Origin of the sequence: Hansschlegelia plantiphila (assembly GCF_027922265.1) — a bacterium.
GTDB classification, from domain to species: Bacteria; Pseudomonadota; Alphaproteobacteria; order Rhizobiales; family Methylopilaceae; genus Methylopila; species Methylopila plantiphila.
In genome coordinates this window covers 56850-114520 of sequence record NZ_BSFI01000023.1, presented here as the reverse complement: position 1 = coordinate 114520, position 57671 = coordinate 56850, and the positions used below count along the sequence as shown (strand labels likewise).

Genomic DNA, 57671 nt, shown 5'->3' with positions numbered 1-57671 from the left:
CGACGCGCGTCGCGCTGCTGTTGATGGGAGAGGTTGCGGTCGCCTTCCTGTCGGCGGCGCTCCTCTCCGACGATCCCTTCGGCGCCCGTGAACTGATCGGCTGCGCCCTCATTCTCGCCGCGAGCCTCGTGGAGCCGCTTCGGCCGCGCCGCGTCCGTCCGGTGGGCCAAGAATAACGTCAAGAAAGAAAAAGGAGACGCTCATGCTGGACTGGAACGCCTACCGCGGAGAACTCGGCGCCGCGATCGGAGAGATCGCGAAGCTCAATCCCGATCTGATGAAGGGCCATGACATCCTCGCCGGATCCGCGACGGCCGCGAAGGCGCTCGACGCCAAGACGCGGGAGCTGATCGCAATCGCCGTCGCGGTGACGACCCGCTGCGACGGTTGCCTTGCGGTCCACACGCAGGCGGCGAAGGACGCCGGCGCAAGCAAAGAGGAGATCATGGAGGCGCTGACCGTCGCCGTCGCGCTCAACGCCGGCGCCGCTCTGGTGTATTCGGCGCGAGCGATGGACGCTCTCAAGAGCGCCGTCTGACGCGACTGGATTAGACGCCGCCGCCGATAAGGCGGCGGCGTTAATCCGATAGACCGGGATCCGCCCGAGATGTCGCTCGCAGAGGGCGACGAGTTTTCCCAACCCCAGCTGCGCGGCTCAACCAAGTATTGGGGTGGCGAGCGGGACCTCCAGCTTCGCCTCGCGGCCCGCTATCCTATTAAGCGGAATGCGCTTCCTCAGGCCGGCGCGGTTTTCGAAAGCATGGCGTCTACGGCTTCCCTCGGCGGCAACGCGTCGAACGTTCCGGCCCTGGCCGCCGTCAGCGCTCCGCAGGCGGCGGCAAGACGCATCACCTCGGGCCACGCGCGGCCTTCGGCGAGGCCGACGGCGACGCCGGCCGCGAAGGCGTCGCCTGCCCCCAGCGTGTCGACCGCATCGATGAGGAACGCCGGTTGAAAATGCGGCTCAGCGTCCCTCCTCCACACGGTCGCGCCGCTCCGCCCGGACGTGATCACGAGCGCCTCGGGCCCAAGCGCGAAGACGGCCGCCGCTAACTCTCGGAACCCATCGGAAGCGGCGATCGCCCTCCCGCCGAACAGTGCGCGCGCCAGCCCTTCCGCTTCCGGCGTGTTGACGCACAGGACCGACGTAAGAGCGAGAACGGCGTCGCTCGGCCTGCGGAATGGCGAGGGGTTGAGCACAGTCAGACCGCCGGCGCGGCGCGCGATCGCGAACGCCTCCGCGATCGGTTCGTCGGCGACCTCGAACTGGGCCAAGCAGGAATGGGCGGCGGCGATCGCCGCGGACGCGGTGTGAACATCGGTTGCGCATAGCGCGCCATTGGCGCCGGGCGCGACCGCAAGGCAGGTCTCGCCGTTCGAGGCGATGAAGCCGACGCCGCCTCCGGTGGGTCCCGCCTTGTGGCGCAACATCGAAACCGGGAGATTCGCGCGCTGAAAGGCGCTCGAAGCAAGCCCGGAGAGCATGTCGTCGCCGATCGCGAACAGCCCGTCGACCGATGCGCCGAGCCTTCGCGCGGCGATCGCAAGGTTCAAGCCCTTTCCGCCGGCCTCCAGCAAGAAGGCCTTAGCTTCCAGCGACTCGCCGGGCTGCGGGAGAGCGTCGACGGTAACGGTGCAGGCCACCACAAAACTGCCGACCACAAATATTTTAGCGTCCGACATTTGCGGCGTCCCAACTCGCGCAGCGGCGCGCTTCGCGCTATGGTGTTCATGCGCCGGGAGCGCTTCAGCCTTCAAGAACAGGTGCCGCGATAAAACAACGTACTCTCTCAAGTCAGTTGCGGTTGAGCGACGATACGGCGCTCCCGCATTATTTGCAGCTGGAGCAGCAGATCAGCGCGCTGATCGAAACGGGCGCGCTGCCGGCCGGAACCACTCTCCCGCCAGGACGCAAACTCGCTCAGGATCTCGGCCTGAGCCGTACGACCGTCCAGAAATGCTACGATACGCTTCGCCGCAACAAGCTGCTCAGCGCGCACGGACGGTTGGGCTTCACCGTGGTGGCTGGCGACCGGGTCGAGCCCAGCATGGAGCGGCTCAAGGGCTTCACCGAGGAGATGCGCGAAATCGGCCGCGTCCCCTCGTCCCGCATCATCGAGCGGGCTGTCGTCACCGATCGCTCCATCGCGTCGGTGTTCCGCCTGCCCTCGACCGCGCCCCTCCTGAAACTCGTGCGCGTCCGGTTCGGCGACGAGACGCCGATGTCCCGTGAGGTCGCCTGGTACAATCTGACCGCCGCGCCGGCGCTCGCGAAGAGCGATCTCGAGGGATCGGTGTATGCGTTGCTGCGGACGTGCGGCGCAGCGTTGACGCATTGCGAACAGACCATCGAGGCGGCCCAACCGGACGCCGAGGAGTGCGCGACGTTCGGTTTTACGGAGCCTCGTCCCTGCCTCCTGATCAAGCGACGTTCGTTCGACGCTGACAATCGGCTGGTCGAATATGTGGAAGGCCTGTTCCGCGGCGACGCCTACGCCTACAAACTCAACCTCACGATCTGAGACTGACTGCGAATTTGCACGGTCGCCGGCCGCGACGGGCTCTAGCGCCCCGCCAGCTCGGCCGCGCGGGCGAGCGCGCTGCTGAAACCCTTGAGACCTAGGGTGAATTTTATTACCTGACCGCTGTCTGCGGTCTTGACCAGCACCGTCAATCCCGCGCCGATCTTGATTTTCGCCAGAGCGGCGCGGTCGAAAATCAGCAAGGCGGGGCACCCCGACGGCAGACAGGCGCGCCGCGCCACGGACCCGCCAAGCACCGTGTCGTCGACCCCGAACGTCACGCCTTCGCCGAACTCCACGTTGGAAGGCAGAAACACCAGGCCAACGGCCTTGTCGCCGGAGGGCGTCAGCTCGATCGCGACCGGCCGTCGACCGCCAGCCCGGTCGGATTGCTGCTGCGACACTCTGCACGCCTTGCCGGCTTCGGTGGTCATGCAACTGACCGTCCAGTCGCCGTGGGTCTCGGACACGGCGCCGCCGTCCCCGGCAGGATCGGTCGAGGCCACGGTGGCGTCCGGCGCGTTCCAGTCCGCTGGCGGCGCTAATTGCGCGACGGCGTCCTGCCACGCAACGAAGAGCGCGCTGGTGACGACCAACATCCTGAAGAAACGCGAGAGACTTCTCATCGACGTTCCGATGACTGCCGCGCGGCCGCCACCTGGAATACGACGGCGAGTCCGCGCTTCAAGGCGGGGTGTCGACCACGCCGCGGTGGCGGTGGACGGTCTTTTTGTCCTCCAGCTGGCGTTCGAGACGCTGCACCTGCAGCGCCTGCCAGCCGGCGGACGGCAAAGACAAAAGAAACCAAAAATGATCCAAAGTCGAGAGGCGCGAGCCGAGCTGCAGCGCAATGTCTCGAACGCCGCAGATGTGCGGCTTTCACCCTCCTGCGGGAGAACGCCGAACGAGCCGCGGATACGGTCGGCGGGGCGAACCAACGCGCAAAACCGCACCGCGCAGCCTTCAGGCGCGGGCGACCGGAACCGTTTCGAAGCTTATGACTCAGGCGCTATGGAGGCGTCCGCCTACGGCGCTGGAGCTGGCCCTTAGATCCGCCGCCCGGCGGGGATAAGGTTCGCGAGAAGGAACACCGCACCGGCGGTGACAAGCGACGGCAGGGTCGCGCCGAGATCGGGGAACGCATAGGTCACCCCATGGAAGGTGGCGACCCCGAGCAGCCAGGCGCCGACCCCGGCGACGCGCCAGCCGCCGGAAAACCAATAAGCCCCGCCAACTTTGTCGATCTCGGCCACGTCGATCCTGCGTCGACGGACGATGAAATGATCGGCGAGCGTGACACCGAACAGCGGGGCGAACACGGAGCCGATCAGCAGCAGGAAGCCCTGATATTCCGTGAGGGGCGCGACCAGGGCGATCAGCGTGCAGAGCGCGCCGAAGCCGAGCGCGAGGCGAGGCACAGGGGCCCGCACCAGCGTGGCGCTGGAGACGGCTGCCGAGTGGATGTCGGCGAAGGCGTTGTCGGTCTCGTCCAGCAGGATCAGCAGCAAGGCGAGGCCAGCGCCGGCGGAGGCGAGCGTGACGGCGATCGACGCCTCCCCGCCCGAGACCAGCGCATAGGTCGCGCCGAGACCGTAGAACCAGACGTTCGCGACAAGATATCCAAGCGCGCTGCCGCGGAACATGGCGCCCGAGGACCGGCCGAAGCGTGTGTAGTCGGCGATCAACGGCAGCCATGACAGCGGCATCGCGACGACCAGATCGACAGCAGCCCCAAAGCCCATGCCGCCCGCGCCGGGCCGTGAGAAAAGCTCGCGCAGATCATGGTGGGCGAGCAACGCGTAAGTAAGCCACCCCGCCGCCGCGAGGATGAGGCAGAGGCCCCAGCGCCTGAGGAAACGGCGCACGAACGACACCGGGCCGCCCACCGCGACCGCGGTGGCCAAAGCGCCGAACAGCAGAGTCCACGCCATGGGCGCCGTGACGCCGAGCGCGTCCTTGGCGAGGGTGTTCGCAGCGTCGCCCATCACGATGATCTCGAACGCGCCCCAGCCGACCAGTTGGACGACGTTGAGGGCGGCCGGGATCGATGCTCCCCTCACGCCGAGGCTTGGTCGGAGCGCCGCCATCGAGGGGAGGCCGGCGTCGGCGCCGATCACCCCAGCCGCCGCGAGCAGCAGCACGCCGAGCACGGTTCCGCAGATGATCGCGGCGAAGGCCACGCCGAGGCTGAGCGCTGGCACGAGCAGCGAGCCCGCCTGCAGCACCAGCAGCCCGACGCCCAGCGAAAACCACAGCGCGAACGCGTCCCGCGCGGCGAACTCCCGTCGCTCCGCAGGCACCTGCGCCAGCGGATCATAGGTCGTTTGCAAGGAACTCATCGCGCCGTCGCTTTCCTGACCGTGACGTGACCAGCCCGAAGACGGAGAAATCACGTTGAAGGACTGGTTTTCGCTGAATCGACGAGACGACGCAAACCAACGGTTCGGATCTGGCCCGCATAATTCGTGGAGTTCGTCGCCGCCTTAGATGCGCCGGGCGGACGCGCGCTTGTGACACGGTCGGCCCGTCCCAGTTATGAAGACCAGCGTCACCTCCGTGCACGGAGCCGTATTCCGCCCGTGCGATGGTGACCCGGCGCCTAAGCCGAACCAAAGAATAGCATTGCAGCCAAGCCTTTCCGCCCCAGTGTTGTCGGCATACGGCGCACGGCCGATATGGAAATCGCCGATGCAAGACGCCCTTTTCGGTTTCAACCTATGTTTCTGAGGCTCCAGAAACAGATATTGGAAATGATCGCGCGGGGACTGCCTTTGGCGGAAACCGCACGCCAGATCTGCGCCGAAGCCGAACTCCTTGCGCCCACGTCCATCTGCTCCATTCTCTCGATCGATGAGGATGGCCGCCTGCGCGCGCTTGCAGCGCCCAGTCTGCCGGCCGCATTTTCTGACGCGGTTGACGGAGTCCCGATCGGACCGCGTTTCGGATCCTGCGGCACGGCGGCGTTCCGCGGGCTTCCCGTCGCCGTCACGGACATCGAGACCGATCCGCTCTGGAGCGAATATAAGGCGTTGGCGCTTCCGCTTGGCCTCGCCGCCTGCTGGTCGAGCCCGATCTTCGGCAGCGACGGCCGCGTCATCGGGACGTTCGCCTTTTACTTTCCGACCAAACGTGGGCCGAACGAGGCCGAAGAAAACATCGTCGCGGCCTGCGTGGACCTCTGCACCATCGCGTTCGAGCGGCATGCCGCCGAAACGAAGATTCATCGCCTGGCCTATTTCGACGCTCTGACAGGGCTCGGCAACAGGGCGAGCTTCGATCTGGCGCTCGCGGAAGAGAGCCGCCCGAGCCAGTTCGGCCTGCTGCTGATCGACGTCGACAATCTGAAACTGACCAACGATACCCTCGGCCATGCCGCCGGGGACGACATGCTGCGGGAAATCGGCGCCCGTATCGGATCTATCCAGCCACAAGGCTCCGCCTATCGACTGAGCGGCGACGAATTCGCCGTCGTCGTCGAGGGGCCGGAAGTCTCCGATCTCGTCGATTGGGTGGCCGACCAGATTCTCGAAGCCATGCGCCCACCGACGACATGCGGCGGCCGCGCGCTGCAGCTTACCGTCACCATCGGGGGCGCCGTCCATGGGCCGGACTGCGCGACCGTCGAGGGGCTTCGCCAGAAGGCGGACATCGCGCTCTATCACGCCAAAGAGGTGCACCGTGGCGGCTTCGTGCGCTTCAGCAGGGGTCTCGGCACCACGATGGCCCAGCGACTGCAAGCGATACGCCTCCTCCAAGATGCGCTCGAGGACGGCCGTGTCGATGCCCATTTTCAGCCGATCGTCCGGCTCGACACGTCGGAAATCGTCGGGGTGGAAGCGCTGTGCCGGGTGATGGACCATGACCGCCTCCGCATGCCGGAAGAGCAATTCCACCTCGCGATGAGCGACGCCGCCACGGCGGTTCGCCTTACCGAGCGCATGCTGATCCAGGTCGCGCGCGCGGTCCGGTCGTGGCTCGACGCCGGCATCCCGTTCCAGCACGTCGGCGTCAACGTCGCCGTTGGCGACTTTCAGGGCGGCGACCTGGAACAGCGCATCGCCGGGATATTCGATCGCTTCGACGTGCCGCTGAAGCACGTCGTGCTTGAGGTCACCGAGCTCGTCTATCTCGGAAAGAGCGATCTCATGGTCGCTGAAGCGGTGAAGGCGCTTCGTTCCCGGGGGCTGCTCGTGGCGCTCGACGACTTCGGGACAGGCTACGCCTCCCTCACCCACCTCCTGACCTTCCCTGTCGATATCATCAAGATCGATCGGTCCTTCGTCACCGACCTGACCGCCGCCGGACCGAGCTCGGTCATCGTCGGCGGCTTGATCGACATTGCGCGCAAACTCGGAATGCGGGTGGTGGCGGAAGGCATCGAAACCGAACGGCAAGCGCAGTTGCTCAAAGGGCTCGGCTGCGTTCTCGGCCAAGGCTATCTCTACGCGCGACCGGCGGACTTTGCGGCGACGACCGAGCTGCTTCTCGAGCACGCGCAGCGCGATCCGGAAGCCGGGATCGGACGCGCGCCTCGCGTGGCGAGTTGATCCGGCCCGAGTTCATTCGCGGGTTTCTGCGAGCGCCCCGTCCAAACCCGCATCCCGTGCGGAGGTCATTCAACCAAACCGTCGCGCGGTTTCCCTGACGGCGGTCGCCAACTTCGGCCTTGCGCGATCCGGCCGCACGCCGTCTTATTCCGCTTGCGGCTAGCGCGCCGCCTTCCAGACATAACCCATGGCGGGACACATGACGTCGAGGTCTTCGGGACCCCGGGCGAACGCCGATATGCGTTCGTTGCATTCCTTGTTCGATCGGTTGGCGGGCTGCGGCGCGACGCCGGGCGGCGGCGTCGAACGGCAATGCGCGACTGCTGCGGACGGCGCGGCGCGCGACGTCTTCGAAGCAGCGCTGAAAAGCGCCGGCGCAGAGACCCGCACCGACGTCATCGGCAATCAGTTCGGCGTTTTCCGACTCGCGGGCTGCGAAGACGCGCCCCTTGTGATGATCGGATCGCATCTCGACAGCCAACCCAAAGGCGGACGGTTCGACGGAGCGCTCGGCGTCGCTGCGGCCGTCTGCGTGGGTGAGGCGCTCTCGGCGACGGACGACGCCGGCGTCACCCTGGCCGAGGCGCTCAATGCGATCGGCCGACACGGAACTGACCGGCCCCCCTCTCTGCCGGCCTGCTACCTCGAACTGCACGTCGAGCAGGGGGTCTCCCTCGAGACGGCGGGTGCGACCATCGGCGTCGTGACGCGCAACTGGGGCGCGACGAAGTTCGACGTCGTGTTCCAGGGCGAACAGGCCCACACCGGCCCTTGTCCGATGCCGCTTCGCCGCGACGCCCTGCTGGCGGCCTCCTATCTCATCGTCGATGCGCGCGCGATCGCGGACCGCTGGCCCGGCGTGGTCCACACCTCCGTGGGTCGTCTCGTCGTATCGCCCAACTCCGCGAACGTGGTTCCGTCCGAGACGCAGCTGTCGCTGGAGATCCGCTCCAACGACGACGGCGTGCTGGCGCAGGCGAGCGCCCTCGCCGATCAGGCGATCGCGAAAGCGGCCGCCCGCGCGAACGTCACGGTCGCCGCCGTGACGCGGACGGAGCGGGCGATCCGCACCCTCCCCGCCTCAGTCTGCGACCTCGTCGAGGATTGCTCGGCTGCGGCCGGCTGCAAGAGCCTGCGCCTTGACACGGTGGCTGGTCACGACGCGATCAGCCTGCTGGGCCATTGCCCGACCGGGCTCGTGTTCGTTCCAAGCGTCGGCGGCGTCGCGCACAACGAGGGCGAACTAACGTCGAAGGCGGATGTCGAGGCTGGCTTCAGGGTCTGTCTGGAGGCGGCTTCGCGGCTCTGCCGCTCCGGCGGTTCGCCGGAGCGTGCGCTTCGGTTGGCGCGGGAGGTCGCTGCGTGACCCCCTTCGGCGAGGCCGCCACGCCGTTCGACGAGCGTGTGGAAGCCGTTGTGGCCGCTATGCCGGAGCTTGCCGGCGAGGTCGTCCGCTACGGGCTGGCCGCCGCTCCTGTGGCTTCGCCGATCCATCGCGCGACCGCGTCCGACTGCGTGCGGCTCGAACGGCGCGCCGGGCCGCCGGTTTTTCTCAAAATTCGCCATCCGGACTGCGCCGCAGACGTGTCTCCGGTCGCAGCGGCTGCAGCGGCCAAGGCTGCGGCCGTCGGCGTCGGGCCGAACGTGACGTCGGCGATCGACGGGGCGCTCGCCCTCGATTTCCTTCCAGAGCCGTGGCGCTACGCTCGAGTGGGCGACCTGCAGGACGGCGCCGTGATGGCCGAAACGATGGCGGCCAAGAAACGCCTGCACGAATCCGGAACGATCGGCTGGCGGTTCGATCCCTTCCAGCGAACGCGCGCGCTCGCGACGGAAGCCGTCGCGATCCACGCTCCGCTTCCGGACGACGTCGACCGCCTGGTCGAGGCTTGCGCGCTCGCCGGCGGCGCCATAGAGGCCGCCGGCGTCGACCTCGCCTTCTGCCACAATGACGAGGTCGCCTCGAACGTCATGATCGGCGACGGCGTTCAACTGGTCGATTTCGACCTCGCCGGCGACAATGACCGCTGGTTCGACGTCGGCGCGCTCGTCAACGAGACCTGCGCCTTCGAAGCGGAACGCTGGGCCGCGATCGAGCTCTACGCCGGCCGCTGCGACCAGCGCCTCTACAACCGCTGCCGGCTCTACGGCGCGGTCGACGACGTCATGTGGGGCCTCTGGGGCGTGGTGCGGGCCGTCGCCTCGGGCCGAAGCGGCGTCGAATTCTACAAATACGGGACATGGCGGCTGTCGCATGCGCGCGTGACGCTCGCCGAGCGCGGATTCGAGGAATGGCTGCGCCGGCTTTGAACGCCGGGCGGCGGATGGAGGCGCCATGAGCGTCGCGACGACATGGAAGCGTCCCGGCGAGGCGGCGACCGACGCCGAGCGCGCGCTCGAGGCTATCCTCGGGCTCGTCGAGCGATGGCGGTACGCGACGCTCCGCTACCGTCCCGTCTCGGGCGGCATCAGCAACACCAACTGGCGGATCACCGTCGAGGGCGGCGGCGACTACTTTCTGAAGGTGCCGGGCCGCGGCACCGAGATGTTCATCGAACGCTACGCCGCGAACGACGCCAGCCGCCGCGCCCACGCCTGCGGTTTCGGGGTGGAGGTGGTCGATTTCCTGCCCGGGCCGGGCGTCGAGATCTTCGCCTTCGTCGAGGGCTATCGGGCGTCGTCGAACCTCGACTTCCTGCGGCCGGCGGTGCGTCGCAACGCAGTGCTCGCGCTTCGGGCGTTCAACGACTCCGCGCCGCTCGGACTGACCAAGACGGTCTTCGACATGATCGACGAACATGTCGACCAGGTCCGCGCCGTCGGCGGCCGCCTTCCGGCCGACCACGCCTTCCTCATGCGCCGTCTGGAGGAAGCCAAGTCCGCGTTGATCGCCTCCGGCCTCGATCTCGTCCCCTGCATGAACGACACGCTCGCCGGCAACTTCATGATCGACGGCGCCGACCGGGTGCTGCTCGTGGACTTCGAATACGCCTCCAACAACGAGCGGGCGTACGAGGTCGCTCTGTGGTTCGACGAGATGGCCTTCCCCGCGGCGATCGAGCACGAACTGATCGAGACCTATTTCGGCGCCTGGAGTCCGGCGCTCGAAGCGCGGATCACGGTGCTGAAGGCTCTCGCAGACCTCAAATGGGCGACCTGGGCGATGATCCAGGAGGCGGTCTCGACCCTCGACTTCGACTACTACAAATACGGCGCGTGGAAGCACATGCGCGCCCGTGGGCTGTTTCATCATCCGGACTGGCCGGCGTGGCTGCGACGGCTGTGAGCCGCTCGCGCGCCGGGTGCTGGACGAGAGCGGACACGGTCTGCGGGCGGTTCCATAAGAACTTGCCGATCGGCGATGCTCGCTCCTGCGCGACGCGCGGCCGAAAACGGCCGGTGAACACCGACGCCGCCGCGTCATAGCGTGACGTTGCCGTGGCCGGAGCGAGATCGGTCCGAGGCCCGCGGTCTAGCGACGGCGCGCGCGCCCGTTTCCGAACTGATGGCCGAATCTGGAAGCAGACCACACCGTTCGGTAACCAAAACTTTGCGAATACGCCCGCCGCGTTCCTTTAGACGTCGCGGGCGCCAAATACTAACCTTTGTGCGCGATCGTTAGTGCAAACGCCATCTTTGGAAGCATCCGATGAACGCGCGCACATCTATCCTCCGGTCCATCGCTTCCAACTGGCCATTCGAGAACGGCTCCGGCAGGTTCCTCGACTCAGTCGCCAGCCAATGCGACCTCGGCCGCGGCGAGGTCGACTGCCTGACCTCCGACGGCTTCAAGATGCGCGTGTTCGCGGACGACCTGATCGGCCGCCACATTCTGATGTCGGGAAAGTTCGACCGCTCGACGGTGGCGGCGCTCGCGGACTTCGCCGAGCGCGGCGACGTCATCCTCGATGTCGGCGCCAACATCGGCTACGTCAGCTGCCTTCTGCTCACGCTCATCCCCGACAGCGTCGCGTATTGCGTCGAGCCGCAGCCGGACGTCGCGGCGCTGCTTCGGCGCAACGTCGGCCAGTTCGGCGAAGCGCGCGCTCATGTGCTCGAAGCGGCTTTGTCGGACGAAGACGCCGAGTTGCCGATGCGGATCGACGATCAGAATCGCGGACGCAGCTCTCTCGACCGTCCGTCGGAAGGTCGCACGATCATGATCCCGGCCGTCTCGACCGACCGTTATCTCGCAGGCTTCGAGCGCGTCGACCTCGTCAAGATCGACGTTGAGGGCCACGAGGTGCGCCTCTTCGAGAACGCGAGCGCGCAGCTGGCGCGGCTTCAGCCCCGCGCCGTGCTGTTCGAGTCCGAGGGCGCCGAGGCGGCCCCCGCCGGCCGTATCGCCGCGGTGCTGGATGGGGCGGGCTACGACGTCTTCGGTTTGAAGAAATCGCTGCTTGCAACGACGCTGAGACCGATCCGTTCGGCCGAGGACTGCGATTGCAACGATTACATCGCCGTATCGCGCAGCCGCGCGCTTCCAGCAAAGGCCCGGGCGCGGCTCGGCCGCTGAGAACTCATCCACACGCTGTTCGCGGCGCCCTGACGGGGCTCGCGGGGCCCTCACTCCATTCTCCGTCATGGCGGCTGGAGCATCGCGCCCGCGCCAAACGTTGCGTCTGGTTTGCCCCAGGGTCCGGACCGATCGGATCGACCGCTCCAAGTCCGCTCCCGCGAGCGCCACCTTGACCGGGCCGCGATCGTCGGACGCCTTGAATAGCCTCATCGCCTGAGCTGCGGCCGTCGTTGCGAGCAGACCCAAACGCACGATCATCGATTACATTGGGACGGACCCGCCCATCCCGATTGCTCCCCGTCCTCCAATCCGTTAGGTTCCCCGCCGCTGAAGCACCCGTAGCTCAGCTGGATAGAGCGTCGCCCTCCGAAGGCGAAGGTCACACGTTCGAATCGTGTCGGGTGCGCCACTTCCGTACAAGGACCGCGGCCGCCAGCGCTTTGTGCTGAGGCCCCAAAAAACCGCGTGATCGAGACGCGTCTGCGGCGATCGTCGTAACGGAGAGCGCTTCGACCGCTCCCCATAGCGATCGACCCTGGCCTCGTACGCAACCCCGGTCCACGCCGCTCGGCTTCATCACGGGCCACACCTCAAGCCGGCCCGGGCTGGGGTGACGATTGTGAAGGCAGGCGTACTACAGCCTCCTCAAAGTTACGCCGGGCGGCGTCTCCGTGCGGTCGAGAACCGACTTGACGTCGAACACCACGGACTTGCCCGGCTCCAAGATGCTGGACAGGAGCTTCCAGCCGCCCTCGACGAACTCGCGATGGGAGACCGCAAGGATGACGACGTCCGCCCGGCCGACCGCTTCGATGTCCGTCAGCGTGATGCCGTATTCCTCGAGCGCCGCCTCCCTGGAGGCCCACGGGTCGACAATCTTCGGGTCGACCCCGAAGCTCTGCAGTTCGCTGACGATCGAGGCGGCCCTGGAGTTCCGGAGGTCAGGAACGTTTTCTTTGAACGTGAGCCCGAGTTGGACCACCGAGCCGAGCTTTCCCGCGCCCCGCAGCATCATGCGGATGCACTCGCGCGCGACGGTCTGGCCCATCGTATCGTTGATGCGTCGGCCCGCCAGGATAACCTGCGGATAATAGCCGGCCTTTTCCGCGCGATAGGCAAGGTAATACGGGTCGACCCCGATGCAGTGGCCGCCCACCAATCCCGGGATGAAGTTCAGGAAGTTCCACTTGGTGCCAGCCGCCGCCAGCACGTCTCCAGTGTCGATGTCGAGGCGCCTGAAAATCTCCGACAGCTCGTTCATGAACGCGATGTTGATGTCACGCTGGCTGTTCTCGATGACCTTGGCGGCCTCGGCGACCTTTATGCTTGGCGCAATATGGACCCCGGCCGTGATAACGGCGCCATACGTGTCGGCCACGATCTTCGTGGTGCGCTCGTCCTGGCCGGACACGACCTTTAGGATGGAGGCGACGCCGTGCTCTTTATCTCCGGGATTGATGCGCTCAGGCGAATAGCCGACCGTGAAGTCCTCGCCGCAGCGAAGCCCTGAGATCTGTTCGAGCAGAGGGACGCACTCCTCTTCCGTCGCTCCGGGATAGACCGTCGATTCGTAAACCACAATGTCGCCGGCCCGCAGGGCGCCTCCAACCGTGCGGGACGCGGCGCGCAGCGCCGAGAGATCCGGTTTGTTGGCGGCGTCGACCGGGGTCGGAACGGTCACGATGAAGAAATCGGCCTCTGTCAGACGGGTTGGATCCGACGTGAATGCGGCGCCGCAGGACGTGAGATCGTCGCCTTCAACCTCCAGCGTGTGGTCGAGGCCAGCCGAGAGCTCGGAGACACGCGCCGCATCGATATCGAACCCGATCGTCTCGAAGCCATTGCGCGCAAACAGCACCGCGACCGGAAGACCAACATAGCCGAGTCCGATGATAGCGATCCGTCGACGGCCTCGTGAGACGGACTCCATGGCGACGTCCTCATAGAATTGAGCCGGCAATCGGCCACGTCTATCGCCGCCCCTCATACTCAAAGATCAGGGGCTTTTCCATCCTAGCCGTCAGCGCCGCGACTGGATTGCGCGAGAGGTCCGCCACCGAGTCTCAGCCAGCTAATTATAATCCGTGTGAACGGAGGCCTGTTGAGCTCATCGGCGTCGGTTGGCAAAGGGATACGGGATCGCTTCGAAACCCCTCATCAGCGGCGGACAGCCTTGCGGGGAGCGCTCAACGCAACGTCGATGGCGTTCAGATACGCGTCGATGACGAAACGCTCATCGTAACGGTCCTCTGCGATCGCCCGGCTCCTGCGCCCCATCTCGACGCGGGCGTCATAGCTGGCCTCCAGAAAACGCCTCATCGCGTTCGCGAGCGAAGAGCCGTCTCTTACGGCGCAAAGGAAGCCATTGTGGCCGTCCCGAACCGGTTCGCGGCAACCGGGCACATTGGTCGCGATAAGCGGCCGCGCCGCAGCGGCGCCTTCCAGGAGGGTCCTGGGCGTGCCTTCCCGATAGGACGGCAGCACCACGCAGTCGGCCTCCGCGATGAACGGTCGGACATCGTCGGTCGCGCCGAGATAATCGACCAGACCTGCGGCGACCCAAGCGCTCATTTCGGCCCGGGTGACGGCCGTCCGATTGTCGACGTCGAGGAAGCCTAGGATCTGAAAACGCGCGTTCGGAAAGTCCCTCCGAACGGCCGCAGCCGCCTCGACATATTCGCCCACGCCTTTGTCCCGGAGCAGCCGGGCGATCAACAGGAAGCGCGCCGCGCCGCCTCGATCGGCCATCGGCGCCGGCGTGTGATGCGCGAGGTCGACGCCGGAGCCCGGCAGTATCGCGACGCGCTCGCGCTGGACGAGCCGCAAGCGTGCAAACAGCTCCAGGTCTTCGCTGTTCTGGAAGAACACGATCGACGATCGCGTAAGCGCTATCCGGTAGAGAGCCTGCACCGCCCTGGTTAGCCAGCTGTCTCGGATGAAGGCGGTGCCGAGCCCCGAAATGTTGTTTATCACCGGCACGCCGAGCGACCGTGCCGCTAGCGTACCGTACACGTTCGGTTTAATGGTGAAGCCGAGATAGATATCTGGCTTCTGCGATTTGATGAGCCGCCTATATCGCTGGAACAGGCGGGCGTCGGCGGCGGGTGACGTTCCCTTGTTGTCCATGGGGAGGCTGACGAACCGGCAGCCCAGAACCTCGAGACGGCGTGCATGCTCGTCCCACGGGGCCGCAGCCACGAGTTCGTGGCCTGCGCTCAGTAGACCGCGGATGAGGCCGCCTCGAAAATTCGCGAGGTTCCAGGCGGCGTTGGCTGACAGCAAGATTTTCGGCATGGGGGTCCGATCAGAAGCCGCATGAATACCTGCCGAGCCACACCGTGTCAGCGCCGCCGCGCTGCGATGTCGGCGACATCATGTCCACGGCCTGCCTAGGGAGACAGAGTCAGGCCGACATGGAGCGAAGTGGAATTCGACGTTGTCCATACGCGTAGTCCAAAAAAGTGGAGATCACGTTCCACGGCCCGCCCGGTTTGGTTCGATCAGTCCGAAACGGGATTTTCTGATTGGCGCGGCGCCCCGGCGCGCACCGAGGAAGTTACATGCAGACCTCTCGGAAGGCGCATCTCCTTGCTGACACGGCCTCGAGCGGGTCCCCTGCGCCGGACGGAAAGTTGGCGGATACAGCCAGCGTTCGGAATACGGCCTGGACCGCTGGCGCGCAGGGCGGCGGTCCGCATGCGAGGCTCGACGGCCCGCTCGTGACCCTGCTGCGCAGTACGAGTCTGCAGTTGGGGACCGGCATCGTGCTGGCCGTCGTGGCGCCGAGCGCGCTGCGCTACACGATCGATCCGTCGCTCTGGGGCTCGCGGAGCTGGTGGAACACGATCATCGGCACGACGGCCGCGATCCTCTTCGGTTTTGCGCTGCTTCACCAGATGACGCGCTTTCCGGGCATCCGCGCAACCTCCTACGTCATGCCCTGCTTTACGGGCGCGTTCGGCGCGCTGCTGTTCGTGCTTTTCTTCGGCCGCATCGAGTACGCCCGCTCGCTGTTCCTCGCGGGCTACGGAGTCAGTCTGTTCTGGTTCTTCTGCGCAACCCTCTATGAGCGACTCTGGTCACGGCAACGCTACTGCGTGATTCCGTTCGGGAACCTCGCCCACCTGTCTATGATCAACAACGCCGACTTCATCGAGCTCACCGAACCGGCCGGCCCCTCGCCCCAGAGCGACGCGCTGATAGCCGACTTCCGGGCTGACCTTCCCGACGAATGGGTGACGTTCATCTCCGACTGGGTGCTGCAGGGTCGGCAGGCGTTCCACGTCAAACAGGTCGCCGAGACGCTGACAGGCCGCGTCGACATCGAGCATCTGTCCGAAAACAGCTTCGGCTCGCTCGATCCCGGCAGCGCCTTTCGCCGGGCCAAGCTTGCGGTGGACTGGCTGGTCGCGGCCGCGCTTTTACCACCCTTCGCGCTGCTGACCCTGATCGTGGGCGCGCTGATCAAGCTCGATTCGCCCGGCCCGGTGTTCTTCATTCAGGAACGGGTCGGCTATCGTGGCCGGCTGTTCCGGGTCGTGAAGTTCCGCACCATGGCGCATGCGGATCGCACCGAGGCCGCTGGCAAGGACGCATCAATGACGCGCGATGAGGATCCGCGCATCACGCGCGTCGGCAAGTGGCTGCGGAAAAGCAGGATCGACGAGATCCCGCAGTTGCTCAACATCCTGCGGGCCGAGATGAGCTGGATAGGACCCCGCCCCGAGGCGCGCGTGCTATCGGAGTGGTACGAGGGCGAACTGCCGTTCTACCGCTATCGTCACATCGTGCGTCCCGGCATCACCGGCTGGGCGCAGATCAACCAGGGCCACGTCGTCGAGGTCGACGAGGTGCTGGGAAAGCTCCACTATGACTTCTATTACATCAAATACTTCTCGCCCTGGCTCGACACATCGATCGCGTTGCGGACGGTATGGGTGATGATGAAGGGCCTCGGCGCCCGCTGACGCTCGCCCGCGAGACCGACCGCCGGATTCTCCCGACAGACATCGCCACGCCCGACCGGCGCGGTCGCAGACCAACGGAACGACCCGCGCATGAAAGTCCTTGTCACCGGAGCCGCCGGGTTCATCGGCTTCCACACAGCAAAGCGCCTGATGGAGCGGGGCGACGCCGTCATCGGGTTCGACGTCGTCAACGACTACTACGATGTCGGCGTCAAGGAGGCCCGCCTCAGGATTCTCGACGAAACGGCCCGAAAATCCAACGCGGGCTATTCGTTCGTGCGCGACAATCTCGCCGACCGCGAGGCCGTTGAGGCCACGTTCCGTGAGCACAGGCCGGACCGGGTGATCAATCTCGCGGCGCAGGCCGGCGTGCGCTACAGCATCGAAAACCCGCACGCCTATGTCGAGAGCAACATTGTCGCGTTCACGAACCTGCTTGAAGCCTGCCGGCGCTTCGAGGTCGAACACCTGACCTACGCCTCGACGTCCTCGGTCTATGGCGCGAACACCTCGATGCCGTTCTCGGAGCGCGACGGCGTCGATCATCCGCTTCAGTTCTACGCCGCCACCAAGCGCGCGAACGAGCTGATGGCCCACAGCTACAGCCACCTGTTCCGGTTGCCGACCACGGGCCTCAGGTTCTTCACGGTCTACGGGCCGTGGGGGCGCCCCGACATGGCGTTGTTCCTGTTCACCCGCAACATCCTCGCGGGCAAACCGATCCGGGTGTTCAACCACGGCAACCACACGCGCGACTTCACCTATGTCGACGACATCGTCGAGGGCGTGATCCGCACGTCCGATCAGGCGGCTGCGCCCGACCCGTCATGGGACGCCGCGAAGCCGGATCCCGACCGCTCAAACGCGCCGTTCCGGCTCTACAATATCGGCAACAGCTCGCCCGTGATGCTGACGGAGTACATCGAGGCGATCGAGCAGGCCGTAGGCAAGACGGCGATCCGCGAGCTCTTGCCGCTGCAACCGGGCGACGTGCCGGACACCTACGCCGACGTCACGGCGCTCGTGGACGCAGTCGGCTACAAGCCCGCGACTCCCGTTCGGGAAGGCGTGGCGCGCTTCGTCGAGTGGTACCGGGGCTATTACGGCGAGTGACGGCGGCGAGCTTCGCCCCCTTCATCGTCCGGGACGCGCGATCGGCACGCGTGTCTCAACCCCGTCGATCGTCACCGCCATGGTCTGCGAGCGCGGGATCTTCACGCGCTTGCCCTGATGGAACAGAATGCCGTTCGCGAAGGCGAACAGATAGAGCACCGCGAAGGTCCGGCTCGGATAGTCGACCAGAGCCGTGATCAGCAGCATCAGGATCGAGATCGCGGCGCAGCGCTTCAGCGGATCCGCCCAGGCCAGGAACGTTTGGCGCAGCAGGGCGGCGCCATAGGCCGCGATAAGCAGCGCCGCCAGCGCGCCGCCCTCGTAGATCATCTCGAGATATTCATTGTGCGCGTGGTTGATGTAGGACGGTCCGATGTCCGCCAGCGGCTCGTAGGCGGCATAAGCCTCCGTGAAGGCCCCGTAACCGACGCCCGTGAGGAGATTCTGCGAAATCGCGTAGAGGGTGTGGCTCCAGACCTTGAGCCGCATCTCGTCGGTTAGCTGGCCTTCGGCCGCGATCCGGACGTCGAGGCCGTAGAGGTAGAGCGCCGCGAACATGACCACGATTGCGAGCAGCGGCCATCTGAGCTTTCGGCGCTCCAGCATCGCGGTCCCGCTCAGCACCATGGCCAGGAATGCGATCGAGACGCCTGCGAGCGATTTGGCCGCGAGCAGAAGCACCAGGATGAACAGCAGGATGGCGACGGCGAACTTGACCCGCTCTCTATAGACCCCCTCGAACACGACGAACGGCACGAACATCAGCAGATAAGTCGAGAAGTGGTTGGGGTTGATGAAGAACCCGCCAGCGAGCGCGTACGGAAACAGGTCGTCGCCGACGATGTTCGAACTGGCGGAGTAGTTCAGGGCGCCTACGAACAGGTTGCAGATCAGCCCAACATACAAGAACGAGGTGAGACTTCGGGCGATGTCGTAGTCGAGCGACAGGACGACCAACAGCACAATCCCGACGCAGACTACGGTCAGCAGGGCCCGGACGGTTTCGATCACGTCAAAAGTCAGGAACAGACTGTCGACCCCGCCCGCGAACTGACGCGGCGCGAGCCCGCCAAGCGGGAGCAGTTGCAGCAGCACCGCAGCGACGCCGGCAGCCGCGAATCCGCCCGGGATCACCCCGATCCGCCCGGGCTTGAGCATCGGCAGCGCGGTCAGTCCGAGCGCCAGCGTGCAGATGGTGATGATGTCGCCGTTGACGTCGGAAGCCGTATTTCCGCCTAGGATGCCGGCCGCGACGAAGAGGACGCCGAGGCCGGTTTTGATGATCCTGCCGCGCGTTTCAATCTTCCGCATCGACGATCTCGAGCTTTCGGATCGTAAGGTCGCCATCATAGTGGTAGCGCATGCTCATTGAAACGACGCCGGTCGCCAGCGTCAGCTCCTGAGCTTCGCAGCCGAGCGCCGGGATTTCGAATCGCGTCACGATCGTCCGGTCGGTGTAGTCGCCCGGGTCGACCGGCTGGTCCATCACGGCGCCATTGCCCGGCAGGCACTTCAGCGACCAGATCATGCCCTTCGCCATCGTCAGCTTTTCGGCGTCAGCAGTCGTCTCGAGTTGCTTGGCCCCAGGCGGCAGCATCAGGATCTGACGGGCCAGCACGCCTTTAACGACCTTGTTCCGGAACGCGATCCTGAGCCCGTCCGCGCTCGCGCTCTCCGAGGCCAATGTCGCCTCCGCTCCCGCCACGCCCGGCAGCTGCCAGTCGAACGGCGAGCGCGCCGGCCGCCCGCGGAACGTCGGATCGTTTACGTAAGCGAGGCTATCGCCCCGGCTCCTGTCGACCTCGACCAAGGCGAACGCCTGGTAGGCGAGCTTGATCTCGCCCTTGGCGAAGAGATTGGACACCACCCGCTGCACCTCGACGTCGTCGAGCGGCTTAGCGCCGGTTCGGAGATCGAGCAGCAAGCCGTAGGCCAACGGCGTGTATTCGGGCCGGCTCGCCAGGAAGGTCAGGAGCCGGATCCGCCAGTCAGGACCGTCTTTCGCGGATGCGAGCACGCTGGCGTAGCCGCGTTCGCTCGCCATCAGGGCGGGGAAAACGTTCTGGATGTCGTCGAAGCGGCCGGGCCAGCGTTTCAGGAAGACGTCGAGGTTGCGCAGGACGGCCTCGCTGTCCTGCGCTTTCAGGTCGAGCGCGAGAAGCCGCCGCAGGCTGTAGATCTCCGCCGGCGACACCTTCAGGGCCTGCACGAACAGGGCGCGCGCCGCATCGGGCTTGCCGCGTCGCAGCTCGATCTCGCCCAGCAGGCCGTAGACGCGGGCCTCAAGCGGGTTGGCTCTCGCCGCCGCCTTGAGCTGGGCCTCGATCTCGTCGAAAGCGGGCGGCGGATCGACCCGTTCCAGATCGACCGCGGCAAGGCGGATGCGGGCTTCGGTGTTGAGTGGATTCAGAGCGACCGCAAGAGACGGGTCGCTCGCGCCCCGGCTAAGACTGTCGAGCAGCGCCGCCAGCATCAGGATCGTTAGAACGATGAATCCGATGCTCAGTCTCGCTGTCCGCGACATTCTCCCCCGCCTCCGACTCTAACGCCTTGATCGCCTCCGGTTCAGGGGCGCCTGTGCCTTCTTCGGTCGGCTCTTTGCTCTCATAGTCGTAGTAAGCCGAGCTGATGTATCCGTATGAGTAGTTGTAGTCGAACTTCTTCACCACGAACTTGGTGAGGCAGGCGCCCACCACGTGGGCGCCGGTGGACCTGATGCGCTTCAGCGAATGGCTCGCGGCCTTGCGCGGCACCTGGTTGCAGGAGACCACCATCAGCACGCTCTCGGTCAGGCGGCTGAGAACGGGCGCATCCGCAAGGCCGATGACTGGCGGTGAATCGATGATGATCATGTCGAAGCGCTCTGAGAACGCGACCATGAGATGGGCCATCTTGGCCGATGACAGCAGGTCCGCCGGGTTTGGCGGGAGCGTTCCGGAGGTCAAGAGATAAACGTTCTCGAGATTCGTCTTCTTAAGCGTCTTGCGGATGTCATCGGGCGTGGGTGCGGCGGTCAGAAGGTTGCTGAGACCCAGCGTGTTACTTTCATCGAACATCCTGTGCATCCGCGGCTTGCGCAGATCGGCGTCGATCACCAACACCTTCTTATCGAGCAGGCCAAAGTCCTTGGCCAGCATGTATGCTGTGATCGACTTGCCCTCCGACGCCTCGGAACTCGTGACGAGAAGCGTCTTGGGAGCGCCCTCGGCCCGGGAAAACTGCAAGGCTGTCCTGAGCGATCTATAGGCTTCCGACAGGCCCACATGCGTCTCGTTTCGCGCCGCGGCGATCGCATCGCCGGGGGCCAGAGGCAGAATCCCGAGCACCGGGAGCCCGAGCTCCTTTTCGATCTGGTCCGGCACCGTAAACGTATTGTTCATCATCTCGGTGAGGTAGATCGCCCCGGCGCTCAACGCGAGCGCAAACGCAAGCGAAACGCCGATGTTGAGCGGCAGATGCGGCGAGTAGGGCCTCTCCGGCGGGATTGCCTTGTCGACGATCTGGGCGTTGTCGTTCTTGAGCTCTGACCCCACGCCGACCTGGTTCAGCTTGCCGATCAGGCTTTCATACTGCGAGCGGTTGGAGTCGACCTCGCGTTTCAGGATCGTGTACTGGATATTCCGGTCCTGGAAGTCGGACTGTTGGCTCTCGAGCTCGGCGAGCTTGGCGCGGAGCTCCGCTTCCTTGGCCTTGGCGTCCTCGAATTCGAGCCTCGTAGCGTTGCTGATCGCCGTGACCGCCTGCTTGACCTGATTCTCGAGCTCCCGGATCTGGGCCGCGAGCTGCACCATCTCCGGATAGGCCGGCTTGAAGGCCCCGAGTTTCTGCTGATAGGTCGCGCGAAGCTCCGCGATCCGCTCGCGCATCGAACGGAGCCCTTCGCTGCCGATCACAGACGGCAAGCTCGCGCCGTTCCCGGCGTCGATCTGCGCGACCCAGCGCCCTTTGTCTAACCGTTCCTGTACCGCCCTGGAGAGCGCGTCATTGATCGAGCCGATGCTCGTCAGGATGAATGACGAGTTCTTGTCGTCGATCGTCAGGCCTTCCTTCTTGGCGTAGGCCACGAGCTCCTGTTCGGACGTCTGCAGCTTCTGCTTCACCTGGAGCACCTGCTCCTTGATGAAGTCGCGCGCCAGCCCGGACATCTCACTCGTCTGGTCGACCTTCTGGTCGATAAAGCTCTGCGCGATCTGGTTGGCGATCGCCTCGGCCATCTTCGGATCGGGGTCGCTGTATCCGATTTCGAGAATAGCGGTGTTGCGCACGAGCGCGACGCTCAGGTTCGCGAGCACGATCGCGATCGCGCGCTGTTCACGGTCGGCCGCCGACATATTGGCCGTCGAAGTCCGGAAGTCGGCTCCAAAGGCCCGACGAATCAGGTTCGTAAGCGCGATGTCGGACGGAGGAGACAGAAACCTCGGCTTTTCGGTGAGATTCAGACTATAGACCACGCGCTCTGCGATTGTCCGACTCTGGATCTTCTCGCTCGCGGTCTGAAACGCGCGGAGATCGTTGCTTTCGCCAACCACCTGCATGTCCTGGAAGATCTTCGCGCCCGGGACGAGGATCTCCATCTTGGACGTCGCGCGATATTTCGGCGTCTGAAGCGCGGTGAACAGCAGGCCCCCCACAAGGGAAACCAGCGTGAAGGCGAAGATCAGCCAGCGATACTGAAGCGCTGTCGACAGCAGCTGAAACAGATTGAAGCCGCTGCCCGGACCGCCGCCGTGATCGTAACCGGCATTGAACGGCTCGAACGCATGGCCCGCCGGCTGAAACGGAACAGCCGGCGTTTGGCCAAACTCGGCCGGCGGCAGATATCCGCCTCCCTTTGCCATGTCGCTCCTCAACACTTCCGCGGGGGCCGAATGGCGTCCGTCAATACGGCACCGGCACAAATCGCCCGGCGTTCGCCACCATTCCGAGCGACTCTTTCAAGTTCTGGAACGCGACCTTGGACGACGAACTGAACACGACGACCTTGTCGCCTCCGTAGATTTTCGGATCTGGCTGGGCGCCATTCCGCACCGCCTCGACGTTCATGTTCGCAACGAGCTGTTTTGGGCCGACCTGACGGAAAACATAGACTTTCGAGACGTCCGCGACCGGCCTGAAGCCTCCCGCGAGCGCCACGATCTGCAGCAGCGTGGTGTTGGCCGGGATCGGATAAATGCCGGCCCTGTTAACCTCGCCGTCGACCGTGACCTTCTGACCTGCGGACTCCTTCATGAACACCGTCACATCGGGATTCTGGAGGTATTTCGAGCCGTATTCCCGCTCGAGCGAGGCCTCGAGCGCGCGCACGGTCAGTCCGGCCGCCTTCTGGGTCCCGACGAGAGGAAGCGAGACATTCCCGGCGGAATCGACCTGGACGGTGCGGTTGAGATCGCTCACCTGGAACACCCCGACGTCGAGAACGTCGCTCGGCGAAATAAGCTGGTCGGCGCCGTTGTTCGTGTTCGCCGGCGGCGGCAATGACTGGACCACCTGAAGGGTCGCATCCCCGGTCACGCCGCCTGACACAGCCGACACGCCGGGGCTGCCTCCGCGGGACTCAGGGCCGCTTGCCGTCGAGCAGCCCGCGAGCGCGAACGCCGCAGCCGCGAGTGCGACGACAAACCGACCGCGCAAATACACCACCATGGCTCCTTAACCGCCCCCTCGTCCGGCTATGCTCTTGCCGATCCGCCTGAAGACGCCGCTGAGTCCGGGCCGCGCCCGCGCGACCGGCAGCCGCGAACCTTGGCGCGTGCGACGCTCGGTAAGCCGCGCCGGCCGCGCCACAGCCGCATCGCCCAGAATGGCCTGCGGCCGAGTCAGCGTCACGTGCTGCGCTTCTTCCTTCCCCAGACGTTCCCTCACGATCTCACGGGCTTTGGACATGCCCGGCGCACGCGGTCCGGCGTCGTGCGCGTCGCTCGCGATGAGGTCGCACAGGCCGTCGTCCAGCATCCGGAACGCGAGGTCCCGCGCGGCGCTTCCGAACTCCCCCGTTAGCGACCCCGCCGTCAGCTGCATCAGAACCCCACACTCCGCGAGAGCTTTCGCCTCCTCGTAGTGATCCGGCACCCAGGTCAGACGTTCGGGATGGGTCAGTATCGGCCGCCGTTCGGCGGCGATCAGGCGCTCGCAGAACGCCTTCAGCATCGGCGGCAGGACATGGTGGGGCGGCTCGAGGAGGAAGTAGCGGGTCTCTCCGAGCGACGGCGGCAACTCGTCCCCGAGCCGCTCGAACAGATCGCCGGCCAGATGGACGTCAGCGCCGGGCAACAGCTCAAGATGGATGTCGCGGCTAATCAATTCCTGAACCAGATCGCCCGTCGCCCTCCATATATCCTTGGGCCGGTTGTCGTAGACACCCGGCTTGATATGGGGGGTGCACGCCATCAGGGTCACGCCGTCCTCGACGGCCATCCGCGCCATGGCGACGGACGTCTCGAGAGAATCCGCCCCATCGTCGATACCCGGAAGGATGTGACTGTGCAGATCGATCATTCGTGAACCGTGAGCGCCGCCAAGGATCTTCCGCCGCGCGCAGGTGGTGATCGATATCAAACTACGGTGGCTAAAGATAATGGAAACCCCGCCCAACGATCCTCTAGCGCTCCTGCCGGGCCTGTCTGTTGCGCGAATGCAGCATCGGGTCCGAAGTCACCCCGACCGTCGGCCGCCCCTCGGCCTGTCTTCGCCGGCTTCATTCGGATATTCGAGTGGTCGTCGATTCATCTGAGGCCTGAACGCCCCGCCGCCGCCCGATGAGCTTGCCGCGAGCGTCGGTCAGTCGCCGAGGGGAGCCCAAGCTCGGCTCGATGTCCCGTCCTACCTCGCCGGTGGACCGGCCGGACGTGCGGACCGCACGGATGGTGGACCGATGCGATCAGGACATCGCGCTTGTAGCCGACTTCCCGTAGCTCGTTAAAAAGAGGATGCAGCGGCCTGCGAACATCGTAGCCGCCTGGGATGGATGGGGAATGTTCAGCGACGCGCCCGCCGCCTTGGCGAGCAGCGTTTTGGCGTAATCAAGGACGCCCGGGAGCGTCAGATCGGCCTCGCGCGACGGAGCGACGCCATCCCTGATACATCAGCACCGACCAAAGGAAGGTCTCGTGGTCCCTGCGGCCCGTGAGATGCTCGCGCCAGCGGCGGCGGACCTCGGGAACCCGGAAGACACCCGCGTCCTGAAGCGCCGCTTCCGACAGGCCGGCCTCCGCCCAGTCGCGCAGATCCGTGCGAAGCCACCGACCCACCGGAACCGCAAAGCCCGCCTTCGGCCGGTCCACAAGGTCGCGGGGCGCCAGCGTGTATAGCAGTTCGCGCAGAACCCGCTTGCCGACGCCCTGGTGAGCCCGGAACGCCATCGGCAGTCGCCAAGCGAGGTCGAACACCTCGCGGGACAGGAAGGGCGTGCGCACCTCGAGCCCGACCGCCATCGAGGCCCGATCGACCTTAACCAGCACGTCGTCGGGCATGTAGTTCGCCGTATCGGTCAACATCGCCTGCTCGACGAACGTCAGATCGCCGCGGGGCGAGCGCGCTGCGAGCGTCTGCGCGCGACCTGGAAGGTCGAGCGCGATCGCGACGTCGTCCGCGGTCGCCAGCAGCCGGTCGTGATAGGCTTGCCGGTCTGCGGCCGACAGCACGCGCGCGAGCTTCTGGATCTTCTCGCCCGCCCGCCCGGACGATAGCTCACGCGGCGCGAGCCGGCCGGCCATTGCGGCGGCGCGATCGACGACGCCCGGCGGGATTGCGCCGAGCGCCGCACCGGCGAGCCGCCGCGCCTCCGTCGGCAGCCGGGACGCTCGAGCCCATAGATCGGCGCCGTGAAAGTACCGGTTGTAGCCTCCAAGGATCTCGTCGCCGCCGTCCCCTGACAGCGCGACCGTCACATGGGCCCGCGCCATGCGGGACAAGAGAAAGGTCGGAATCTGGCTCGCGTCGGAGAACGGCTCATCGTAGATGTCGGCGACCTGCGGCGCCACGTCCTGGACCTCGCGCGGCGAGAGGATCAGTTCCTGGTGCTCGGTACCAAGACGGGCAGCGACCGCCCGGGCGTGGGCCGCCTCGTCATAGCCGGTCTCGGCCATTCCAATCGAGAAGGTCTTCACCGGCCGGTCGACCGCCTGCTGCATCAACGCGGTCACGACGGAGGAATCGACGCCGCCCGACAGGAGCGAGCCGAGGGGCACGTCCGAGGCGAGCCGTCGGCGAACACTCGTCGAAAGCGCGGCCCGCAGAGCCGCGACCGCGGCGGCCATATCGCCCTCGAAGCCTTCCCTGCGCGCCCGCATCGCGGCTTCGTCTGGCGACCACCAGACGACGGGATCAGGCAACTGCGCCAGGTGAGACCGTTCAGGCCCGAGCGTCAGCATGTGGCCGGGCTGGAGCTTGAACACGCCTCGATGGATCGTGGCGGGACCCGGCACATAAGAATATTTGAAATAGTCCGCGAGCGCGTCCGGATCGATATCGGGCTGGAAGCCCGGCACGGCCCGCAGCGCCTTCAGCTCGGACGCGAACAGCACGGCGCCGCGATAGAGCCCATAATACAGCGGCTTCTCGCCGAAAGCGTCGCGTGCGAGCGTCAGCGTCCGCGTTTCCCGGTCCCAGAGCGCGATGGCGAACATTCCATCGAGCCGCCGCAGCGCGCGCTCCACCCCCTCGGCGGCGATCAGCTCAAGCAGCACCTCCGTGTCGGAATGGCCGCGCCAGTCGATTGCGCCGCGCCGCCGAACGAGGTCGGCGCGGAGCTCCTGATAATTGTAGATTTCGCCATTGAAGGCGAGGACGTAGCGCCCCCCATGCGAGACCATCGGCTGCGCGCCGGCGGCCGACAGGTCCAGGATCGACAACCTGAGATGCCCGAGCGCGATCCCGGACGCCTCGTCGAGCCACACCCCGTCCGCGTCCGGCCCGCGATGCCGGATCGCCGCGCACATGTCGCCGAGCATGTCGCGCGACGACAGGCCCAGACCGTCGATCCATCCCAGACAGCCCGCGAGCCCGCACATGGCAGTCAGACCTTTGCACGGAAGAGGAGGATGTCCGTCAGATGCCGCGCATTTCCATAGCGGCTGGGAGACCGGAAGTCATCGCGGCCGGGCGCCACGCAGAGGCCTGATGGGAGATGGTTCCCACCAGGGCGCCGATCGCATAGAGCTCTGGAGCAGTGTCATGCGCCGCGCCGTTTCCGAACCTGACGGATACGAGGGACAAGCCAATGCTGCGTTTCCGCCCGGCCGCGGTCGCCGCTCTTGCGCTCTGCCTGTCTCTGATCGTCGCCAGCCCGGCGGCGGCCGGAAACTATGGCGGCAAGATCGCCGCGGCGGCCGACATCGCAGCGTCACCCGCGCTCGCGCCCGCGATCGCCGACCTCAAGCTGCATCTCTCCAAGATGACCAGCACGCCGTTCGAGGTGGTCGACCAGACGGCCGCGCCTGCGGTCCGCCTGATGATCGACCCCGCCCGCCGCGGAGGACCAGTCCCGGATCTCGACACGTTCCGGATCAAGGGCGACGACGCCGCGCTGACGATCTCGTCCGGGGGACCCCAGGGGCTCTCCAACGGCGTCTATTTCTATCTCGAACAGCTCGGCGTGCGCTGGCTTATGCCGGGCGACGACTGGATCGTGACGCCTCGGCGCGCCGACGTCACCCTGACGATCGATCGCACCGTCACGCCGTCGTTCGCGGTCAGGACCTATGCGGGAACGGGAGGCTTCTTCTCGCGCCGCTGGTCGAGGAATTACGCCGGCTCTGCGGCGTTCCGCGACGCCACCACGGACTGGAAGCGCAGGCTCCGCTACGGCGGCTCCTACCAGCTCGGCAAGGCGGTCGGCGAAACCTTCATGGCGGATCCGAAGATCCTGCCGATCCTTGAGGCCCATCCGGACTATCTCGCCAGCGTCGGAGGCAAGAGCTCCCCGATCTATGTGACGAAAAGCGACGGCGCGTCTGGCCCCAACGTCACGGCCAAGATCAACGCCGGAAACGCGGAGGCGGTGAAGCTGTTCTGCTCCTGGGCTATCGACCGGTTCCGCGCCGCCCGCGCGGGAGGCGACCCGGCGACCCAGCGGGTGATGTCGGTGGAGCCGTCGGACGGGTTCGGCTATGGCGACAACGCCGCGGATCTCCCGGGAAACGGCTCCGGCAGCGACCAGTCGTTCTTCATCGCCAACGAGTGCGCGCGCGAGGTCCGCAAGGAGTTTCCGGGAACCTCCGTGATTCTGCTGGCCTATGCGGGCCACGCCGAGCCGCCGAGCTTTCCGCTCGAACCGAACGTCATCGTGCAGGTCGCGCCGTACGCGTTCCAGGAGGTTCCCCCCCAGAAGTTCATCGCCGACTGGACCCGCAAGGCGAACGAAATGGCGATCTACGATTACTGGAGCATCCCCGACTGGGCCCGGGACGAGCCGAGCTTCAATTACCTGACCCTCGCCGAGCGCCTGCGGTACTGGCGGGCGAGCAAGATTGACGGGGTGGCGGCCGAGACCACGTTCGGACTGGGAGCCATGGGGCTTGGCCACTACATCGCCGCGCATCTCATGTGGGACGTCGACCAGGACGCCGGCGCGCTGATCGACGACTGGTTCGAGACCGCATTCGGGCCCGCGCGCCCGCCGATGCGCCGGATGATGGACCGTTGGGCCACCTCGTTCACGCTGACGAGCCTCGAACTCGGGCGCACGTTCCAGGATCTCGCCGAGGCGAGACGACTGGCAGGCGCGGACCCGGCGGTCGGGCGGCGGATCGACGACTTCGTGGCCTACGCGCATTACCTGAGGCTCCGCCTCGAACTCGACGGCGAGAGCGACCCCGCCGAACGCACGCTGAAAGCCCACGGGATCGTGCAGCATCTCCTCGACGCCAACGGGTCGATGATGATGCACACGACCCGTCTGGTCGATCTTCTCGCGCGCAAGTATCCAACCATCTACGCCGACTTCGGCGCGACCGACCGGGGCCTGTCGGGGCCGGGCTGGCTGCGGGTCAGGCCGCTCGACGCAGCCGACGCCGAACGGCTGCTGGAGGACGGCCTACGCCGGTATCCGGCGCAGGACGTCGCGCTCAGGACCTATTCCGGCGAACTCCAGCTCGCGCCCTCGAACGGGGGCTTCGCGCCCTCCCCCGCGATGCCGGTGGTCGGGTCGATCGATTTCAACCTCACGGTCCCGGCCGGGCGCGACCGGTTTCGCTTGAGCGTCTCGCGCCGGGTCGCGAGCGTGATCACGATCTTCGACACAGAGCGCCGCGAGGTCGACAGCCGCGTCGTGTCGAAGACGCCAGCCGGGGCGCCGGCGTCCGATCAGGAGCTCGACTTCGCGTTGGACCCCGGCCGCTATGTGGTCAACATCCACCCGGACGGCGGCCGCAAGGCGGGCTACGTGACCTTCCGGACGGAGCCCGGCGCCGCGGTCACGCTGCGGACCTTCCTGTCGCCGAAGTCCGCCCCGTCGCCGCGGCTGTACTTCTTCGTCCCTCCCGGATTGAAGAGGCTTGCGATCTACTATCCGCTCGGGGTGTTCGAAGGGGTGCGGGGCTTCAACGTCTTCAGGCCAGACGGCGTTCCGGCCCCGATCGACTTCCAGGACGGCCGCCGCGTGCTGCTGATCGACGTTCCGCACGGCGCAGACGGCAAGATCTGGTCGCTCACGCGGTCGGTGTCGCCCAACGAGCCGTTCCGGATGCTGAACGCCCCGCAGGCGTTCTCGCTGTCGCCCAATACGCTGATGATCCCCCGCGACGCGCTGTAAACCCAGCCGAGGCCGGACGCCGTTTCAGGACGCCATTCCACGTGTCGAGCTGGGAGCAACCTGTCTACAGATAATCCGCATAGTAGTTCTCAAGGTACTCCTTGAGGCAGATCTTCCAGTCGCGCATGACGTTGAGTCCGCGCATGTCGAGCTTGCGGGGCAGCAGCCGTTCGGACGGAGGGCGCGCGGCGAAATACTCCTTGGCGAAATGCTCTGAACTTACCGGCGTCACCTTCACCTTCTGGTCGAGTCCGAGCAACCGCACGAGCTCCTGCGCGACTTGGAGGCGGCCGGTGACGCCGCCGCACACCATGTTGTAGACGCCCCAGTGCTCATGGGCGAACAACAGGCCGACATTGCGCGCGAAGTCATGTGTGTAGGTCGGCGTCCCGAGCTTGTCGTCGACGACATGCAGCTCCGTCTTGCCGGCCTTGATCTGCGAGATGATCTTCTGGACGAACTTCTTGTCCTTGGCCGGACCGCCGCCCATCATCCAGCCGGCGCGGCAGACGAGATGCTTCTCGACGTTCTCGGCCACGAACCGCTCGCCCATATATTTTGAGCGGGCGTAGTGGCCAAGCGGCTTGGGTTGATCCCAGTCGTCGTAGGTGTCCTGCAGCCCGTCGAAGATGCCGGCGGTCGAGATGTAGAGCAGCGGCACGCCCAGCCGATTTGCGATGTGGCAGGCGTTTTCGACCGCGAGCGTGTTGGTGCTGTAGGCCTCCTCGTAGTTCTCCTCGCAGAACTCGAGGCTCGTGTGGGCGCCGATGTGGAACAGGTAGTCGGGATGGAAGTCCTCGACCTCCTTGCGGTAGGCCCCGGCCTCGCGGAAATCGAGATAGCTCAGCCAGTCGGCGTTGACGTCGATATCACTGCAGCGGAGCGTATTGGCGGCCCCGAAGACCTTGTGGAAGGCTTCGCCCAGCATACCGCCGCATCCCGCGATATAGACGCGCTTGTCGTGGATCATCGCTTGTCCTTGAACACCGAGCTCAACACCCTGTCGTAGTCGTCGCCTACCGCCTGGAGCGAATAATGCGCGACCGCGGCGGCGCGGGCGGCCCCGCCGAGCCGCGCCCGGAGCGCCGCGTCGTCGATCAGCCGTTCGAGAGCCGCGAGCCATTCCTCGTCGGTCCTGACCAGAAGGCCGTTCTGGTCATGTGTGATGAGCAGCGGCGTGGTGCCGACCTCGGTCGCCACGCATGGCAATCCGAACGCCATGTACTGGATCGCCTTCAGGCCGCTTTTGCCAAGAACCCAGTCGTTGATCGGGAGCGGATAGACGCCGATGTCGAGCTCCTGGAGGTCCTCGACCTCCTTCTCCTTTGTCCAGCGCACGATCTCGAGGTCGACGCCCGGCAGCGCGTAGTCGAAATTGCCGATGACCCTCAGGCGAAACGTCCGCCGCGCCGCGAGCTTCAGGAAGACGTCGTCGAGCAGGGCTAGGAACGGCATCGACGAGAACGTTCCCGTCCAGCCGATCGTGATCGGACGGTCCGCAGGCTTCGGCCCCGAGGGCGCGAAGCGGTCGGTGTCGATCGAGGACGAGATATAGGTCGCGGCTCGGTTTTCGTTGATGCCGAGACAGAAGTCGTTGAGGAAGGGCGACGAGGTGATGACGTGGTCGGCCTTGGCGATCAGGTGGCGGATCTTGCCCGGCCCCTTGAGCCACCGGACGATCGGGTTCGGGTTGTGCTCCTTGGGAAGCGATTGTCCAAGAAGCACGTTGTCCTCGACGTCTAGCACGAGACGCTTTGCCAGCCGCCGCGTCAGCCGCTCGAACAGCGAGGTGCCAAACGGCGTGACCCACATGAACACGTAGACCACGTCATAGCGGGCGATCCGCAGAATGTCTCGGAGACGGCGCATGTGGCCGCGCAGCGTGCCCGCGACTTTCTGGGCGTAACGGCCCTTTTCGTACACCACGGCCCACATCGCCTCGTCCATGAAGGACGACACGTCGATGTCGTAGCCGTTCGCGCGCCAGCGATCGAAATACTGCTCGTATTTGAGCCGCTGTCCCGCCGCCACCCCGATTGGGAACGGACAGATGACCAGCATGCGCCGCCGGATCGCAGGAGCCGCAGACGGGGCCTTCACGCCAGCTTCATCCCGCACGCCACCCAGTAGGGCTCGCGCTCCGAGACCACGACGTCGCCAAGTCCGGCCTCGCTCATCATCCGGACGATCTCGCCGCGCGTGAACCGCTGTTCGAGCGGAGTGCCGAACCGGTCCCGGCTGTCGGTGCGCATCGTGTAGAAGCTGAGGTTTCGGTAGTAGGAGAGCGGCAGCGCCGACACGTCCGCGCCAAGGCGCTCGGCGAGCCGTGCGCCGCGCGCGAGCGGCCAGTAGACGGTCGCGGCGAGCGCGTCGGTCGCAACCGACTTCGGCCGGTCCGGCAGGCCGCTGACCGTCCGGCGGAACAGGTCGCTCGCCCTCCACAGCGCGCGGAACCAGGCCGGACGGTTGTCGAAGCGGTAGTAGAGATAGAGCAGGAACGGCGCGCCAGGCTTCAGCAGCTTCGTGCAGGCGCGCAGCGCCGCGGCGGTGTCGGGGATGTGGTGCAGCACGCCGAGCGAGTAGCCGAAATCCTGGCTCGCCTCGCCGAGCGGAACGTCGTCCGCGCCGGCGTTGTGAAACGAGACGTTGGCCTGCGGGCCGAGATTGCGGCGCGCCACCTCGAGCGCCTCCGCCGACGGATCGATGCAGTTAAGCCGCCCGACCCGTGGCGCGACGCCACGCGCCCAGCGTCCCGACCCGCAGCCCATGTCGAATCCCTCGGCGCCCTCCGCGAGCCTCTCCCACGGAAAGATCGCGAAGTAGGCGTTGAACATAGCTTCCCATTCGACGCCCCCGAGCGACGACTGATCGTAGCGCGCCCATTCGTCGCCGAACGACCGGACGGTCTGGCGATCGATGTTCTCGTCGTTCATTTGATCCCCCGCCCGGGGGCTTGAGTATGAAAGCGGGCGGCGGGCCCTCGGTGGTTTCTGAAATATTCGAGAATGTCGCGCGGCCTTAGTTCGTCGTCGCTGCGCCGTCCCATCAGGCATGGAATCCCGTCGAACACTGGAAAGCCCTGACGGAACTCGCAATCTTCGCTTGTGCACCGCATCGCGCGAATTGCGGCGTGCTCGACCGTCATATCCGACGCTGACGAACAACGCGGGCAAACCGCCCCCGCGGCCACGGCCGGGCGAAACAATCTCATGCCGGCGACGCCGGTCTCGGAAACCGGTCCGCGCTCAATTGGCGATAGATCGCGTCGTAGCGTTCGACGCCTGTTTCGAGCGAGAATAGGTCTTTGGCCGCTCGCGCGCACCGCTCCCGGATATCCGGCTCACGCGTCAACGCGACAGCGGCGACCGCCGCCCCCTGCATACTTTCGCGATCGAAGCCGTCCATGACCACCCCGACACGCCGGGACCGAAGCAGGCCGGCCACGTCGCCGACGCCAGAATTCCCCACGCAAGGCACGCCGCAGCCGAGATACTCGGCAAGCTTGGTGGGCGCCCGGCCGGCGGCCGAGAAAGTCGGCTTGTAGAAGGCGGCGGCGAGATCCATGCGTGAAACGAGTTCTGGAACCCGAGAGTGCTCGGCGGAGACGACTTCGATGGTCTCGGCGTCTACGCCTGCGCGCCTGATCGAGGACGCGATCAACTCGTGATCGTTCCTGTTCACCACCAGAAGCTGCGCGTCGGGCTGCACGTCTCGGATCGCCTGGAACAGCTCGAGCGTCTCGTCGAACAGATAGCCGGCGCCCACGGAACCGAGATAGCCGAATGTGAACGGGCGGTCGGCCCGCCGCGGCCTGAGCGTGAAGCGGTCGAGGTCGGCGCAGGTCGGGATGACCGTGACGGGCGGCAGGCGCCCATCGAGGTAATCGAAGCCTGATACGATCCGGGCGGACGCCTCGGTCAGAGTCACGATGTGATCGGCCGCGACGAAGAACTGCTTTTCGAGCGACTTCACCGTCCTGTACATAGCGCCGCCAGCCGGCCAGGCGCCGCCCTCGATCCGCTCATCCGCCCAGAAGCCGCGTATGTCGAACAGGAACTTCGTCCTCGTCGCCTTTACGGCGGGCAGAGCCATTAGGGCCGGCACGTAGGACCTGGCGTGGATAATGTCCGGACGAGGGTTCGCGGTCAGAATGGCTGACTGCGCCACCGCTATGTCGTAGGCGGTGGCGAGCGCCGACGGAGACTTGTGGTACCGATACGGCGTCCACCGGATCCCCGCCGCCTTGAGGCGATCGCGCATGGCCGACATCAGCGGCCCGTTCGCGGCGTCCTGCTTCTTCTCGAACGAGATCAAGCGAATCTCGTGGTCGACTGCAAGCGGCGCAAGATAGCCGAGCACCTGACTCTGGCCCAGCGGTTCCAGCATCCCGTCATACGAAACGTAAAGTATTCGCGGCATGATCGATCACGCGGCCGATTTTCGCAGGAACACGGTCAGCTGCAGCCCGGTCTCCGACCGTTCCATGATCTTCCTGAGCACGCCATGCGTCACGGACGGCAGATTGTAGATCGATGCGACGTCGACCCAGTGCCGCGCGATCTCATAGCCCGCCCGCTCTCCATGCTTGCGAAACGAATCGATCGAAAATTCGTAGAGATGGAACGGCGTGTGCATCGGCGACGTGTTGGTGACGTAGCCGGTTCCCGACGCGCTGTAGAACAGGTTCAGGATGCGGGACACGAGATGCCGCGAGTTCGGAACTTCGGCATGAATGACGCCGCCCGGCTTCAGCCATCTCAATGCTTTCGAGATCGATCCGGCCGGATCGTAGAGATGCTCAAGAACGGCGCCGAAGGTGATGAAGTCGAAGCTGTCGGCCACGAACTCGACATCCTCGATCGAGCCGAGCTTGAAGCGCTCGGGGTCGCGCCCGAGAATCGCCTCGGCTTTCTCGAAGAACGGTTCTGACGGCTCGAACCCGGAGACGTCGAAGCCCGCATCGCGCATCACGCGCGCGGCCTTGCCGAGACCCAGCCCGACGTCTAGCGCCGTCATGCCGGGTTGGAAGCCGATCAACTCCTTGGTCGCCGCGATCTGGCGCGCGTAATAGCCAGGCGCCGGCTCGTAGCTGACGCTGTTCCAGTAGGTCTCAGGCGGGACGGCGTAATGATCGCCGATCGAATCGGGAATCGGCTGTGGGTTCGCGAACACCAGGTCGCAGGTCATGCATCGACAGACCGTCACCGCGACGCCGGTCTTGCTCCTCGGCCGGCGACCCTGAGTCTGGTTGAGACGAAGACCGAGCACCTTGGCGGCCGAGACCGGCGCGCCGCACATGTTGCAGGCCTCGGCGGGCCAAAACCGGTATCGGATCGGTTCCGACCGCGCGACGACGCCGGCCGTCTCGGCATTTGCGATCTCTGACATGACTACTTCCCAGCAGGTGTCGTCGCAACGGCTGCGGCGGATGAAGCGAGCCCCTTTGATCCGCCCGCGCAGCCCGGCTTCCTCACCACGCCCACGAACTTGTTGGCGTAGGCCGTAACCGCGAAAGGCGCGCGCAGGCGCTCCATATCCTCGGCGAACGCCATGTTGTCCTGGATGTCGTCGCAGACGAACAGGCCGCCCGGCGCGAGCGCGTCCCAGAGCAACGGGAAGCCATACCGGCGCCCGTACCAGGACTTGTCGCTGTCGTAGTGGCAGAGGTCGAGCGGGCCGCCCGCCGCCCGGATCGCCTTTTTGAGCCCCCGGCGGTCAGGCTCTCGGATGATGGTCCAGGGCGCACGCAGGCGCTCCGGCACCACGATTCCGACGAACGCGTCGTTGCCCATCTTCGGATAAGGCATGTCGACGCTGACGAGACGGCGGTCCTCCATCCCGTCGAAGGCCGACAGGATAGCGAGGCTCGACCAACCATACGCGACCCCGGTCTCGACCACGCGGCGCGCGCCCGTCAAACGCACGGCGGCGTAAAGCAGGTTTATGTCTCCCGGACCGCCCATAGCGACCGCGGCCTTGCGGCCGAGCTCCTCGGCCTCCGCGATCAAGGCGCGGTCGATCTCGGGAACCGCCCCCGGCACGCCGACCGCCGCCAGCGCCTCCGCGACCGGCACGGCGCGGGCGCCCGCCCATGCGCGCGCCTTCGCGGCCTCGACCGGACCGTCACGGTCGGGGCGGAACATCCGCGCGCCAAGCTCCATCGCCTGCGCCCAATGGCTCGGACGCTGCGCGAACCAGAGCGCCGTCCTGAATTTCTCGATCAACTCGCGGCGTCATCCATACGGTCGGACAAAGGCCCGCTGCGCACAAAGCAGATCGGAGGGCGCCGGCGCAAACCAAATCAGCCCGGCCGCCCCACGCTTGAATAGGCGAACCCCCGAGAGGTCGCCTCTTCGCCTCCGTATACGTTGCGCAGGTCGACAAGGACCGGCGCCGCCATCACGTCCTTAAGCCGCCTAAAGTCCAGCGCCCGGAATGCATTCCATTCGGTCACGATCACCAGGGCATCGGCGCCCGTGGCGCAGTCGTAGGGGTCCGTGGCGTATTCGACAGGACCCAGCAGCGGCCGCGCCTGCTCGACGCCTTCCGGATCATAGGCCCGGACCGTCGCGCCGCCGTCCAGCAACCCGGCCACGATTGAGATCGAGGGCGCGTCGCGCATGTCGTCGGTGTTCGGCTTGAACGTCAGGCCAAGCAGCGCGATCGTCTTGCCCCGGACCGATCCGCCGCAGGCCGCAACGACCTTGCGCGCCATGGCGCGCTTCCTGTGGTCGTTCACCGCCACGACCGTCTCGACGATACGGACCTGCACGCCAAAGTCCTGAGCGGTCTTAACGAGAGCGAGGGTGTCTTTTGGGAAGCAGGAGCCGCCATAGCCCGGCCCGGCGTGCAAAAATTTGGCGCCGATGCGCTTGTCGAGCCCGATGCCGCGCGCGACCTCCTGGACGTCGGCCCCGACCTTCTCGCAGAGATCCGCAATTTCGTTGATGAACGTGATCTTGGTCGCAAGGAACGCGTTCGCGGCGTATTTGATGAGCTCCGCGGTGCGCCGTCCGGTGATCAAGATCGGAGCCTGGTTGAGGTAGAGTGGCCGGTAGACCGCCCTCATGAGTTCGGCTGCGCGCTCGTCCTGGACCCCGATGACGATCCTGTCGGGCCGTTTGAAGTCGTCGATCGCCGCGCCCTCGCGCAGGAATTCCGGGTTCGATGCGACCGCGAAATCAGCGTCGGGCGCCGTCTCTGCGATGATGCGCTCGACCTCGTCGCCGGTGCCGACCGGAACGGTCGATTTGGTCACGATCACGGTGTAGCCGGTGAGCGAGGCCGCGATCTCGCGGGCGGCCGCATAGACATAGGACAGGTCGGCATGGCCATCGCCGCGCCGCGACGGCGTCCCGACCGCGATGAACACCACGTCGGCCTGAGAGACCGCATAGCCGAGCTCTGTCGAAAACGACAGCCGCCCCTGCCTGACCGTGTCCGCCACCAGCGAATCAAGGCCAGGCTCGAAGATCGGGATCCCACCGGCCTTCAGCGCGTCGATCTTTGCGGGGTCCTTGTCGACGCACACGACCGTGTGCCCGAAGTCGGCAAAGCAGGCCCCGGAGACAAGTCCGACATAGCCAGATCCGATCATGGCGATACGCAAATTCAGGCCTCGCTCTCACGGCGCGGGAAGGCTGCGGAAACCGCGGCGTAGCAGACGCTTGCTAAATCACCGTGACGTCGAACGCCCAAGCGGCGTCGATGAGGTCACGCTCGCTCGGCGCGAGTTTGCCGAGCGAGAGGTCACGGGGCAAGAAGATCGAGATAGCGGCGCGCCGCGTTCGCCAGAGAAAAGTCGGCGGCCCGGCGCTTCAGCGCCTCCGGATCACGCGGAGCCGACAGCGCTTCAGTCATCGCGGCCGCCAGCGCGTCGACGTCTCCGACCGGCGTCAGCCGCCCCCAGCGGCCGCCCTCGAGAATCTCGGCTGGCCCGGACCGGCAGTCCGTGGAGACCACGGGCAGGCCCGCGCTGAGCGCCTCCACGATGACGTTGCCGAAGCCTTCATAGTCGGAGGCCAGCACGAACAGGTCCGCGGAGCGGAAGAACGGCGTTGGGTCGGGGAAGAAACCGGGCGTCAGCACGCGGTCGGCGACCCCTGAGGCGCGGGCGGTCTCCTCGAGTTCGGACCTCAGCGCGCCTTCGCCCAGGATCATCAGCTTCGCGTCGACTACCGGCGCGAGCCGGGCGAGCGCCCGGATCACGAGCCCGTGGTTCTTCTGCGGCTTGAGCGAGCCGACGCAAAGGATCCGGCCGCCCCTGGGAGCGCGCCACAACGCCTCCGCCTGCTCGAGGGTCCCCCGGTCGGTTTCGGGCCGCGCCGGCATGGGATTGTGAATCACCGTGAAACGCTCGCGCGGCAGGCGCGAGAGCCGGACGAGATCCTCGACCACGCCGTTCGAAACGCCGACCAGCCCATCTGCGAACCTATAGCTCGCCGCGATGCTGGCGGGCAGCGCCGCCCGCGTGGCGGCGCCCGCGGCAGCATACTGGCTGCCGAGATTGTTGTGGTCCGACAGGACGAGCCGCGGCCGCCGCCCCGACAGCGCGCGCGCCGCGACCGCAACCACAGTCAGCGGCCAGATCGCCGCCAGCACCGCATCCGGCTTCTCGCGGCGGATATACGAGGCTGCGGCTGGGGCGCCCGCCACCAGCCGCCCGGCGTCGAGCCCGAACACCCGCGCCCTGCGGGGCGTCTCGGCCAAGAGCTCGCCTTTCCTTCGCCAGAGGACGAAATCGACGTCGAAGCCTTGGTCGATGAACTGCTGCGCGAGCGAGAGCCGTACCCGCTCGACGCCGCCGCCCTTCAGATCCGGCAGGAAGATCGCGACGCGGCGCCGATTCATGGCGCCGTATCGGCTCCTGGCGCACGCGACGCCAGCGAGTTGCGCCCGTCCAGACGCCTGACCTCGTGGGTCTTCTCGAGAACGACGCCGGCGCTCGCTGCGTCGCTCCACTTCTCGAAGATGACGTGCTCGATTCTGGCGACGCCCTCGCCCGCACCCCGCAGCGCGCGCTCCTCGACGCCCTCGACGTCCATCTTCATCAGGCGGACATTCCCTAAGTCTGCGATCACCGCCGCGAGCGTCGTGGTCTCGACCTCTACGGCGCGCCGTCCGGGCGACGCAATATCGGTCGAGACAGACGCCTGGCCGAACTCGCCCTCGGCCACCGTCGCAGTGGCGATCTCGCCCCCGACGTCGGACAGCGCGCGTTCGACCACCGTGACGTTGTGAAGTCCGTTCATGCGGACATGCTGGCGCAGCAGGGCCGCGGTGTCGGGCATCATCTCGATCGCCACGACATGGCCCGCCGACCCCACGATCCTGGAAGCCAGAACCGTGTAGAAGCCGACATTGGCGCCGGCGTCCAAGAACACGTCGCCGGGCCGAAGAAGGCGCTTGATCGCCTCGAGCACCGCCGGCTCGCGGTGCGGCAGCACGTGGTAGAGGTCGTCGCTATTCGCCCGCAGCCTGAAGCGGCCGACTGCGGCCACGTCCACGACCACGTCCTCGTCGGTGGTCGGATGATGCCAGCGATCGAGGCCCGACAGACTTGTGATGGGCGCCGCCAGCAGGGCGCGTCGCAGGATCGCGCGATCGCGACGCCCGGCCCCGCGGAGCACGCGCGCGATCGCGGCCCACTGGCGCAGCCGGCCGGCATAGTGGATCGACCGGCGCAGCAGCGTCCGCACTGGATCCGGTAGCATCGTCTTCAGGATCGTCCGGGCGGCCTGCGTCACTTCGGCTTCATCCTGTTTACGACGACCGACAGCAGAGACGCCTCGACATTGAGCCGGCGACGGACCCTCACGTTGAGAAGGACGCCGCGAAGCAGCACGCCAGCGATCACCCCCCAGGCCGCTCCCATAATCCCGTAGTTCACGGTCAGCAGGAGGATCGCGCCGATCATAATGACGAGCGAAATCGCATAGGAGGCCATCAGGAAGAATTCGTCATCGGTGGCGTTCAGTATCGTGGGCGAAATGCCGAACGCCGCGATGATCAGCTGTGCGACACCGAGCAGCATCAGAGGGAGCCAGGCGTCACGGTAGGCGACGCCGAACAGGAACTCGATGGCGGCCGGCCCGAGCGCGTATAGCACGACCAGCAGCGCCGCCGTCACGGCCGACGCCACAAGCGCCATCGCGGTGGCGGTCTTCTGCAGCCGCGCCATGTCGCCGTCAGCGTATAGCCGCGGCACGATCGGGGCCGCCACCATGCTGAACAGCGCATAGGGCATGCTGAGGAAGGCCGCGCTCGAGACCGCCACCCTGAACACGCCGAGATCGCCCGCAGAGACGATCGCCGAGATCAGGATCACGGTGGCGTTGCCTTCGATCACCCTCAGGAGATCCGTGCTCCCCATCGGAACCGCGCTCCTGAACCATCGGCGCGCCGTGACGGCCGGCGGAAAGCCCGACGCCTCACGGGGGCGGGCGGCGGCCACCCAGGCGAGCGAGACTGCGAGCGTCACGAGTCCCGCCGCCGCGTGGATCATCAGCGCCTGCCCGGCGTCGAGCGCATGAGTGAACAGCCAGACGGCCAGCAGGCCGGCCGAAAGCAGCGCAGGGCGCACCAGCGTGTCGAGCGATTGGCCCCCCACGATCACTCCGAAGCCCCGCAGAATCGCAGCAGTAAGGCTCGTCAGTGCGAGGATCGGAATGAGGATCGCGACCTTGGGCTCTAGGCCCTGATGCCCGCGCCCCAAGGACTCCACCAGATCGATCCGATAGGCGAACAGGACCGCGGCGGCGGTCGAGGTCGCGGTCACGAGGGCGAATGACCACAGCAGGAAGCCGTTCAGTTCGCTCCATCGCTTGCGGACGCTCGAGACCGCAAGCTCTCTGGTGGCGAGCGGCGGCGCCCCGAGCGTCGCCACCACGACCACGATCGCCACGACCGAGATCACGAGCCCATAGGAGCCGTACTGCTCGGGCCCAAGATAGCGGGCGAGTTGCACGCCGCAGAGAAACGTCACCGCCATGCCGGCGATCCGGACGCCGGCGCTGCCGAGCGTCGTGCAGACGAGGCGACGCGCGAGCGAGCCCGGAACAAACGGCAGTCTCATCGGGCGCCGGTCCTCGGCGGCGCGGCGCGGAAGCTGTCCTTGCGCAATCCGGTGCGATCCGGAGCGCCCGCACCGCAATGGCGTTGCGCAGCTTGGCTGCACTGCGACCCATGTGGACGAGTGGTCACGGCTCACCGCTTCCGCAGGATCATGCAGAACGACTCGCAGGCGTCCTCGCCTTGAACCGCCCGGGCCACGAGCTGGTAGACCCGCCAGCCGAGATAGGCAGGCAGGAACACGTAGAAGTATCCGCTCACCCAGAACGTCTTGAGGAACGCGACCGACAGGCCGTTCTCCTCGGCGAGGCGCCGCATGTCGCCCGGCGTGCACTTGTCATAGGGAGCCGCGAAGCCGTCATGTCCTTCCTCCGTATAGGGAAACGCCGCCCCGAGCAGCTTCTTCTTGACGTCATGGCCAAGGCGCCTGTTCAGCCGGGCGAACAGGGCGTTGCGGCATGGGCAGAACGTGAAGGCCTCGCCGCCCGGCTTCAGCAGACCCGAGATGCTGCGGATCGCGCCGGCGGAATCGTGCACGTGCTCGAGCGTCGCCTGGCAGATGATCCGATCGGCTTTGCGGTCGTTTGAGAACTCACAGAGATCGGCCTCGATGATCTCGTCATAGCTGCCCTCGGGCGCCGCCCGCAGTTCGTCGCCGCTGATGTCCACTCCGATGACCGTCAGGTTGAGCGCGCGCGCCTGCTCGACCGTGAACCATGGCCGCGAGCCTCCGCCGACGTCGTACACCACGTCGCCATCGCGGAACCCGTTCTTGAGGACGTTCTTCTGGAACCAGAAATTTCCGTCGGTCCGATAATCCTCGGGCAGCCGCTGGTTGATGACGCGCGCCGCCGCAATGTTGAGATTGAGAAAGCTCCGCAACACCAGACCGTCACCCTCGCGGTTTTCGAATTCATCGCAACGAGCGCATATCGGCTCGCCCAAGCCTTTTACGCTTGGTCGGCTAAAGTCGGAATTGGCGAGGACGGAAAACCCGCGATCCGTGCTGCGAAGCCCCTATCGCGGAGGCTCCTTTGATCGGCGTTGATCTCGCCATGCCTGGCGCGCTAAGCCCCATATGGGCGCCGATGGCCGGCGGGAGATGGGACGCTTCCGTTGATCTACAACCTCATCTTCTTCTCAAGCGCGCTGGCGAACGTATTCACCTCGAATCAGCGCCACGCTCGTCACGCTCTCTACATCGCCATCATTCTGTTCCTCTTCGTTTTCGTCGGATTCCGGTGGCACGTCGGATGCGACTGGGGGAGCTATCGCAATCACGCCGAATCGTTCGGCCCTCTGCCGTTCAGCGAGGCCTTTGCGGGATCCGAGCAAGCCTACTGGCTGCTCGTCATCGCGCTCAATCGCCTCGGATTCGAGTATCCTGCGATCAATGTCGTGACGTCCGCGGTCTTTTTTCTCGGCGTGCACAGCATCGCGCGGCGGCAGCCTGACCCCCTTCTCTATATCACGCTGCTGTTTCCTCTGCTCGTGACCGGAATTCCGATGTCGGCGACGCGGCAGGCGCTTGCGATGGGAATATTGTGCTTTGCGTTCAACGCATTCCAGGACAGGTCGGCGGTGCGTTTCGTTGGCTGGGTCGTTCTGGCGGCGCTGTTTCACCAGAGCGCGATCGCGTTTATCTGCCTTGCGCCGATCCTTGTCGCGACCAGCCTTCAGGGCAAGATCGCGCTCGGCGTCCTGCTCGCGGCGCCGGCTGCCTATTTTCTTCTGACGAGCAACGCGGCTCAGTCTTACACAGACCTTTATGTAGGCACGATCCACGACGCCGCAGGAGGCCCTGCACGTGTCGCCATCGTTGCGATGACCGGATCGGCTTTCCTGTTATTCCTCAGAAAGCGCTGGAGATACTTTTCGCCCCATGATTACGAACTGGCGCTTTATTTCAGCATCATCATGATAATGGCGGCTCCCCTCGTCCTATATTCTTCTGTTATCGGCGATCGCTTTGGCTATTACACGATGTTGGTCGCCTACATCATTCAGAGCAAGGCATACCTGATGTATCGAGGCAGCGAGCGGATTTTCGTTTTTTCGCTGCCGTTGATCGTCTCCGGCGCCGCGCTGCTCGGCTGGACGCAGCTGTCGTCGATCTTCACGATGTGCTGGACGCCCTACCAGACGTGGTGGGGCTGGCGGATCTGACCCGGACGCGTTCTCCCGCCGGACGCGTCAAGCGCGCCGCCCGGCCGTCGGCTGGAGCCGCCTGCGAAGCCATCGTCGCGCAAGCCACGTCCGCGCCTCCGTCTGGCGCGAGAAAGCCCAGGCCAGCAGATAGACCACTGCCATGACGCCGAGATAGAGCGAGACGCCGGCTCCGTCGGTCGGCCCATATCCCTCCGCGATCTTCGGAAACCATCCGGTGGCGTGGGCCGCGCTGAGCAGGAACAGCGCCGTCGGGAAATGGATCAGGTAGAGGCTGAACGAGAAATCCGCCATGCGCCGGTTGAAGCCGGACACGCGCTCCAGCGGCTTCGAAGCCGCATGCCTCATGCTGACGAGAAGCCAGCAGAACGAGGCCGCGACCCAATAGTTCTTGAGAAACCGCAATGTCGCGTCGGCGTCGAAGACGTTCTGATAGGTGCGGACGGCTATCATGCCGGCTATGAAAACGCCGAACGCGAGGAGAGGTCGCTCATAGCTTCCCCTTGGGACGCACCCCGCGCCGACGCCGATCAGCCACAGGCCCATAAGGCCGATGAATTCGGGGCCGAGGACGAGGAAGATCGCGATCGATCCGGCGAGCGCCAGCGCGGCCGACACCCCCGCTTGCGGCGGCCCGCCAGGACAGCAAACCCGAAGGCGAAATAGAACCAGAACTCCGCCGAGATCGTCCAGAGCGGGTAATTGCTGCCGAATGTCGGCGACAGGAAATGCTGCAGCAGGAGGACGTTCATCCCGAACGTCTCGGCGTTCAGGTAGTTGGTGACGGCCCCTGTCGCGATCTTCTGCTGGATCATGGGCTGAGTGTTGTCGTAAAGGCCAGCGGCTCCGAACCATGTGGAACCCGCCACGTCGAGAACCGCGGTGAGCAGCAGGGCCGGCAGGAACGCCATGTAGATCCGCGTCACCCGGTCGATCGAATAGTCCCGGAACGACCACGTTCCCGTCTGGACTTTTCCGACCGCCAAGCCTCCGACCAGATAGCCGCTGAGGACGAAGAACACCACGACGGCCTCGGCGTGCCAGCCCGTGACGAAATACCAGAGCTTCACCGGAACCGTCCGCTCCGCCGTAGCAACGTCGCCATAGCCGAGAAACATCGGGTTCCTGAGGTGTCCGACGAACACCATCGCGGCCGCGCTCCAGCGCGCCAGATTAAGGAACGACGTGAATGTCGGCGCCGCCACGTCGGCGCAGGTCTGTGCGGGATAGGCGGTTTCGCCGGACGCCACGCCCGCGATGATAGCCGCCTCAGGACCGGAGACCGCGCCCGCGCCATCCGTTTGCCTTGGCGTCACAGGTCAGCTCCTGCACCGGGAAGGGCTGCTCCTAAGGCGCAGCCGGGTGATGAAAGCGCGGAGCGCCTGGCCTCACGCGAGTGTCGCCGATGGTCCTGCACGCCTCGGATATCTACGCCCGCACGCGTGCGGCGCGCGCTCGTTGAACGTTCCGGAGAAGAATCCGAGATTCTCCGCGAACCGCTTCGCCCGGATCTCCAAGCCGCGATTGAAGCACGTCAAGCAAGCGACAATTCCTTCACACGGCGCTGGAGATAAGCGGCGTAGCCGTTCTTTCCGAGACTGGCCGCCCTCGCCAGCACGCTTTCGGACGACACATAGCCGAACTCGAGCGCGATTTCCTCAAGGCACATGACCTTGAAGCCCTGCCGGCGCTCGATCGTCTGCACGAACGCGGACGCTTCCTGAAGACTGTCGTGGGTGCCGGTGTCGAGCCAAGCGAACCCGCGGCCAAGACGCCTCACCTGCAAGGATCCGGAGGCGAGATACCGGGCGTTGACGTCGGTGATTTCAAGTTCGCCTCTTGCCGACGGCCGGATCGAGGACGCGATGTCGAGCACGGCGTTGTCGTAGAAATAAAGGCCCGTGACAGCCCAGTTGGATTTCGGGGACGCCGGCTTCTCCTCGATCGACTTCGCCAATCCTGTCGCCTGGTCGAACTCGACAACGCCGTAAGCGCTAGGCTCGTCAACGTGATAGGCGAAGATGGTCGCGCCCGACGTTTGAGCCGCCGCCTCGCGGCAGAGCTCGGACATGCCATGCCCGAAGAAGATGTTGTCGCCGAGGATAAGCGCGACAGGGTCGGAGCCGACGAAATCGCGACCTATGAGGAAGGCCTCGGCGAGACCATTCGGTTGCAGTTGGTCCGCATAGGAGATCGACAGCCCAAACGCCGAGCCGTCGCCCAGCAGCCTCTGGAACAAGGGCAGGTCGCCCGGCGTCGATATGATAAGGATGTCGCGGATCCCCGCCAGCATCAGCACGCCGAGGGGATAATAGATCATAGGTTTGTCATAGACGGGCAGGAGTTGCTTCGACACGACCAGGGTGGCGGGGTAAAGCCGTGTCCCAGAACCGCCGGCAAGAATTATGCCCTTGCGAGTCGTCATATCAGCTTCGCCTCCCGCTCTCCGCCAAACCTTGACGATAAGGCCGGCGGCGCATGTCGCGCCAAGCTGCTGCTTTTAAGCGATCCGGGTATCAGGGCGTTTAACAACGGTGCGCGACGCCAGCTTTCACGATATTTAGGCGCCTTCTTGCTCGCTCCGAACTCCATGGACCCGCACGGTCTAGGCGAGGCAGGGGCCATCGGGTGTATCGACCAGGGCGCGGCCGAAGCAGACCCCTCGCATCAGCGAGGCTCAATCTTACTGTATCGCGGACGAGGTTCGGAAACCTACTTGCCGAGGCTCACCGGCGGCGCGTCGCCTTTGTCGTCATTATCGGCGGCGATGAAGATCGCGGCGGCTGCAGCGCCCGCGGCGCCAAGGCTTGCACCGCCAACTCCGCCGATTCCGGCCGCACGACCAACCGCCGCCTCGCCGCCGGCGCCCGCGCTAGTCACGCACACCATTTCGCCGGATCGAGCGATATCAACTGTGGAATTGGCGCGGAGGCTGAGGTTGCAGGAGGCGCCGAGCGCGATCTGCGCACTACCGTTCGGACCGACGATAACCCGTGATCCAACCTTCAGCGGAGCTCCAGGTTTACCCCGAACGAGGCCACCGCGGCCACTGACCAACACGTCGTCATTGGCTCGGGACACTTCGCCTACCCGCACGCCCTTCGTGGGAAGAGGGATCGAGCAGCCGCAGTCGCCGCCCAGCGCATCGAAGGCCGAGGCCGAGGATGCGTACGACGCCAGCATCAATCCGGCGGCGGCAGCAAAACCAAACCGCGTCAAGATTGCCCAATCCCCCAAGCACATGGCCATTTCCTTACCTACATAACGCACAAGGGCAGGGTCTAACCTTCAACAGCCCCGTCAGGCGCATCGTCAGTCGAGCCAAAGTTATGAGCTGCGGAAGCCTCGGCGGATTAGCAATGAGCTTCGAAATTCTCGATGCGCCCACAAACCAGGGAACGGTTGCACTATAACTGATCGCAGGATCACCATCCACTCCCTTCGGTCAAGGATATTTCTCGTAAAAGTTGAAATGCGATAGCGTATCCCGATGGAAGCGACGCATATGGTGCGTCATACGACCCACGCCATCTGCTGTTTGCGTAATCAGGTTCGATTGAAGTCGTTATGTCTAAACCCCGATCAGGCCGTTTCCAGGTGACCGCGTTTCTACGAAACGCTCGGAAACTGAGAGGCGGCTCATGAATGAGGGAAATCAGGTTTGTGTCCGTCTGAATGCGGCGGTCCGGATCTCACCGGGGATTTGGCGCACGCCGGCGCCGTTCGCTCGTGCTCGATCTTGCGACGAACGCCGGTCTGGCTTGCGCTTTGAGCAGGAACGTCACGCCGTGCGGCCCGTTTAGCCCCACGCTCGGCCAGACGCGCGCCGTCGGGCGGCATTCTCGATGCGCCAATCAACAGGACGAGCCATGGCGGACGGCGCCCTCGCGGACGATGCGAAGCTCTCTCGGGCTGAAAAGACGCAGCAGGACTCCGTCCGTGTCGTCGAACCGCCGGCCGGAAAGACCGCCAATCCGGCGGATGCTTCCAACGAGACCGAGAGGCCGAAACGCTTCGGCTTTCTGCGGCGGCATCCGCTCTGGGTCGCGATCGGCGCGATCGCGATAGCGGCGCTTGCAGTCGCGGGCTATTTCTTCTGGCTTGTCAGGATCCATCCGTTCGAGAGCACGGACGACGCCTTCGTCGACGCGCGCAGCTTCACCGTCTCGCCGAAGGTGACGGGCTTCGTCGTCGACGCGCCGGTCGGCGACAACCAGCACGTCGAGACGGGGGCGGTCCTGTTCCAGATAGACCGCCGTGACTATGAGGTCGCCCTCGACCTCGCCCAGGCGCAGCAGGAGGCCGCGGAAGCGGCGGTGGTGAACGCCGACGCCCAGATCGACCAACAGAAATCCCAGATCGAGGTCGCCGAGGCGCAGGTGACGCAGGCGCAGGCGACCCTGCAGTTCGCCGAACAGGACGCCGCGCGCTACAAGGAGCTCGCCCAGAAAGGGGCGGGAAGCGTGCAGCGCGAGGAATCCACGCGCTCGACCCTTCAACAGCAGCAGGCGGCCCTGACGCAGGCTCAGGCCAACCTCGGCTCCGCGCAGAAGCAGGTCAAAGCTTTGCAGGCGCAAAAGGCGAGCGCGAGCGCGCAGCTCGATCAGGCGAAAGCCCGCGTCGCTCAGGCCAGGCTCGACCTGAGCTACACGACGGTGACGGCCGCCCAACCCGGCCGGCTGGTGCAGCTGACCGGCTCCAAGGGCCAGTTCGCGCAGGCCGGCGCAGGCCTCGCGACGTTCGTGCCCGACGAGATCTGGGTGACGGCGAACTTCAAGGAGACCCAGGTCACCGACATGCGCCCGGGTCAGCCCGTCGACGTCGTGATCGACGCCTATCCCGACCACAAGATCCGGGGCCACGTCGATTCCGTGCAGCCCGGCTCCGGCGTCGCCTTCAGCCTGTTGCCGGCGGAGAACGCCACCGGCAACTACGTCAAGGTGGTCCAGCGCATCCCGGTCAAGATCGTCGTCGACCGGTGGCCGACCGACGTCGCCATCGGACCCGGCATGTCGATCGTCCCGACGGTTCAGGTCAGGTGAGCGCGGACGGAACGGCGCCCGCCGACGCGCGTGCGCCGGGCGGCGTCAATCCATGGGCCGTAGCGGTGGTCGTTGCGCTCGCGACCTTCATGGAGGTGCTCGACACCACCATCGCCAACGTCGCGCTGCGCTACATCTCGGGCGGCCTCGCCGTCGGCCCCGACGAGGCGGCCTGGGTCGTGACGAGCTATCTCGTCGCCAATGCGGTCGCCCTCACGGCGTCGAGCTTCCTCGCCAAGCGCTACGGCCGCAAAGCGTTCTTCATGCTCAGCGTGGCGATCTTCACGGCCGCCTCGGTCCTGTGCGGCTTCGCCTGGAGCCTCGAATCCCTCCTCTTCTTCCGCGTGCTGCAGGGCCTCGGCGGCGGCGGCATGGCGCCGCTGGCGCAATCCATCCTCGCCGACGCCTTCCCGCCGCAGAAGCGCGGCCAGGCTTTCGCGCTCTATGGCGTCGCGATCGTGGTCGCGCCGGTGATCGGGCCCACCCTCGGCGGCTGGCTCTCGGACAATTTCTCCTGGCACTGGTGCTTTCTCATCAACGGGCCGATCGGCGCCGCCTCGCTCGCGCTGATGGGGTGGCTGCTGCAGGATTCCGACGCGGCCATCGAGGAGCGCCGAAAGCTGAGCAAGCGCGGCGTCCGCTTCGACGTGGTCGGCTTCCTGCTGGTCGCGAGCTTCCTCGGGTCCCTTGAGGTCGTGCTCGACGAAGGTCTGCGGAAAGACTGGTTCGGCTCGAACCTGATCATCGGCTTCGCGATCCTTTGCGCCGCGTCCTTCGTCGCGATGATTCCCTGGCTGCTGACCCGCGAGAACCCGGCGGTCGACCTCACTCTGCTGCGGTCCCGCCAGTTCAGCTCCTGCTTCGTCGTGATGCTCGGCACAGGGGCGATCCTGATCTCGACCACGCAGTTCGTCCCGCAGATCGTTCAGGAGGAATACGGATACACCGCCACGCTCGCGGGGCTCGTGCTGGCGCCGGGCGGGATCGTCACCGTGATCATGATGGTTCTGGCGGGGAGGCTCTCCGGCTATGTCCAGCCGAAATGGATGATCGCGGCCGGGGCCCTGATCATCACGGTCGGGATGTATCGCCTGACCTTTCTCTACGGAGATTCGACTTACTGGTTCTTCGCGGAGGCGCGGATGTACGTCGGCGCGGGGCTCCCGCTGGTGTTCCTGTCCATCACCGCGGCGTCCTATGCCGGACTCCGGCCGGACCAGACCGACCAGGCCTCCGCGCAGATCAACATGGCGCGGAATATCGGGGGCTCGATGGGCGTGTCGCTCGCGCAGAACGTGCTGGCCCACCGCGAGCAGTTCCACCAGAGCCGGCTCATCGAGCATATCGATCCTTCCAATCCCGCCTATCAGCGGACTCTGCGGGAGGCGACCGAGTATTTCGTAAGCCATGGCGCCACGCCCGCTTCGGCGCAGAGTCAGGCGTTCGCCTGGATCGGCCAGCAGGTTCAGACGCAGACCGCCTACTGGGCCTATATCGACGTGTTCTGGACGCTCGGCGTCATCGCGTTCTGCATGGCGCCGCTCGCCATGATCCTGAAGAACGTGAAGCTCGGACGCAGCGCTCCCGCCGGGCATTGAGCCGGGCCGAGGCCCTGCGCGCGTCATAGACGCCGACCTCATCCGTCCGCCTTCCGCCCCAGCGGCGAACGGCCGGGAACGACTCGTTCCTGGAAGTGTTCTCATTTGAACAAGCGCATCGCAGAGACGCCGCAACCGCCGGAGGCCGTGCCATGTCGACATCCCAGACGACGATCGACCCGCCGCGTCCGACGAGCCTGACCCTCACGGTCAATGGCGAGCTCCGCACGATCGAGATCGAGCCGTCGGTGACGCTGCTCGACCTGTTGCGCGAACGGCTTCACCTCACCGGAACCAAGAAGGGCTGCGACCAGGGCCAATGCGGCGCCTGCACCGTGATCGTCGACGGCAAGCGGGTGAACTCCTGCCTGCAGCTCGCGATCATGAAGGATGGCTGCGAGGTCGTCACGATCGAGGGCCTCGGCGCCCCGGGCGACCTACACCCGATGCAGGCCGCCTTCATCGCCCATGACGCATTCCAGTGCGGCTACTGCACGCCCGGGCAGATCTGCTCCGCAGTCGCGATGATCGACGAGGGGCATGCGACGACGTCCGACGAAATTCGCGAGCTGATGAGCGGCAACCTCTGCCGCTGCGGCGCCTACACCAACATCGTCGACGCGATCGAGGACGTCCTGTCCCAGCGCCGCCGCCATCTGGAGGCCGCGGAATGATGACCTTCAGCTATCACCGCGCCGAGAGCGTCGGCGACGCCATCGCGGCGGTCTCCCGGGATCCGAACGCCCGCTTCATCGCCGGCGGCACCAATCTCGTCGACCTGATGAAATACGACGTCGAGCGGCCGGGACGGCTCGTCGACATCACGCGACTGCCGCTCAAGGGCTTCGAGCAGACCGGCGGCGGCGGACTGAAGATCGGCGCGCTCGTGCCGAACTCGGACCTCGCCTATCACCCGAGCATCGAGCGTGACTATCCGCTGCTGGCGAGCGCGATCCTGGCGGGCGCCTCCGCCCAGCTGAGGAACGCAGCGACCACCGGCGGCAACCTGCTCCAGCGGACCCGCTGTTACTACTTCTACGACGTCGCGACGCCGTGCAACAAGCGCGAGCCCGGCTCCGGCTGCTCGGCGATGACCGGCGTGAACCGAATCCACGCCATCCTCGGGGCAAGCGACGCTTGCATCGCGACCCACCCCTCCGACATGTGCGTGGCGCTGGCCGCGCTCGGCGCGACCGTCCATGTTGCGGGGCCCGACGGGGAGCGCACGATCGCGTTCGAAGACTTCCACCGCCTGCCGGGCGACGAGCCGCAGAAGGACAACACGCTCGCACACGGCGAGATGGTGACGGCGGTCGAGCTTCCCGCCCCGCGGTTCGGCGCCAACCACAGCTACCTGAAGCTCCGCGACCGTCTGTCCTACGCCTTCGCGCTGGTGTCGGTCGCCGCCGCGATCGAGATGGACGGGGACGTGGTGGGCGAAGCCCGCGTGGCGCTCGGCGGCGTCGCGCACAAGCCGTGGCGCGACCCGAAGGCCGAAGGTCTGCTGAAGGGTCAGATTCCGTCGTCATCCGCGTTCGCGGCGGTTGCGGACAGTCTGCTGTCCGGCGCCGAGGGCCATGGCGCGAACGACTTCAAGATCGAGCTCGCCCATCGCGCGATCGTACGGGCGCTCGGACAGGCTGCGGCGGCGACCCCACAGGTCCAGTCGAGCAAGACCGTGAACTGAGGGAGCGAGCGATGTCGAACGTCCATCCTTATGTCGGCCGCTCCCAGCCCCGCGTCGACGGCGCGCTGAAGGTGACGGGACAGGCGAAGTACGCCGCCGAGTTCACGGCCGACGATCTCGCCTATGCCGCGGCCGTGCCGAGCGCGATCGCAAAGGGGCGCATCGCGAAGCTCGATCTGACCGCGGCGAAGGCCGCGCCCGGCGTCATCGAGATCCTGTCGCACGAGAACCGGCCGGAAACGCCGAAGGACGACAAGCCCTATCTGAATGACATGGTGGCCGTTCCGGGCAGCCCGTTCCGGCCGTTCCGCGACGACCGCATAGCCTTCAGCGGGCAGCCGATCGCGCTGGTTGTCGCCGACACGCACGAACACGCCCGCGACGCCGCGGCTCTGGTGATCGCGGAATACGAGACCGAGACGCCCGTGGTCGACGTCGCGGCGGTCCGCAACGAAGCCTACGACCCGCCGGAGAAGCGCAACGGCATTCCTCCGCCGCCCGAGCCGCGCGGCGACGCAGCGGCCACATTCGCCGGTTCTCAGATCAGGCTTGAGCAGGACTATCGGGTCTCGCCCGAGCACCACAATCCGATGGAGCTGCAGGCCACCACCGTGATCTGGGAAGGCGACGGCGCCCTCACCGTCCACAACAAGACCCAAGGGGTGATGAACCCCAAGAACTACGTCTGCGCGGTGTTCGGCCTGGACCCCGAAAAGGTGCAGTTCTTCTCGCCCTTCGTCGGCGGCTCGTTCGGGATGGCGCTCCGGCCGCATTACGACGTCTTCCTCGCCGTGATGGCGAGCCTGAAGCTCGAGCGTTCGGTGCGCGTCGTGCTGACCCGCCAGCAGATGTACACGATGGGCTGGCGGCCCGACGTCCTGCAGACGGTGGCTCTCTCAGCCAATGGCGAAGGCAAGCTGACCTCGATCCAGCACCACGCGATCCAGGCGACGTCCCAGTTCGAGGACTATCAGGAGCCGACCGTAAACTGGTCCGGCCTGATCTATGACTGCGCCAACGTCTCGCTGAAATACGAACTCGCCAAGGTCGACACCTCCACCCCGTCCGACATGAGGGCGCCCGGCGCGACGCTCGGCGTCTACGCCCTCGAATGCGCGATGGACGAACTGGCCTATGCGACCGGCGTCGACCCCGTGGAGCTCCGGCTTCGGAATTATGCGGAGAAGGACGCCAACGACGACAAGCCGTTCTCTTCGAAGGAGCTCCGGGCGGCCTACGAGCAGGGCGCCGAACGCTTCGGCTGGTCGAAGCGAAGCCCGGAGCCCCGCTCGATGAAGGAGGGTCGCGAACTCGTCGGCTACGGCATGGCGACCGGCTGCTGGGAAGCGATGATGCAGGCGCACTCGGCGCGCGTGACCCTGTCCGCCGACGGCAGGCTGGAGGTCGCCTGCGCGACCGCCGACATCGGCACCGGCACCTACACCATCCTCGCGCAGATCGGCGCCGACGCGATGGGAATGGACATAGAGGATGTGGTGGCGAGGGTCGGCGACTCGACCCTGCCGATGGCGCCCGTCGAGGGCGGATCATGGGCTGCGGCGTCGGCGGGCTCCGCGGTGCAGGTCGCCTGCAAGGCTTTGAAGGAGGAGTTGCTGAAGCACGCCCGCGGCATCGACGCTTCACCGCTGGCGAACGCGGGCCTCGACCTCGTCACCTTCGAAAACGGGCGCATCACGCTCGACTCGGACCCGAAGATGTCCGTGTCTTATGTCGACGCCGTCAGGGCGTCAGGACGCGGCGAGGTCGAAGCCGAAGGCGATTTCGCTCCCGACGAGAAATTCACCGAGGCCTATGCGGCCTACACGCATTCGGCGGTGTTCGCCGAGGTGCGCGTCGACGAGGAGCTCGGCGTGGTGCGGGTCCAAAGGATCGTCAGCGCGATCGCCGCCGGCAAGATCCTCAATCTCGCGACCGCGCGCAGCCAGATCCTCGGCGGCGTGGTGATGGGGGTCGGCATGGCGCTGCACGAGGCGACCGAGTGGGACAAGTCGCTCGGCCGCATCATGAACGCCAATCTCGGCGAGTATCACATTCCGTCGCACGCCGACATCCGCGACATTGACGTGATCTTCGTGAAGGAGGACGACGAGGCTAACCCGCTTGGCGTGAAGGGCCTCGGCGAGATCGGCGTCGTCGGCGCCGCGGCCGCCGTCGCAAACGCCGTGTTCCACGCCACCGGCAAGCGCATCCGCGAGTTGCCGATCACCATCGACAAACTGCTTTGAGAATGCGGTCGTCCGTCATTCCGGAAAGGGGTGGTCAGCGCCCGACCGCATAACCCTGCATGCCCCGTGGATTGGCGGCGGCCTTCAGGCGGTCGCCGTCGCGGGCTGCGGCGACGAGGCGGCCCTCAGACCAGTCCGGCCCGATCTCGACCACATGGCCGCGACGCCTGAGCTCCTCGATGGTCGCGTTGGGAATGCGGCCTTCGACGACCACGACGCCTGGCCGCGCGGTGCGCGGCCAGAACGACGACGGGAAGTGCTCGGTGTGCCAGGCGGGCGCGTCGATCGCCTCCTGAAGGTTCATGCCGGCATGGACGTGGCGCAGGAACATCTGCGGGATCCACTGGTCCTGCTGATCGCCGCCCGGCGACCCCCAGGCGAGGTATGGCGCGCCGTCGCGGAGCGCGAGCGTCGGCGACAGCGTCGAGCGCGGCCGCTTGCCGGGCGCGAGCGCCGCGGGATGGCCGCGATCGAGCGTGAACATCTGGGCGCGGGTTCCGAGACAGAAGCCGAGCTCGGGAATGGTCGGCGACGATTGCAGCCAGCCGCCGGACGGCGTGATCGCGATCAGGTTTCCGAAACGATCCGCGACGTCGACATGCACCGTGTCGCCGCGGGTTTCGCCGATGCGGCCGACGGTCGGCTCGCCGGCGCCGGTCGCGCCGACGGCCGAGCGCGCATCGGTCGCGAGCCGCAGGCCGAAGGCCTTGCCATGGCCTTCGATCACGCCCGGCCGCTGCTCGAGCGAGGCCGCCTCCGTGATCTGCGCGCGCCGCGCCTCGTTGTAGGCGTCTGACAGCAGCGTCTCGACGGGCACGTCGACGAAATCCGGATCGCCATAGAACGCGTCGCGGTCGGCGAAGGCGAGCTTCGCCGCCTCGACCTGCCAATGAATGAAGTCGGGACCGGCCGGATCCAGCCCGTCGAACGGAAAGCCCTTGAGCAGCGCGAGCTGCTGCAGGGTGGTCAGCCCCTGGCACCAGGGGCCGGGCTTCAGCACGCGGTAGCGCCCGTAATCGTAACCGATCGGCGCCTCGACGCTCGCCGACCACGAGGCCAGATCGGCGCCGGTGAGCAGCCCACGATGGGGGCGCCCGGAGACGTCCATGCACTCTTCGGTCCGGCAGAACCGATCGATCGCTTCGGCGACGAAGCCCTCGCGCCAGATGCGCCGCGCGCGGCCGATCTCGGCCTCGCGGGAGCCGCCCTTCGCCTCGTCGACAATGCGCTGGTAGGCGGCGGCGAGCGTCGGGTTGCGGAACATCGCGCCGGGCGGCGGCGTCCTGCCCTGGGCGAGCCAGAGCGCGGCGGAGGTCGGCCAGTGCTCGACGAACAGGTCGCGCACGGTGTCGATGGTGGCGGAGGCCCGCTCCAGCAGGGGGTGCCCTTCGCGGGCATAGAAGATCGCGGGCTCCAGCACCTCGGAGAGCCGCATCGTGCCGTAGGATTCGAGGAGCAGCATATAGGCGTCGAACGTGCCGGGCACGCAGGCCGCGAGCAGCCCGGTGCCTGGAACGAGGTCGAGGCCGAGCGTCTCGAAGCGCTCGATCGTGGCGGCGGCGGGCGCCGGCCCCTGCCCGCAGATCACCTCGTTCGCGCCAGTCCGGGCGTCGTGCAGCAGGATCGGCACGTCGCCGCCGGGGCCGTTCAGATGCGGTTCGACCACCTGAAGCGCGAAGGCCGCCGCAACCGCCGCGTCGAAGGCGTTGCCGCCGCGCTCCAGCATCGCCATGCCGACGGCGCTCGCGATCCAGTGGGTGGACGCCACGACCCCGAACGTGCCCTCGATCTCGGGCCGGGTGGTGAAGCTGCCGGGATTGACGAAGCTCATCGCGCCGCCTCGGACCGGTCGCCGGGCAGGCCTGTCGCGTGCGGATGTCGTTCCAGAATCATATGCATGCGTTCGATCTTGCGCTCCCGCCGCCATCCGCCAGACATAGCGGCCGGAACGTCTTTGTGGAATCCCGAGACAGCTCATCCCCGTCGGGCGGCCGCGCATTATCGCACGGGGCGTCCGAGCAGAGCTCCATGCCGCAGGCGTTCGGTCACGCCCGCAGAACGCTGCGCGGGGCGCCGGACGGCGCTCAGATGCCGTCGCCGAACATCTGGTCGAGATTGAAGGCGGGAGTCCCGCCGCTGGCGCCGATCACCCTTGCCGGCACGCCCGCCACCGTGGTGTGCGGCGGCACGTCGTGGAGCACGACGGCGGCCGCCGCGACGCGGGCGCCCTCGCCCACCCGGATGTTGCCAAGCACCTTCGCGCCGACGCTGAGCAGCACGCCGCGCTCGATCTTCGGATGGCGGTCTCCGCTTTGCTTGCCGCTGCCTCCGAGCGTCACCGACTGCAGGATCGAGACGTCGTCGGCGACGACCGCGGTCTCGCCGATGACGAGCGCGGTCGCGTGATCCAGGAACACGCCGCCGCCGATCCGGGCGGCCGGGTGGATGTCGGCGCCGAACACCTCGGAGATGCGGCTCTGCAGATGCAGCGAGAGCGTCGCGCGGCCCTCGTGCCACAGCCAGTGCGCGACGCGGTGGCCTTCGAGCGCGGCGAGCCCCTTGTAGAACAGGAAGGGATCGAGAAAACGCCGGCAGGCCGGGTCACGGTCGCGGATCGCGCGCAGGTCGCGCACCACGTTGAGCCGCGCCGGCGGATTCGCTGCGAAGGCGGAGAGGCAGAGGTCGCGGACGGCCAGACGCGACAGGTCGCCGTCACCCAACCGGTGCGCGAGCCGGTAGGCGAAGGCCCGCCAGATGTCGCGCTGCTCGAGGATGGTGGTCTGGATCAGGCTGGCGTAGATCGGCTCCTCGACGATCGCCGCCTCCGCCTCCGAGCGCAACGTCGCCCAGAGGCTTGCGACGTCCGCCTCCTTGGCGTCGGCGTCGAGCTGGATTACGTCCGCGACCATCAGCGATAGGCTGCGGCGCGCCCCTCGCCCGGAGTCGGCCCCAAGCGGAAGACGGGGGTCATGTCGCCGCCGAGCGGCTTTGGTCGGGCCATCGCGGCGCTGACGGCGCGGCTCGCCTCGGCGGCGGTGCGGAACACCTCTCCCTCCAGGGGGAAGGCCTCCCGGATGGCGGAGAAGAAACGGAAAAGGCCGTCGCCGTCGCGGACGATCAGGCCGGCCTGACGGCCGCGAACTTCAATCACGAATGCTGCGCTCATGACGCGCTCCTCGGAGAACTGTCGAAAGAAGACCCGGCGCCGCGAAGGGCGGCCGGACGAGGCCGGCTGTCATGGCCGACATCGTTCCGCCGCCGGCGCGGGCCGGGGCTCAAGTCGCGATCGGAAGGAGGACGTCAGAGGCAGAACCATGCGAATGCTCCGTGGAGACCACGAGGCGCTCCGCACGCGTCGTGGCGCTTTAGCGTTGGTGTCGCGGCGCAAGCTGCTCGTTTCAAAACCCGCGCTCCGGCCCTCGACAAGCCGAAGTGGCATGATGGTGCCGCCGCCGAACCGTGGGGTCAAGCATTTTTTATTAAGTCGATAGATTTTGTATTTTGTTTCGTCGGATCACGGTCCTGACGCATGACCGGCTTCGCCCGCCTCCACCACCGGGATGGCGGCGAAGAGCAGATCTCCAACTTGGCCGTAGAGAGTTCCGGTCGCCGTCAGTCGTGGACGCCCGCGAGGCCGGGACGACGCGCAGACGTCCGCCCGAAACGATCCGGCGCGACCCCTAGTGCGGGGCTTCCGGCCCGGTCACTTCACCTGGCGCTTCTCGAGCTTCCGAGCGAGCGTGCGGCGGTGCATGCCAAGGCGCCTGGCGGTCTCAGAGATGTTGAAGCCCGTTTCGATCAGCGTCTCGTGGATGCGCTCCCATTCGAGCGTCTTGATCGATGTCGGCCGCTCCGTCAGCGGCGCGCTGGCGTCTCCGGCCGTTCGGGCGAACGCCGCCTCGATGTCGTCGGTGTTCGAGGGTTTGGCGAGATAGTTGCTGGCGCCGAGCTTGATCGCCTCGACCGCGGTCACGATGCTGGCGAAACCGGTGAGCACCACGATCAGCATGGCCGGATCGTGCGCGTGCAGCGCCTGCACGCAGGCGAGCCCCGAGGCGCCGCCGAGCTTGAGGTCGACCACCGCATAGCCTGGCGAGCGCGTCTTCAGCAGTTCGACGAGTTCGCCGAGGCTCGACGCCACGATGGCGTCGTATCCCCGCCGCTCGAACGAGCGGCGCAGCGTGTTCGCGAAATTGGCGTCGTCGTCGACGATGACGAGCGTGCAGTCAGCCGGCATCGGCGGTCGGCCTCCCTATCGCAAGCGCCGCGAGCGGCAGAGTGAGCGTGACGTCGGCGCCGCCCTCCTGGCGGTTGCGCGCAGCCACCGCGCCGCCGAGCTTGCGGACGACGTTGGTGACGAGGAACAGGCCGAGCCCCCCGCCCGGCCGCCCCTTGCTCGAATGATAGGGCTTGCCGAGGTTCTCGATCATGCCGTGCGCAAAGCC

At 66.2% G+C, this 57671-nt stretch carries 48 protein-coding genes and 1 tRNA gene (2 of these 49 cut by a window edge); 18 read left to right on the top strand and 31 right to left on the bottom strand.

The genetic code is table 11. The features are described 5' to 3' along the window. Positions 1-176, top strand: the final stretch of a protein-coding gene (locus PKE75_RS17085; RefSeq protein ID WP_271169956.1) for a DMT family transporter. Its footprint begins 751 nt before the window's first position; the window shows 176 of its 927 coding nt (coding positions 752-927); the start codon falls outside the window, past its left edge; its stop codon occupies positions 174-176. Positions 177-202: 26 nt separating this feature from the next. Further along, a complete protein-coding gene (locus PKE75_RS17080; protein WP_271169955.1) occupies positions 203-538 on the top strand; it encodes a carboxymuconolactone decarboxylase family protein in 336 nt (111 codons plus the stop codon). 197 nt (positions 539-735) lie between these two features. On the opposite strand, the gene PKE75_RS17075 is transcribed toward PKE75_RS17080, so the two are convergent. Further along, a complete protein-coding gene (locus tag PKE75_RS17075; RefSeq protein WP_271169954.1) occupies positions 736-1683 on the bottom strand; it encodes a PfkB family carbohydrate kinase in 948 nt (315 codons plus the stop codon). Positions 1684-1805: 122 nt separating this feature from the next. Here PKE75_RS17075 and PKE75_RS17070 point away from each other — a divergent pair, with 122 nt between their 5' ends. After that, positions 1806-2522 carry a GntR family transcriptional regulator gene (locus PKE75_RS17070; protein ID WP_271169953.1) on the top strand — a complete coding sequence of 239 codons (717 nt, stop codon included), beginning with the start codon at positions 1806-1808 and terminating at the stop codon, positions 2520-2522. Between the two features lie 41 nt (positions 2523-2563). On the opposite strand, the gene PKE75_RS17065 is transcribed toward PKE75_RS17070, so the two are convergent. Continuing rightward, the gene (locus tag PKE75_RS17065; protein WP_271169952.1) at positions 2564-3148 is read right to left on the bottom strand and encodes an invasion associated locus B family protein; all 585 of its coding nucleotides are present in this window, start codon (positions 3146-3148) and stop codon (positions 2564-2566) included. Between the two features lie 420 nt (positions 3149-3568). Then, complete coding sequence (gene cytX, locus PKE75_RS17060; protein WP_271169951.1) at positions 3569-4861, bottom strand: putative hydroxymethylpyrimidine transporter CytX; 1293 nt, start codon at positions 4859-4861, stop codon at positions 3569-3571. A 378-nt stretch (positions 4862-5239) separates the two neighbouring features. On the opposite strand from cytX, the gene PKE75_RS17055 reads away from it, so the two are divergent. From PKE75_RS17055 to PKE75_RS17030, 6 genes are all read left to right on the top strand, one after another. Continuing rightward, positions 5240-7069, top strand: coding sequence for a putative bifunctional diguanylate cyclase/phosphodiesterase (locus tag PKE75_RS17055; protein WP_428979158.1), 1830 nt, complete (start codon positions 5240-5242; stop codon positions 7067-7069). Positions 7070-7307: 238 nt separating this feature from the next. After that, positions 7308-8435 carry a Zn-dependent hydrolase gene (locus PKE75_RS17050; protein WP_271169949.1) on the top strand — a complete coding sequence of 376 codons (1128 nt, stop codon included), beginning with the start codon at positions 7308-7310 and terminating at the stop codon, positions 8433-8435. Continuing rightward, complete coding sequence (locus PKE75_RS17045) at positions 8432-9379, top strand: phosphotransferase family protein (RefSeq protein WP_271169948.1); 948 nt, start codon at positions 8432-8434, stop codon at positions 9377-9379. Before PKE75_RS17050 ends, PKE75_RS17045 begins: the two co-directional genes overlap by 4 nt. 25 nt (positions 9380-9404) lie before the next feature. Further along, entirely contained in the window at positions 9405-10355 is a 951-nt protein-coding gene (locus tag PKE75_RS17040; protein WP_271169947.1) for a choline kinase family protein, read from the top strand. Positions 10356-10718: 363 nt separating this feature from the next. Next, entirely contained in the window at positions 10719-11585 is an 867-nt protein-coding gene (locus tag PKE75_RS17035) for an FkbM family methyltransferase (RefSeq protein WP_271169946.1), read from the top strand. A 335-nt stretch (positions 11586-11920) separates the two neighbouring features. Then, positions 11921-11997, top strand: a tRNA-Arg gene (locus PKE75_RS17030). A gap of 225 nt (positions 11998-12222) precedes the next feature. Here PKE75_RS17030 and PKE75_RS17025 read toward each other — a convergent pair. Together PKE75_RS17025 and PKE75_RS17020 are read right to left on the bottom strand one after the other, a co-directional pair. Continuing rightward, a complete protein-coding gene (locus PKE75_RS17025) occupies positions 12223-13518 on the bottom strand; it encodes a nucleotide sugar dehydrogenase (RefSeq protein WP_271169945.1) in 1296 nt (431 codons plus the stop codon). Between the two features lie 227 nt (positions 13519-13745). Beyond that, positions 13746-14882, bottom strand: coding sequence for a glycosyltransferase family 4 protein (locus tag PKE75_RS17020; protein WP_271169944.1), 1137 nt, complete (start codon positions 14880-14882; stop codon positions 13746-13748). Positions 14883-15220: 338 nt separating this feature from the next. Here PKE75_RS17020 and PKE75_RS17015 point away from each other — a divergent pair, with 338 nt between their 5' ends. Then, on the top strand, positions 15221-16555 hold the full coding sequence (locus PKE75_RS17015; RefSeq protein ID WP_271169943.1) for a sugar transferase: 1335 nt from the start codon (positions 15221-15223) through the stop codon (positions 16553-16555). Between the two features lie 90 nt (positions 16556-16645). Then, positions 16646-17668 carry an NAD-dependent epimerase gene (locus PKE75_RS17010; RefSeq protein WP_271169942.1) on the top strand — a complete coding sequence of 341 codons (1023 nt, stop codon included), beginning with the start codon at positions 16646-16648 and terminating at the stop codon, positions 17666-17668. 21 nt (positions 17669-17689) lie between these two features. On the opposite strand, the gene PKE75_RS17005 is transcribed toward PKE75_RS17010, so the two are convergent. The 6 genes from PKE75_RS17005 to asnB all read right to left on the bottom strand — a co-directional run bounded on the left by PKE75_RS17005 (position 17690) and on the right by asnB (position 26676). Further along, positions 17690-18979, bottom strand: coding sequence for an O-antigen ligase family protein (locus PKE75_RS17005; RefSeq protein WP_271169941.1), 1290 nt, complete (start codon positions 18977-18979; stop codon positions 17690-17692). Then, positions 18966-20192, bottom strand: coding sequence for a tetratricopeptide repeat protein (locus tag PKE75_RS17000; protein WP_271169940.1), 1227 nt, complete (start codon positions 20190-20192; stop codon positions 18966-18968). The genes PKE75_RS17005 and PKE75_RS17000 overlap by 14 nt, the downstream gene beginning before the upstream one ends. Then, complete coding sequence (locus PKE75_RS16995; protein ID WP_271169939.1) at positions 20113-22506, bottom strand: GumC family protein; 2394 nt, start codon at positions 22504-22506, stop codon at positions 20113-20115. The genes PKE75_RS17000 and PKE75_RS16995 overlap by 80 nt, the downstream gene beginning before the upstream one ends. A gap of 40 nt (positions 22507-22546) precedes the next feature. Beyond that, entirely contained in the window at positions 22547-23200 is a 654-nt protein-coding gene (locus PKE75_RS16990; RefSeq protein ID WP_271169938.1) for a polysaccharide biosynthesis/export family protein, read from the bottom strand. Between the two features lie 117 nt (positions 23201-23317). Then, a complete protein-coding gene (locus PKE75_RS16985; protein ID WP_271169937.1) occupies positions 23318-24163 on the bottom strand; it encodes a tyrosine-protein phosphatase in 846 nt (281 codons plus the stop codon). 524 nt (positions 24164-24687) lie between these two features. Then, positions 24688-26676, bottom strand: coding sequence for an asparagine synthase (glutamine-hydrolyzing) (gene asnB / locus PKE75_RS16980; RefSeq protein WP_271169936.1), 1989 nt, complete (start codon positions 26674-26676; stop codon positions 24688-24690). A gap of 209 nt (positions 26677-26885) precedes the next feature. On the opposite strand from asnB, the gene PKE75_RS16975 reads away from it, so the two are divergent. Beyond that, the gene (locus PKE75_RS16975; protein WP_271169935.1) at positions 26886-29417 is read left to right on the top strand and encodes a DUF4838 domain-containing protein; all 2532 of its coding nucleotides are present in this window, start codon (positions 26886-26888) and stop codon (positions 29415-29417) included. 64 nt (positions 29418-29481) lie between these two features. Here the strand turns inward: PKE75_RS16975 and PKE75_RS16970 are convergent, their stop codons facing one another. The 11 genes from PKE75_RS16970 to PKE75_RS16920 all read right to left on the bottom strand — a co-directional run bounded on the left by PKE75_RS16970 (position 29482) and on the right by PKE75_RS16920 (position 41369). After that, a complete protein-coding gene (locus PKE75_RS16970) occupies positions 29482-30387 on the bottom strand; it encodes an SDR family oxidoreductase (RefSeq protein WP_271169934.1) in 906 nt (301 codons plus the stop codon). Further along, on the bottom strand, positions 30384-31517 hold the full coding sequence (locus tag PKE75_RS16965) for a glycosyltransferase family 4 protein (protein WP_271169933.1): 1134 nt from the start codon (positions 31515-31517) through the stop codon (positions 30384-30386). The genes PKE75_RS16970 and PKE75_RS16965 overlap by 4 nt, the downstream gene beginning before the upstream one ends. Beyond that, a complete protein-coding gene (locus tag PKE75_RS16960; RefSeq protein WP_271169932.1) occupies positions 31514-32350 on the bottom strand; it encodes a class I SAM-dependent methyltransferase in 837 nt (278 codons plus the stop codon). The genes PKE75_RS16965 and PKE75_RS16960 overlap by 4 nt, the downstream gene beginning before the upstream one ends. A gap of 274 nt (positions 32351-32624) precedes the next feature. Next, the gene (locus PKE75_RS16955; protein ID WP_271169931.1) at positions 32625-33803 is read right to left on the bottom strand and encodes a glycosyltransferase; all 1179 of its coding nucleotides are present in this window, start codon (positions 33801-33803) and stop codon (positions 32625-32627) included. A gap of 39 nt (positions 33804-33842) precedes the next feature. Then, positions 33843-34805 carry a class I SAM-dependent methyltransferase gene (locus PKE75_RS16950; RefSeq protein ID WP_271169930.1) on the bottom strand — a complete coding sequence of 321 codons (963 nt, stop codon included), beginning with the start codon at positions 34803-34805 and terminating at the stop codon, positions 33843-33845. A gap of 2 nt (positions 34806-34807) precedes the next feature. Further along, on the bottom strand, positions 34808-35641 hold the full coding sequence (locus PKE75_RS16945; protein ID WP_271169929.1) for an O-methyltransferase: 834 nt from the start codon (positions 35639-35641) through the stop codon (positions 34808-34810). A gap of 77 nt (positions 35642-35718) precedes the next feature. Then, positions 35719-37026: a UDP-glucose dehydrogenase family protein gene (locus tag PKE75_RS16940; RefSeq protein ID WP_271169928.1), complete on the bottom strand. Its 1308-nt coding sequence runs from the start codon at positions 37024-37026 to the stop codon at positions 35719-35721. 140 nt (positions 37027-37166) lie between these two features. Continuing rightward, a complete protein-coding gene (locus tag PKE75_RS16935; protein ID WP_271169927.1) occupies positions 37167-38267 on the bottom strand; it encodes a glycosyltransferase in 1101 nt (366 codons plus the stop codon). After that, a complete protein-coding gene (locus PKE75_RS16930) occupies positions 38264-39163 on the bottom strand; it encodes an FkbM family methyltransferase (protein ID WP_271169926.1) in 900 nt (299 codons plus the stop codon). The genes PKE75_RS16935 and PKE75_RS16930 overlap by 4 nt, the downstream gene beginning before the upstream one ends. Further along, a complete protein-coding gene (locus PKE75_RS16925) occupies positions 39160-40491 on the bottom strand; it encodes an oligosaccharide flippase family protein (protein WP_271169925.1) in 1332 nt (443 codons plus the stop codon). Before PKE75_RS16925 ends, PKE75_RS16930 begins: the two co-directional genes overlap by 4 nt. Before the next feature lie 131 nt (positions 40492-40622). Beyond that, positions 40623-41369 (bottom strand): class I SAM-dependent methyltransferase, encoded by a 747-nt coding sequence (locus PKE75_RS16920; RefSeq protein ID WP_271169924.1) that lies wholly within the window; start codon positions 41367-41369, stop codon positions 40623-40625. 234 nt (positions 41370-41603) lie between these two features. Between PKE75_RS16920 and PKE75_RS16915 the strand changes: the two genes are divergently transcribed. Next, positions 41604-42653, top strand: a complete 1050-nt coding sequence (locus tag PKE75_RS16915; RefSeq protein ID WP_271169923.1) for an EpsG family protein — start codon at positions 41604-41606, stop codon at positions 42651-42653. A gap of 27 nt (positions 42654-42680) precedes the next feature. On the opposite strand, the gene PKE75_RS16910 is transcribed toward PKE75_RS16915, so the two are convergent. The 4 genes from PKE75_RS16910 to PKE75_RS16895 form a co-directional block, all read right to left on the bottom strand. Further along, positions 42681-43106: a hypothetical protein gene (locus tag PKE75_RS16910; RefSeq protein WP_271169922.1), complete on the bottom strand. Its 426-nt coding sequence runs from the start codon at positions 43104-43106 to the stop codon at positions 42681-42683. 77 nt (positions 43107-43183) lie between these two features. After that, positions 43184-43969, bottom strand: a complete 786-nt coding sequence (locus tag PKE75_RS16905) for an acyltransferase family protein (protein WP_271169921.1) — start codon at positions 43967-43969, stop codon at positions 43184-43186. Positions 43970-44187: 218 nt separating this feature from the next. Continuing rightward, positions 44188-45078, bottom strand: a complete 891-nt coding sequence (gene rfbA / locus PKE75_RS16900) for a glucose-1-phosphate thymidylyltransferase RfbA (protein WP_271169920.1) — start codon at positions 45076-45078, stop codon at positions 44188-44190. A 287-nt stretch (positions 45079-45365) separates the two neighbouring features. Continuing rightward, complete coding sequence (locus PKE75_RS16895) at positions 45366-45872, bottom strand: FecR family protein (RefSeq protein WP_271169919.1); 507 nt, start codon at positions 45870-45872, stop codon at positions 45366-45368. A 650-nt stretch (positions 45873-46522) separates the two neighbouring features. Between PKE75_RS16895 and PKE75_RS16890 the strand changes: the two genes are divergently transcribed. The 5 genes from PKE75_RS16890 to PKE75_RS16870 all read left to right on the top strand — a co-directional run bounded on the left by PKE75_RS16890 (position 46523) and on the right by PKE75_RS16870 (position 53226). Continuing rightward, the gene (locus PKE75_RS16890; RefSeq protein WP_271169918.1) at positions 46523-47695 is read left to right on the top strand and encodes an HlyD family secretion protein; all 1173 of its coding nucleotides are present in this window, start codon (positions 46523-46525) and stop codon (positions 47693-47695) included. Next, entirely contained in the window at positions 47692-49293 is a 1602-nt protein-coding gene (locus tag PKE75_RS16885) for a DHA2 family efflux MFS transporter permease subunit (protein WP_271169917.1), read from the top strand. The genes PKE75_RS16890 and PKE75_RS16885 overlap by 4 nt, the downstream gene beginning before the upstream one ends. A gap of 152 nt (positions 49294-49445) precedes the next feature. After that, positions 49446-49967, top strand: a complete 522-nt coding sequence (locus PKE75_RS16880) for a (2Fe-2S)-binding protein (protein WP_271169916.1) — start codon at positions 49446-49448, stop codon at positions 49965-49967. Then, positions 49964-50980 (top strand): FAD binding domain-containing protein, encoded by a 1017-nt coding sequence (locus PKE75_RS16875; protein WP_271169915.1) that lies wholly within the window; start codon positions 49964-49966, stop codon positions 50978-50980. Before PKE75_RS16880 ends, PKE75_RS16875 begins: the two co-directional genes overlap by 4 nt. 11 nt (positions 50981-50991) lie before the next feature. Further along, a complete protein-coding gene (locus PKE75_RS16870) occupies positions 50992-53226 on the top strand; it encodes a xanthine dehydrogenase family protein molybdopterin-binding subunit (protein WP_271169914.1) in 2235 nt (744 codons plus the stop codon). A gap of 34 nt (positions 53227-53260) precedes the next feature. Here PKE75_RS16870 and PKE75_RS16865 read toward each other — a convergent pair whose 3' ends face one another. The 5 genes from PKE75_RS16865 to PKE75_RS16845 form a co-directional block, all read right to left on the bottom strand. Further along, a complete protein-coding gene (locus PKE75_RS16865; protein ID WP_271169913.1) occupies positions 53261-55057 on the bottom strand; it encodes a gamma-glutamyltransferase family protein in 1797 nt (598 codons plus the stop codon). Positions 55058-55310: 253 nt separating this feature from the next. Continuing rightward, positions 55311-56135 (bottom strand): serine O-acetyltransferase, encoded by an 825-nt coding sequence (cysE, locus tag PKE75_RS16860; RefSeq protein ID WP_271169912.1) that lies wholly within the window; start codon positions 56133-56135, stop codon positions 55311-55313. Continuing rightward, complete coding sequence (locus PKE75_RS16855) at positions 56135-56392, bottom strand: hypothetical protein (RefSeq protein WP_271169911.1); 258 nt, start codon at positions 56390-56392, stop codon at positions 56135-56137. The genes cysE and PKE75_RS16855 overlap by 1 nt, the downstream gene beginning before the upstream one ends. Positions 56393-56929: 537 nt before the next feature. After that, on the bottom strand, positions 56930-57463 hold the full coding sequence (locus PKE75_RS16850; RefSeq protein WP_271169910.1) for a response regulator transcription factor: 534 nt from the start codon (positions 57461-57463) through the stop codon (positions 56930-56932). Then, positions 57453-57671, bottom strand: the 3' portion of a protein-coding gene (locus PKE75_RS16845; protein WP_309298826.1) for an ATP-binding protein. 1083 nt of this gene lie beyond the right edge of the window; the window shows 219 of its 1302 coding nt (coding positions 1084-1302); its start codon lies off the right edge, out of view; its stop codon occupies positions 57453-57455. Before PKE75_RS16845 ends, PKE75_RS16850 begins: the two co-directional genes overlap by 11 nt.

What these genes read in the sequence shown, in the direction of transcription:
- cysE (WP_271169912.1), bottom strand. Translation starts at nt 56,135, where the DNA reads ATGGTCGCGGACGTAATCCAGCTCGACGCCGACGCCAAGGAGGCGGAC.
- PKE75_RS16925 (WP_271169925.1), bottom strand. Translation starts at nt 40,491, where the DNA reads ATGAGACTGCCGTTTGTTCCGGGCTCGCTCGCGCGTCGCCTCGTCTGC.
- asnB (WP_271169936.1), bottom strand. Translation starts at nt 26,676, where the DNA reads ATGTGCGGGCTCGCGGGCTGTCTGGGATGGATCGACGGTCTGGGCCTG.
- PKE75_RS16975 (WP_271169935.1), top strand. Translation starts at nt 26,886, where the DNA reads ATGCTGCGTTTCCGCCCGGCCGCGGTCGCCGCTCTTGCGCTCTGCCTG.
- PKE75_RS17035 (WP_271169946.1), top strand. Translation starts at nt 10,719, where the DNA reads ATGAACGCGCGCACATCTATCCTCCGGTCCATCGCTTCCAACTGGCCA.
- PKE75_RS17050 (WP_271169949.1), top strand. Translation starts at nt 7,308, where the DNA reads ATGCGTTCGTTGCATTCCTTGTTCGATCGGTTGGCGGGCTGCGGCGCG.
- PKE75_RS17065 (WP_271169952.1), bottom strand. Translation starts at nt 3,148, where the DNA reads ATGAGAAGTCTCTCGCGTTTCTTCAGGATGTTGGTCGTCACCAGCGCG.
- PKE75_RS16875 (WP_271169915.1), top strand. Translation starts at nt 49,964, where the DNA reads ATGATGACCTTCAGCTATCACCGCGCCGAGAGCGTCGGCGACGCCATC.
- PKE75_RS16985 (WP_271169937.1), bottom strand. Translation starts at nt 24,163, where the DNA reads ATGATCGATCTGCACAGTCACATCCTTCCGGGTATCGACGATGGGGCG.
- PKE75_RS16870 (WP_271169914.1), top strand. Translation starts at nt 50,992, where the DNA reads ATGTCGAACGTCCATCCTTATGTCGGCCGCTCCCAGCCCCGCGTCGAC.
- PKE75_RS17005 (WP_271169941.1), bottom strand. Translation starts at nt 18,979, where the DNA reads ATGCGGAAGATTGAAACGCGCGGCAGGATCATCAAAACCGGCCTCGGC.
- PKE75_RS17040 (WP_271169947.1), top strand. Translation starts at nt 9,405, where the DNA reads ATGAGCGTCGCGACGACATGGAAGCGTCCCGGCGAGGCGGCGACCGAC.
- PKE75_RS17025 (WP_271169945.1), bottom strand. Translation starts at nt 13,518, where the DNA reads ATGGAGTCCGTCTCACGAGGCCGTCGACGGATCGCTATCATCGGACTC.
- PKE75_RS16970 (WP_271169934.1), bottom strand. Translation starts at nt 30,387, where the DNA reads ATGATCCACGACAAGCGCGTCTATATCGCGGGATGCGGCGGTATGCTG.
- PKE75_RS17080 (WP_271169955.1), top strand. Translation starts at nt 203, where the DNA reads ATGCTGGACTGGAACGCCTACCGCGGAGAACTCGGCGCCGCGATCGGA.
- PKE75_RS16880 (WP_271169916.1), top strand. Translation starts at nt 49,446, where the DNA reads ATGTCGACATCCCAGACGACGATCGACCCGCCGCGTCCGACGAGCCTG.
- cytX (WP_271169951.1), bottom strand. Translation starts at nt 4,861, where the DNA reads ATGAGTTCCTTGCAAACGACCTATGATCCGCTGGCGCAGGTGCCTGCG.
- PKE75_RS16865 (WP_271169913.1), bottom strand. Translation starts at nt 55,057, where the DNA reads ATGAGCTTCGTCAATCCCGGCAGCTTCACCACCCGGCCCGAGATCGAG.
- PKE75_RS16935 (WP_271169927.1), bottom strand. Translation starts at nt 38,267, where the DNA reads ATGAATCGGCGCCGCGTCGCGATCTTCCTGCCGGATCTGAAGGGCGGC.
- PKE75_RS16855 (WP_271169911.1), bottom strand. Translation starts at nt 56,392, where the DNA reads ATGAGCGCAGCATTCGTGATTGAAGTTCGCGGCCGTCAGGCCGGCCTG.
- PKE75_RS16950 (WP_271169930.1), bottom strand. Translation starts at nt 34,805, where the DNA reads ATGTCAGAGATCGCAAATGCCGAGACGGCCGGCGTCGTCGCGCGGTCG.
- PKE75_RS17000 (WP_271169940.1), bottom strand. Translation starts at nt 20,192, where the DNA reads ATGTCGCGGACAGCGAGACTGAGCATCGGATTCATCGTTCTAACGATC.
- PKE75_RS16850 (WP_271169910.1), bottom strand. Translation starts at nt 57,463, where the DNA reads ATGCCGGCTGACTGCACGCTCGTCATCGTCGACGACGACGCCAATTTC.
- PKE75_RS17075 (WP_271169954.1), bottom strand. Translation starts at nt 1,683, where the DNA reads ATGTCGGACGCTAAAATATTTGTGGTCGGCAGTTTTGTGGTGGCCTGC.
- PKE75_RS16995 (WP_271169939.1), bottom strand. Translation starts at nt 22,506, where the DNA reads ATGGCAAAGGGAGGCGGATATCTGCCGCCGGCCGAGTTTGGCCAAACG.
- PKE75_RS16955 (WP_271169931.1), bottom strand. Translation starts at nt 33,803, where the DNA reads ATGCTGGAACCGCTGGGCCAGAGTCAGGTGCTCGGCTATCTTGCGCCG.
- PKE75_RS16960 (WP_271169932.1), bottom strand. Translation starts at nt 32,350, where the DNA reads ATGAACGACGAGAACATCGATCGCCAGACCGTCCGGTCGTTCGGCGAC.
- rfbA (WP_271169920.1), bottom strand. Translation starts at nt 45,078, where the DNA reads ATGACGACTCGCAAGGGCATAATTCTTGCCGGCGGTTCTGGGACACGG.
- PKE75_RS16910 (WP_271169922.1), bottom strand. Translation starts at nt 43,106, where the DNA reads ATGATAGCCGTCCGCACCTATCAGAACGTCTTCGACGCCGACGCGACA.
- PKE75_RS16890 (WP_271169918.1), top strand. Translation starts at nt 46,523, where the DNA reads ATGGCGGACGGCGCCCTCGCGGACGATGCGAAGCTCTCTCGGGCTGAA.
- PKE75_RS17020 (WP_271169944.1), bottom strand. Translation starts at nt 14,882, where the DNA reads ATGCCGAAAATCTTGCTGTCAGCCAACGCCGCCTGGAACCTCGCGAAT.
- PKE75_RS17010 (WP_271169942.1), top strand. Translation starts at nt 16,646, where the DNA reads ATGAAAGTCCTTGTCACCGGAGCCGCCGGGTTCATCGGCTTCCACACA.
- PKE75_RS17055 (WP_428979158.1), top strand. Translation starts at nt 5,240, where the DNA reads ATGTTTCTGAGGCTCCAGAAACAGATATTGGAAATGATCGCGCGGGGA.